At 69.9% G+C, this 45,357-nt stretch carries 48 protein-coding genes (1 of these 48 cut by a window edge); 20 read left to right on the forward strand and 28 right to left on the reverse strand.

The features are described from left to right. On the forward strand, nucleotides 1–516 hold the 3' portion of the coding sequence (locus B4V06_RS17845; RefSeq protein ID WP_498170891.1) for a DUF429 domain-containing protein. The gene continues 462 nt to the left of window position 1, outside the view; only the last 516 of its 978 coding nucleotides appear in the window; the start codon falls outside the window, past its left edge; the stop codon is at nucleotides 514–516. A 23-nt stretch (nucleotides 517–539) separates the two neighbouring features. On the opposite strand, the gene B4V06_RS17850 is transcribed toward B4V06_RS17845, so the two are convergent. After that, on the reverse strand, nucleotides 540–989 hold the full coding sequence (locus B4V06_RS17850; RefSeq protein ID WP_123114213.1) for a hypothetical protein: 450 nt from the start codon (nucleotides 987–989) through the stop codon (nucleotides 540–542). A gap of 92 nt (nucleotides 990–1,081) precedes the next feature. Between B4V06_RS17850 and B4V06_RS17855 the strand changes: the two genes are divergently transcribed. Continuing rightward, a complete protein-coding gene (locus B4V06_RS17855; protein WP_123114212.1) occupies nucleotides 1,082–2,959 on the forward strand; it encodes a radical SAM protein in 1,878 nt (625 codons plus the stop codon). 4 nt (nucleotides 2,960–2,963) lie between these two features. Then, nucleotides 2,964–3,833, forward strand: a complete 870-nt coding sequence (locus B4V06_RS17860; RefSeq protein ID WP_498170895.1) for an MBL fold metallo-hydrolase — start codon at nucleotides 2,964–2,966, stop codon at nucleotides 3,831–3,833. A gap of 44 nt (nucleotides 3,834–3,877) precedes the next feature. Here B4V06_RS17860 and B4V06_RS17865 read toward each other — a convergent pair whose 3' ends face one another. After that, nucleotides 3,878–4,498, reverse strand: coding sequence for an HAD family hydrolase (locus tag B4V06_RS17865; protein WP_123114210.1), 621 nt, complete (start codon nucleotides 4,496–4,498; stop codon nucleotides 3,878–3,880). Nucleotides 4,499–4,632: 134 nt separating this feature from the next. Continuing rightward, nucleotides 4,633–5,115, reverse strand: a complete 483-nt coding sequence (locus B4V06_RS17870) for a DUF7321 family protein (RefSeq protein ID WP_498170897.1) — start codon at nucleotides 5,113–5,115, stop codon at nucleotides 4,633–4,635. A 141-nt stretch (nucleotides 5,116–5,256) separates the two neighbouring features. Between B4V06_RS17870 and B4V06_RS17875 the strand changes: the two genes are divergently transcribed. The 7 genes from B4V06_RS17875 to B4V06_RS17905 all read left to right on the forward strand — a co-directional run bounded on the left by B4V06_RS17875 (nucleotide 5,257) and on the right by B4V06_RS17905 (nucleotide 9,625). Further along, nucleotides 5,257–6,132, forward strand: coding sequence for a DUF7319 domain-containing protein (locus B4V06_RS17875; RefSeq protein ID WP_498170900.1), 876 nt, complete (start codon nucleotides 5,257–5,259; stop codon nucleotides 6,130–6,132). A 96-nt stretch (nucleotides 6,133–6,228) separates the two neighbouring features. Further along, nucleotides 6,229–6,870 (forward strand): halocyanin domain-containing protein, encoded by a 642-nt coding sequence (locus tag B4V06_RS17880; protein WP_498170902.1) that lies wholly within the window; start codon nucleotides 6,229–6,231, stop codon nucleotides 6,868–6,870. Then, nucleotides 6,867–7,256, forward strand: a complete 390-nt coding sequence (locus tag B4V06_RS17885; protein WP_498170903.1) for a DUF7318 family protein — start codon at nucleotides 6,867–6,869, stop codon at nucleotides 7,254–7,256. Before B4V06_RS17880 ends, B4V06_RS17885 begins: the two co-directional genes overlap by 4 nt. Before the next feature lie 7 nt (nucleotides 7,257–7,263). Further along, a complete protein-coding gene (locus B4V06_RS17890; protein ID WP_123114205.1) occupies nucleotides 7,264–8,073 on the forward strand; it encodes a cytochrome b in 810 nt (269 codons plus the stop codon). A 4-nt stretch (nucleotides 8,074–8,077) separates the two neighbouring features. Further along, nucleotides 8,078–8,866: a cytochrome b family protein gene (locus B4V06_RS17895; protein WP_123114204.1), complete on the forward strand. Its 789-nt coding sequence runs from the start codon at nucleotides 8,078–8,080 to the stop codon at nucleotides 8,864–8,866. A 44-nt stretch (nucleotides 8,867–8,910) separates the two neighbouring features. Further along, a complete protein-coding gene (locus B4V06_RS17900) occupies nucleotides 8,911–9,342 on the forward strand; it encodes a DUF7315 family membrane protein (RefSeq protein WP_498170906.1) in 432 nt (143 codons plus the stop codon). A gap of 4 nt (nucleotides 9,343–9,346) precedes the next feature. Further along, nucleotides 9,347–9,625 (forward strand): DUF7314 family protein, encoded by a 279-nt coding sequence (locus tag B4V06_RS17905; protein WP_123114202.1) that lies wholly within the window; start codon nucleotides 9,347–9,349, stop codon nucleotides 9,623–9,625. 475 nt (nucleotides 9,626–10,100) lie between these two features. Here B4V06_RS17905 and B4V06_RS17910 read toward each other — a convergent pair whose 3' ends face one another. From B4V06_RS17910 to B4V06_RS17920, 3 genes are all read right to left on the reverse strand, one after another. Further along, nucleotides 10,101–10,535 (reverse strand): universal stress protein, encoded by a 435-nt coding sequence (locus tag B4V06_RS17910; RefSeq protein ID WP_123114201.1) that lies wholly within the window; start codon nucleotides 10,533–10,535, stop codon nucleotides 10,101–10,103. A 25-nt stretch (nucleotides 10,536–10,560) separates the two neighbouring features. Continuing rightward, nucleotides 10,561–11,643 (reverse strand): sulfite exporter TauE/SafE family protein, encoded by a 1,083-nt coding sequence (locus B4V06_RS17915; protein ID WP_123114200.1) that lies wholly within the window; start codon nucleotides 11,641–11,643, stop codon nucleotides 10,561–10,563. 148 nt (nucleotides 11,644–11,791) lie between these two features. Then, nucleotides 11,792–12,403 (reverse strand): hypothetical protein, encoded by a 612-nt coding sequence (locus tag B4V06_RS17920; protein WP_498170910.1) that lies wholly within the window; start codon nucleotides 12,401–12,403, stop codon nucleotides 11,792–11,794. Between the two features lie 162 nt (nucleotides 12,404–12,565). Between B4V06_RS17920 and B4V06_RS17925 the strand changes: the two genes are divergently transcribed. Beyond that, nucleotides 12,566–12,865, forward strand: coding sequence for a DUF4242 domain-containing protein (locus B4V06_RS17925; RefSeq protein ID WP_498170913.1), 300 nt, complete (start codon nucleotides 12,566–12,568; stop codon nucleotides 12,863–12,865). A 168-nt stretch (nucleotides 12,866–13,033) separates the two neighbouring features. On the opposite strand, the gene B4V06_RS17930 is transcribed toward B4V06_RS17925, so the two are convergent. The 8 genes from B4V06_RS17930 to B4V06_RS17965 form a co-directional block, all read right to left on the reverse strand. Continuing rightward, nucleotides 13,034–13,477 (reverse strand): DUF7313 family protein, encoded by a 444-nt coding sequence (locus B4V06_RS17930; RefSeq protein WP_123114197.1) that lies wholly within the window; start codon nucleotides 13,475–13,477, stop codon nucleotides 13,034–13,036. A gap of 24 nt (nucleotides 13,478–13,501) precedes the next feature. After that, a complete protein-coding gene (locus B4V06_RS17935; RefSeq protein ID WP_498170915.1) occupies nucleotides 13,502–14,272 on the reverse strand; it encodes an NAD(+)/NADH kinase in 771 nt (256 codons plus the stop codon). Nucleotides 14,273–14,330: 58 nt separating this feature from the next. Next, nucleotides 14,331–15,647: a M28 family peptidase gene (locus tag B4V06_RS17940; protein ID WP_498170917.1), complete on the reverse strand. Its 1,317-nt coding sequence runs from the start codon at nucleotides 15,645–15,647 to the stop codon at nucleotides 14,331–14,333. A gap of 59 nt (nucleotides 15,648–15,706) precedes the next feature. Beyond that, nucleotides 15,707–16,369, reverse strand: coding sequence for a DUF420 domain-containing protein (locus tag B4V06_RS17945; RefSeq protein WP_123114194.1), 663 nt, complete (start codon nucleotides 16,367–16,369; stop codon nucleotides 15,707–15,709). 94 nt (nucleotides 16,370–16,463) lie between these two features. After that, nucleotides 16,464–17,516 (reverse strand): NAD(P)-dependent glycerol-1-phosphate dehydrogenase, encoded by a 1,053-nt coding sequence (locus tag B4V06_RS17950; protein ID WP_123114193.1) that lies wholly within the window; start codon nucleotides 17,514–17,516, stop codon nucleotides 16,464–16,466. A 126-nt stretch (nucleotides 17,517–17,642) separates the two neighbouring features. After that, on the reverse strand, nucleotides 17,643–18,341 hold the full coding sequence (locus tag B4V06_RS17955; RefSeq protein ID WP_123114192.1) for a LysE family translocator: 699 nt from the start codon (nucleotides 18,339–18,341) through the stop codon (nucleotides 17,643–17,645). Between the two features lie 123 nt (nucleotides 18,342–18,464). Further along, nucleotides 18,465–19,124, reverse strand: a complete 660-nt coding sequence (locus tag B4V06_RS17960) for a metal-dependent transcriptional regulator (RefSeq protein WP_498170920.1) — start codon at nucleotides 19,122–19,124, stop codon at nucleotides 18,465–18,467. Nucleotides 19,125–19,264: 140 nt separating this feature from the next. Beyond that, nucleotides 19,265–20,032, reverse strand: coding sequence for a DUF2103 domain-containing protein (locus tag B4V06_RS17965; protein WP_123114190.1), 768 nt, complete (start codon nucleotides 20,030–20,032; stop codon nucleotides 19,265–19,267). A 134-nt stretch (nucleotides 20,033–20,166) separates the two neighbouring features. Here B4V06_RS17965 and B4V06_RS17970 point away from each other — a divergent pair, with 134 nt between their 5' ends. Then, a complete protein-coding gene (locus B4V06_RS17970; protein WP_498170922.1) occupies nucleotides 20,167–20,877 on the forward strand; it encodes a hypothetical protein in 711 nt (236 codons plus the stop codon). After that, nucleotides 20,874–21,527 (forward strand): DUF2238 domain-containing protein, encoded by a 654-nt coding sequence (locus B4V06_RS17975; protein WP_123114189.1) that lies wholly within the window; start codon nucleotides 20,874–20,876, stop codon nucleotides 21,525–21,527. The genes B4V06_RS17970 and B4V06_RS17975 overlap by 4 nt, the downstream gene beginning before the upstream one ends. Here B4V06_RS17975 and B4V06_RS17980 read toward each other — a convergent pair. Both B4V06_RS17980 and aroA read right to left on the reverse strand, forming a co-directional pair. Beyond that, a complete protein-coding gene (locus tag B4V06_RS17980; protein WP_498170923.1) occupies nucleotides 21,524–22,714 on the reverse strand; it encodes an ArsA family ATPase in 1,191 nt (396 codons plus the stop codon). The genes B4V06_RS17975 and B4V06_RS17980 overlap by 4 nt on opposite strands. Nucleotides 22,715–23,183: 469 nt before the next feature. Then, nucleotides 23,184–24,575 carry a 3-phosphoshikimate 1-carboxyvinyltransferase gene (gene aroA / locus B4V06_RS17985; RefSeq protein WP_498170925.1) on the reverse strand — a complete coding sequence of 464 codons (1,392 nt, stop codon included), beginning with the start codon at nucleotides 24,573–24,575 and terminating at the stop codon, nucleotides 23,184–23,186. Nucleotides 24,576–24,718: 143 nt separating this feature from the next. Between aroA and B4V06_RS17990 the strand changes: the two genes are divergently transcribed. After that, complete coding sequence (locus tag B4V06_RS17990; protein ID WP_123114187.1) at nucleotides 24,719–25,252, forward strand: multiprotein bridging factor aMBF1; 534 nt, start codon at nucleotides 24,719–24,721, stop codon at nucleotides 25,250–25,252. Between the two features lie 29 nt (nucleotides 25,253–25,281). Here B4V06_RS17990 and B4V06_RS17995 read toward each other — a convergent pair whose 3' ends face one another. Beyond that, nucleotides 25,282–26,085 carry a DICT sensory domain-containing protein gene (locus B4V06_RS17995; protein ID WP_123114186.1) on the reverse strand — a complete coding sequence of 268 codons (804 nt, stop codon included), beginning with the start codon at nucleotides 26,083–26,085 and terminating at the stop codon, nucleotides 25,282–25,284. A gap of 129 nt (nucleotides 26,086–26,214) precedes the next feature. On the opposite strand from B4V06_RS17995, the gene tpiA reads away from it, so the two are divergent. The 5 genes from tpiA to B4V06_RS18020 all read left to right on the forward strand — a co-directional run bounded on the left by tpiA (nucleotide 26,215) and on the right by B4V06_RS18020 (nucleotide 31,577). After that, nucleotides 26,215–26,859, forward strand: coding sequence for a triose-phosphate isomerase (gene tpiA, locus B4V06_RS18000; protein WP_498170928.1), 645 nt, complete (start codon nucleotides 26,215–26,217; stop codon nucleotides 26,857–26,859). Between the two features lie 205 nt (nucleotides 26,860–27,064). Further along, nucleotides 27,065–29,002, forward strand: a complete 1,938-nt coding sequence (gene dnaK / locus B4V06_RS18005) for a molecular chaperone DnaK (RefSeq protein WP_498170930.1) — start codon at nucleotides 27,065–27,067, stop codon at nucleotides 29,000–29,002. Nucleotides 29,003–29,171: 169 nt separating this feature from the next. Then, nucleotides 29,172–30,335 (forward strand): molecular chaperone DnaJ, encoded by a 1,164-nt coding sequence (dnaJ, locus tag B4V06_RS18010; RefSeq protein ID WP_123114183.1) that lies wholly within the window; start codon nucleotides 29,172–29,174, stop codon nucleotides 30,333–30,335. Nucleotides 30,336–30,391: 56 nt separating this feature from the next. Then, a complete protein-coding gene (locus tag B4V06_RS18015) occupies nucleotides 30,392–30,712 on the forward strand; it encodes a cupin domain-containing protein (RefSeq protein ID WP_123114182.1) in 321 nt (106 codons plus the stop codon). Nucleotides 30,713–30,812: 100 nt separating this feature from the next. Next, the gene (locus tag B4V06_RS18020) at nucleotides 30,813–31,577 is read left to right on the forward strand and encodes a hypothetical protein (RefSeq protein WP_498170933.1); all 765 of its coding nucleotides are present in this window, start codon (nucleotides 30,813–30,815) and stop codon (nucleotides 31,575–31,577) included. A 27-nt stretch (nucleotides 31,578–31,604) separates the two neighbouring features. Here B4V06_RS18020 and B4V06_RS18025 read toward each other — a convergent pair whose 3' ends face one another. The 5 genes from B4V06_RS18025 to B4V06_RS18045 are packed head-to-tail and all read right to left on the reverse strand — an operon-like array spanning nucleotide 31,605 to nucleotide 38,113. Beyond that, a complete protein-coding gene (locus B4V06_RS18025) occupies nucleotides 31,605–32,945 on the reverse strand; it encodes an ABC transporter ATP-binding protein (RefSeq protein WP_123114180.1) in 1,341 nt (446 codons plus the stop codon). Then, nucleotides 32,938–33,978 (reverse strand): ABC transporter ATP-binding protein, encoded by a 1,041-nt coding sequence (locus tag B4V06_RS18030; RefSeq protein ID WP_123114179.1) that lies wholly within the window; start codon nucleotides 33,976–33,978, stop codon nucleotides 32,938–32,940. The genes B4V06_RS18025 and B4V06_RS18030 overlap by 8 nt, the downstream gene beginning before the upstream one ends. Next, nucleotides 33,978–35,162: an ABC transporter permease gene (locus tag B4V06_RS18035; RefSeq protein ID WP_498170936.1), complete on the reverse strand. Its 1,185-nt coding sequence runs from the start codon at nucleotides 35,160–35,162 to the stop codon at nucleotides 33,978–33,980. The genes B4V06_RS18030 and B4V06_RS18035 overlap by 1 nt, the downstream gene beginning before the upstream one ends. A 6-nt stretch (nucleotides 35,163–35,168) precedes the next feature. After that, on the reverse strand, nucleotides 35,169–36,143 hold the full coding sequence (locus tag B4V06_RS18040) for an ABC transporter permease (protein ID WP_123114177.1): 975 nt from the start codon (nucleotides 36,141–36,143) through the stop codon (nucleotides 35,169–35,171). A 38-nt stretch (nucleotides 36,144–36,181) separates the two neighbouring features. Further along, nucleotides 36,182–38,113 carry an ABC transporter substrate-binding protein gene (locus tag B4V06_RS18045; protein ID WP_498170939.1) on the reverse strand — a complete coding sequence of 644 codons (1,932 nt, stop codon included), beginning with the start codon at nucleotides 38,111–38,113 and terminating at the stop codon, nucleotides 36,182–36,184. 226 nt (nucleotides 38,114–38,339) lie between these two features. Between B4V06_RS18045 and B4V06_RS18050 the strand changes: the two genes are divergently transcribed. Then, complete coding sequence (locus B4V06_RS18050) at nucleotides 38,340–38,837, forward strand: LabA-like NYN domain-containing protein (protein ID WP_498170940.1); 498 nt, start codon at nucleotides 38,340–38,342, stop codon at nucleotides 38,835–38,837. Nucleotides 38,838–38,962: 125 nt separating this feature from the next. Here B4V06_RS18050 and B4V06_RS18055 read toward each other — a convergent pair whose 3' ends face one another. The 6 genes from B4V06_RS18055 to dapA all read right to left on the reverse strand — a co-directional run bounded on the left by B4V06_RS18055 (nucleotide 38,963) and on the right by dapA (nucleotide 45,189). After that, nucleotides 38,963–40,174, reverse strand: coding sequence for a M20/M25/M40 family metallo-hydrolase (locus tag B4V06_RS18055; RefSeq protein WP_498170943.1), 1,212 nt, complete (start codon nucleotides 40,172–40,174; stop codon nucleotides 38,963–38,965). After that, nucleotides 40,171–41,109: a diaminopimelate epimerase gene (gene dapF / locus B4V06_RS18060; protein ID WP_498170946.1), complete on the reverse strand. Its 939-nt coding sequence runs from the start codon at nucleotides 41,107–41,109 to the stop codon at nucleotides 40,171–40,173. Before dapF ends, B4V06_RS18055 begins: the two co-directional genes overlap by 4 nt. Continuing rightward, the gene (lysA, locus tag B4V06_RS18065; protein ID WP_498170949.1) at nucleotides 41,106–42,482 is read right to left on the reverse strand and encodes a diaminopimelate decarboxylase; all 1,377 of its coding nucleotides are present in this window, start codon (nucleotides 42,480–42,482) and stop codon (nucleotides 41,106–41,108) included. Before lysA ends, dapF begins: the two co-directional genes overlap by 4 nt. After that, nucleotides 42,479–43,318 carry a 2,3,4,5-tetrahydropyridine-2,6-dicarboxylate N-succinyltransferase gene (locus tag B4V06_RS18070; protein WP_498170951.1) on the reverse strand — a complete coding sequence of 280 codons (840 nt, stop codon included), beginning with the start codon at nucleotides 43,316–43,318 and terminating at the stop codon, nucleotides 42,479–42,481. The genes lysA and B4V06_RS18070 overlap by 4 nt, the downstream gene beginning before the upstream one ends. A gap of 66 nt (nucleotides 43,319–43,384) precedes the next feature. Beyond that, the gene (gene dapB, locus B4V06_RS18075) at nucleotides 43,385–44,179 is read right to left on the reverse strand and encodes a 4-hydroxy-tetrahydrodipicolinate reductase (protein ID WP_123114170.1); all 795 of its coding nucleotides are present in this window, start codon (nucleotides 44,177–44,179) and stop codon (nucleotides 43,385–43,387) included. Beyond that, a complete protein-coding gene (dapA, locus tag B4V06_RS18080) occupies nucleotides 44,176–45,189 on the reverse strand; it encodes a 4-hydroxy-tetrahydrodipicolinate synthase (RefSeq protein WP_123114169.1) in 1,014 nt (337 codons plus the stop codon). Before dapA ends, dapB begins: the two co-directional genes overlap by 4 nt. Nucleotides 45,190–45,357 lie beyond the last annotated feature (168 nt).

Here is a 45,357-nt window from a genome sequence, read left to right on the forward strand (position 1 = left end):
ACCGAGCGCCGCGGCGAGGGGACGTACGACAAGCGGGAGACGGACGCCGCCGTCGGCGCGCGATCGCCGTACGGGTTCATCGCCGACACAATCGCCTTTCACGGCATGCGCGACGTGCTCGCTCCGCTCGTCGATCGCGTCCGGGTCGCGCCGATGGACCGGACGGAAGGGGGGTGGCTGCCCGCGACGCCGTCGGGGCCGACGGTCGTCGAGACCTACCCGGCCGCGGTGTTGGACCGACTCGGGCTCTACCGGACGAACTACAAGGGCGGTGGCGAGTCGGAGGCGACGCGCCGCCGCCGGAACGCCGAGGGGCTGGTCGAGGAGAGCGCTGTCGCGTATAAATCGGAAGACGAACTGATGGACGCAATAGTCGCGAACGCGGGCGGCGACGCCCTCGACGCCGTCGCCGCCTGCGTCGGGGCGTTCGCGGCGTGGCGAGGGGACTACGAGACCGACACCGCCGGGTTCGACAACCCCGGCGCGGTCGCGCTCGAGGGATTCATCTACGTCTGAGAGATGCCGGCGGCCGTCAGAATTCACAAACCCGTTCCGCGGAGCCGCTCCGGAACGACCGCGCGCTCGGCGACGGAGACGACCGCGGTGCCGAACGCGACGCCGGCGAGGAAGCCGGGACCGTACGGGAGATACGGGACCTCGAACGCGAGCACGGCTCCCAGCCCGACGGAGATAGCCAGGATCGCGGCGCCGAAGGCGACGTACGTGAGCGTCTCGTAGCGATCCGGCGAGAGTCGGTCGCGGGCGAGCCACGCGACCGGCCCGATGGCGACCGCGGTCGCCGCGGCCCAGCCGACGGCGAGCCCCCACGGCCGGGGGTCGGCGCCGAAGAACTGCACCGCGGCGAGCCCGCAGAACGCGGCGAACGAGACGTAGTTTCCGGCTCGCTGCCAGCGAGAGGACTCGTCGGCGGCCGGGGGTGAACCGTCGCCCGAGCGCGTTTCACCGGTCGGGGGCGTCTCGGAGGGCACAGTCGGCGCTTCCGCGCGTCCCGGCATAAGCGATCCGGCGTCCCCCGGCGTTCCGCACGCTTTTCCCGTCTCGGCCGACTACGGACGGTAACATGACCGATTCGCCCGCGTCGGGCCGGGGATCGCTCCCGCCCGACCCGAACGACCTCTCCGTCACGATCGTCGACGGCTACGTCGACGAGCCCGCGCACTTCGGCGTCCCCCCGTACATCTCGACGTACCCGCGGTACACCGCCGGCGCGCTCGTCGACGCGGGCGTCCCCGAGTCGCGGATCACCTACCACACCATCGACGAGCTGCGCGACGACCGGAGCAAGCGGGCCGACGTCGCCGACGCCGACCTCATGGTGTACGTCGGCGGGATGACAGTGCCCGGCAAGTACGTGGGCGGGACCCCCGCCGAGCCCGACGAGGTCCGCGAACTGGGCTGGACCGCGGACGGCGTCACCCTGCTCGGCGGCCCCGTGCGGTTCGGCGTCGGCGAGGAGAACGCGGGCGCGACGGAGACCGAGCGCGACGACCTCGACTACGACTTCGTCGCCATGGGCGACGTGGAGGCGGCCGCGTATGATCTCGTCAGCGAGGGGTTAGAGGGGTTCGGCAACCGGATGCGCGACAACGCCGAGATCGACCAGTGGGCCGAGAAGGGGTCGTTCGTCGTCGAGCAACACCCAAACCACCCGGACTACCTCATCTGCGAGATGGAGACCTCCCGCGGCTGCGCCTACCGCTGCTCGTTCTGCACGGAGCCGCTGTACGGCGACCCGGCGTTCCGGGAGGCGCGCTCCGTCGTCGACGAGGTCGACGCGCTCTCGGACCGGGGAGTCAGGCACTTCCGGCTCGGGAGGCAGGCCGACATCCTCGCGTTCGGCGGCGACGGCGAGGCACCGAACCCGGACGCGCTTCGGGAGCTGTACGCCGGGATCCGCGAGGTTGCGCCCGACCTCCGGACGCTCCACCTCGACAACATGAACCCGGTGACGATCACCGACTACCCCGAGGCCTCCCGCGAGGCGATCCGCGTCATCGCCGCGCACAACACGCCCGGCGACACCGCCGCGTTCGGGCTCGAATCGGCCGATCCGGTCGTGCAGGAGCAGAACAACCTGCTCGTCACCGCCGAGGAGTGTTTAGAGGCCGTCCGCGTCGTCAACGAGGAGGGCGGCTGGCGACCCGGCGACACGCCGGAGACGACGCCCGGCCCCGACGACCGAGTGACCGGCCCCTCGACCGGGCCCGACGCCTCGCCGCGGCTCCCGAAGCTCCTCCCGGGAATCAACCTCGTCCACGGGCTCGCGGGCGAGCGCCCCGAGACGTACGAGCACAACAAGGAGTTCCTCCAGACGGTGTACGACGAGGGCCTGATGCTCCGCCGGATCAACATCCGGCAGGTGATGGCGTTCGCCGGCACTGAGATGGCCGAGACGGGCGCCGACATCGCCCAGGAGCACAAAGACCAGTTCCAGGCGTACAAGCGCGAGGTGCGCGAGACGGTCGACAACCCGATGCTCGACCGGGTCGTCCCGCCCGGGACGGTCCTCCCCGACGTCCACCTAGAGTACCACCAGGACGGGAAGACGTTCGGCCGGCAGCTCGGCACCTACGCGCTCCTCGTCGCCGTGCCCGGCGAGCGCGAGCTCGGCACCGCCATCGACGTGGCGATCACGGACCACGGCTACCGCTCCGTGACGGGCGTTCCCTACCCCCTCGACGTCAACGCGGCGTCGATGGACGAGCTGACCGCGATCCCGGGAATCAACCGGAGCAAGGCCGGCGATATCGTCGTCGGGCGCCCGTACGGCTCGGTCGAGGCGGTCGACGCCGGCGTCGCCGACCTCTCGCGGTTCGCCGTCGCCGACGACGTCGACGTGCCGATCCCGGGCCGCGAGCGCGCCGGGTCCGGCCCCGGCCCGGCCGCGCGCTCCCTGCTCGACCGGCGCGAGGGCTCCTCGGCGGGCCGCGGGGACTGAGGCGGTGGCGGCGTCGGACCCGAGGCCGCCCGTCGCCCGCGTCCCGGTCGCGGTCGACACCCGGGCCCCCGGCGGGACGACGAACGCCTACGTCGCCGGCGGCCTCCTCGTCGACCCCGCGGCTCGCACGGACGCGCTCGACGCCGCTGTCGGGCTCGACGGGGAGGATAACCTCGACGGCAGGAGCGGCACCGCCGTCGACGCAATCGCGGTCACGCACACGCATCCCGACCACGTCGGCGCGGTCGCCGAGTACGCCGACCTGACCGGCGCGCCCGTGTTCGCGCACGCCGACCACACCGACCGGTTCGCGGACGCGACCGGCGTCGAGCCCGACGGCACGTTCGCTGACGGGGAGACCGTTGGCGACACCGCCGTCCGGGCGGTCGACACGCCCGGCCACGCGCCGGACCACGTCGCCTTCGCGGTGGCGGAGGGGAACGGGGAGGGGGAAGCGGACGAGGGAGCCGCCGCCCGTGCGCTTCTCTGCGGCGACCTCGCCGTCGCCGAGGGGAGCGTCGTGGTGGGCGCGCCCGAGGGCGATCTCCGCGAGTACCTCGACAGCCTCGGACGCGTCCGCGACGCCGGCTACGACCGGCTCTACCCGGGACATGGCCCCGCGATCGACGATCCGACGGCGGTCTGCGACCGGCTGATCGACCACCGGCTGGACCGCGAGCGGGCGGTCATCGCGGCGGTCGAGGCCGGTGCGAGCGACGTCGACGCGGTCGTCGGAAGCGCCTACGAGAAGGACCTGACCGGCGTCGCGGACCTCGCGCGGGCGACGGTCGTCGCGCACCTAGAGAAGCTCCTCGAAGAGGGGCGGCTCGGCGAGGAGTGGTCGGATCGGCTCGCCCGCGAGCGAGACATTTGAAAATAAACCGGGGCGGCTCGCCTCCAGCTTAAAAAAAAACGACGCTACGGCTCGGCCTCGAGCTCGGCCGCGATCCGCGGGAGCGGCGTCTCCGTCACGTCGACGAAGCGGCCGCCGACGTCCGCGACGCCGCCGTCGGTGGCGGGGTCGTCGCCGACGTGGACCAGCGTCTCGGGGGCCACGCCGAGCGCGTCGGCCGCGGTCTCGAACGCCTTCGGGTGGGGCTTCCGCCAGCCGCAGCCGACGCTGGTCGTGACCGCGTCGAACTCGCCGCGGAGGCCGGCGCGGATCAGCGTCTTGGAGACGAGCTCGGGCACGGCGCAGTTCGAGAGGAGCCCGACCGGCCCCTGCGCGGCCACGTCGCGGACGGCGTCTCGGGCGCCGTCGCGCCTGGTCACGTCCGGGTCGAACGCCGCGACGACGGCGTGCCGGACGACGTTCTCCGCGGCGTCGACGCCGCGGGACTCGAGCGCGTGCGCGACGTGGGCCGGGAGCGGGACCTCCGCGCCGGCCGGGGCGTCCACGTGTCGCTCGCCGTACGCGACGTGCCAGTCGTCGGGCACGGCGACGTCGCGGGACTCCAGCTCGCGCGCGACGATCTCAGCGGGGTCCGAGGGGTACTCGACGTCGACGAGGGTCCCGAACAGGTCGAAGGTGACTGCCACGATACCCCCACCTTAGGGCAAAACGGGATTGAAGCTGTCGGTCGGTGAAACAGCGGCGGCGTTCACCGCGAGTCGGGCGAAAAGCGGCGAGTCGGGCGGAGAGCCACGGGAAGGGAGACGGGCGACCCCGAGCCTCACATCGCCGGGGCGACGTGGATCGAGTAGAACCGGTAGAGCCCCGTCACCCACGCGCAGAGCCAGAGGAGCATGAACCCGGCCACGCCGACGCGGAGCCGGGCGCGCCAGTGACCCATGTCCTCGTGGATCTCGTCGATGTCGACGTCGGGGTCCTCGTACGCGTCGGCGTTCCGCTTGGCCTGCAGGATCCGGACGATGCCGGTGAGCGCGAACGCCAGCAGCGCGTACGCCTGCAGCCCGAGGAACGCGTGGATGACGGCGAGCCCGGTCAGTCGTCGGAAGAGGCGGGGGATCATCCAGCCGACGATCGGGACGGTCGTCAGCGCCAGCCCGACCCCGATGTACCGGAGGTGGTGCGTGAGGACGTTCCAACTCACGGTCTCGGCGTCGATCATGATCCACGCCCCGTACAGCAGGAAGGGGAGACTCGTCGTCACCGACAGCCCGGCGAGCGCCGCGAAGACCGACTCGTCTACCATCGATCGACGGTTCGGGCTCCGGCGCGTAAAACTCCCCGATCCGTCCGTCGCAGCGACGCCGGCCCCTCGAAGCGGCCGGCCGCCGTCACTCGTCGACAACGGACGAAAACAGTTAGCGTCCGGAGCCCGTAGGGCCGGACGATGGAGGACACCTCGACGGGATCGGAGCCGGAGCCGAGACCGGACCGAGAGCCGGAGACACCGGGCGGTGACGAGGCGTCCCCGGGCGGGGAACCGCCCAGTGACGAGGGAGGACCGACTGTCGGGGACGACGCCGCGGACGACCTCGACGAGCTCAGGCGCCGCGTCGAGGAGGAGTACGACTTCGACGACTTCGGGCCGTCGGACATGGCCCGGATGAGCGCCGAGGAGTGGGACGCCGCCTTCGACCCCGACTCGTGGATCACGGGCGACCGCCTGCTCGAGCGCGCCGAGGCGGAGCTCAAGTCGCGGATCGCTCGCCGCGAGGTGTTCGGCGTGTTGGAACGGGTCCGCGCCGACGGCGAGGAGCGGATCTTAGTCTACTCCGACGAGGGGTACGCCATCGTCCGCCCGACCGGCGAGGTGGCCGGGCAGGGGACGGTGCTGCGCGACATCGAGCCGATCGTCGCGCTGGCGGCGATGGAGTCGTACGACGTGCCGGAGCCGCCCGAGGACTGGTCGCTCCCGCACCCCGACACCGTCCCCGATGGGTCCGGCGAGTTCGGCAACCTGATGGTCCAGGTGATCGCGGTCGTGCAGGTGCTCGCCGGCGCGGCGCTGCTGGCCGCGACGTTCCTCACCGACCTCGACACGATCGTCGCGCCCGCGATGGGGATCGTGTTCCTGCTCATCGGTCTCTTCCTGTTCGTGATGGTGGCGAACGCGCGGCTCTCCGACCGGTTCCGCTCGGAGGAGTATCGGGAGCGGCTGCGGGCGCTCCGCGAGGCGAAGGAACGTCCCGAGTTCGTCCCCGTCGAAGACGGTGTCGTGACCGACGAGGACGCCGTCGCGAGCGACCGCGACCGAGACGAGTAATTACGCCGATTTCGGCGGTCTCAGTCCCTCCAAACTCCTCCACGTCGGCGGTTTCAGTCGGAGGGTTTAAGCGGACCCCGTCCTGAGTGAAACCGTATGAAAAGGCGGGACTTCGTGCGGACGGCCGGCGGCGCGACCGCCGCCGTCGCGGCCTCCGCCGGGGCGACCGGAACGGTGGCTGCACAGGAGGTACAGCCCGACTGGCCGAGCGGCGCGTCGAGCGGCAACGTCGGGTCGTACACCGACGCCCGCGGGCAGGACTCGGTGACCATCTCGGTCGGCGCCGGCAGCAGCGGCCTCGCGTTCGACCCGACGCTGGTCTGGGTCGACGAGGGGACGACCATCGTCTGGGAGTGGACCGGGGCCGGCGGGAGCCACAACGTCGTCACACAGGAGGGCCCGGCCTCGCTCGACAGCGGCGATCCAGTCGGCGAGGAAGGGTACACGTACGAGTACGAGACATCGGGCGAGGACGCCGGCATCACTCACTACGCCTGTGCCCCCCACGTCCCAGTCGGTATGCACGGCGGTATCGCCGTCGGTGAGGACGTCGCCACCGTCGAGACCGGCGGGGCGAACACCGGGTGGCCGGAGGACATCGCCAAGGTCGGCGTTCCGCTCCACGCCCACTGGGTCGGGATCTCCGCGATGCTGGGTATCTCGCTCACCTTCGTGTTCACGTTCTACCTGCTGAAGTACGGCGAGTCCGCCCACACCGGTCACGGAGGGAGAGAATGAGCTCCGGCGGCTCCTCGTACGGTGACATCCACCGGTACGAGCCGGCCCGCGAGAGCACGGCCGCGGCGATCGCCATCGTGCTCTTGACGGTCATCGAGGTCGTATTCGTGTCTCTGTTCGTCTACGGGCTCATGTCCGCCTGGGCCTCGACGGAGTTCGGCAACATGTTCGCCGGTGCGCTGCTGGCGATGATCTTCATCGACCTCGCCTTCATCCTCCTGTTGTACCGCAAGGAGTTCCTCCCCGACGTGATGATCGTGAAGAAGCGTCGTCGCAAGTGGGAGGACCTCTACGTCCGGGAGGACGAGAAGGACGGCGTCGGGATAGACACCGGCAGCGCGATGGACACTATCAAGCGCGCGGTCTACCCCTACTACAAGAAGTGATCCCACAATGAGCCTCAAAAAACAAGACGAGATGGACCACAACGCGTGGCTCAAAAAGCAGGACCTGACGGTCATCGAGACCGCGTTCCTCACCACGCTCATCTGGCTGGACAAGCGGCTCCGCATCGTCGACTACCTCGAGCTGCTGGAGACGATGTACTACCGCGCGAACCTCCAGATGCCGAAGAGCCACACGGAGCAGTACGACCTCGACAACAAGTTCTGGTACTGGTACCCGCTGTACTCGCTCGGGTCGCTGTCGATCATCGCATACTTGGTCGCGGCGGTCACCGGGGCGCTGCTCGGGTTCTACTACGCGCCGTCGACCGCCGGTGCCGCCGCGCAGGGCGACCCGACGGCCGCGTACGACTCCGTCGTGATGATCATGACGGACGTCCAGTTCGGGTACATGCTCCGCTCGATCCACCGCTGGGCGGCGCAGTTCATGGTCGCCGCGGTGTTCCTGCACATGCTCCGCGTGTACTTCACCGGCTCGTACAAGGAGCCCCGCGAGGTCAACTGGATCCTCGGGATCGTCCTCATCGGCCTGACGCTCCTGTTCGGCTTCTCCGGGTACGTGCTCCCGTGGAAGCAGCTGTCGTTCTGGGCCGCACAGATCGGCGTCGAGATGGCGCTCGCGACCCCCATCGTGGGCGAGTGGGCGGCGCAGCTCCTGTTCGGCGGCTTCACCCTCGGACAGGCGACGCTCGTGAGAATGTACATCCTGCACGTCTTCGTGCTGCCGTTCGTGGTGACCGGCCTCATCGCGCTCCACGTCGGCATCGTCTGGGTGCAGGGGATCGCCGAGCCGCACTAATCCAATGACCGACGACACCACCCCCATGACGGACGGAGGCACCGACGAGGAAGCGCGCACCGACGGCGGTCCGCCGGCGACGGTGCCGCCGGACGACGAGACGCCGACCTGGACCGAGCGCAAGGAGCACTCCAGCGGGCTCGCCCAGCTCACCTACCAGTACTTCGAGCGCTCTCGCCGCGAAGACGAAAACCTCCGCGCGGAGTCGACGTACGTCGAGCGCGACGTGCTCGGCTTCCCCACGTGGCCCCACGAGACGATCCGGAACCTCGCCATCACGAGCTTCTTCGTCGGGATCATGATCCTCATCGCGGCGGTGATGCCGGCGCACTACGGGGAGCCGGCGAATCCCGGGGCGACGCCGGCGATCATCCTGCCGGACTGGTACCTCTACTGGTCGTTCGGGCTGCTGAAGCTCAACCCCATCAACCCGAGCCTCGCGGTGCTCGACGGCAACATCGCGATAGGGAACGAGTTCCTCGGGATCATCGCTCACGGGATCGTCTTCGGCGCCATCGGGCTCGTGCCGTTCCTCAACAAGGGGAGCGCGCGGCGTCCCGTCGAGCAGCCGTTCTGGGCGGCCGTCGGCGTGGGCGGCGTCATCCTGTCGATCACGCTCGCGGCGCTCGCGATCCAGAACTTCTTCCCGATCTCGCTCGACCTGCTGCTGCTGCTGACGTTCATGCTCCCGATCGCCGGCGGGATCATCACCTACGCGGTGTTGAAGACGATGCGTGAAGGGTACATGTACGACCTGAACCGGCGGTACTACATGTTGCGCCCGCCGAAGTAAGGCCTGAACTCCCGTCTCCGTTTTCCCCGCCGCACACCAGTTCGATGTCATCATCCACCGACCACGACGACGCACAAGCGTTCGACGAGACGGGCGATCCGATCGCCGCGGACGAACAGGAGGGTCCCCGCAGCGAGCCGACCGGCCCCCGATCCGGGGCCGACGGGCGCGAGATCGTCGTCCCGTTCCGCCTGTACAAGGCCGTCACCGTCTTCTCGACGCTGGCGGCCGTGGTCGCGTATCTGATCGGGTTTACGCTCGTCGACGCCGCGACGCTGCAGATCAGCTTCGTGCGGACGACGATCGTGTACCTCCTGAACAGCGCCGGGCTCTACCCCTCACAGGACACGCTGGTCGCCGCGCTGGCGATCACGGGGATCGCCTTCATCGTCGCGGGGACGGCGGTGTACGTGTTGGGGACGCGGTTCCGCGGCCAAGGGATGGGAAAGTCTCAAGACGGCTCCGACGAATCGTGAGGTAATGGCAGACGAGTTCATGAAGGGGTTCGCCCTGTTCACGCTCGGTGGCCTCGGCTGGCTCACCTTCGGTGGATGGTATCGAACGCCCTCGTACTACGACGTCGTGCAGCTGGTTAACCCGGCCGAAGGCATCGAGACCGCCTACGGTGAGATCGGTCTCGTCGCCGGCGACGCGTTCTTCTGGGTGATGATCCTCGGCGCGCTCACGTTCTGGGTGCTGATTCCGGTGAGCCGCGAGCTGCGCGACGTCCTCAACGACGACGCCGACGCCGCGAACTGATCCGCCCGCCGGACTCGTTTTACCCGGTTGCGTCCGGGGCCTTCGTGAACCCCTCGATCGGTGAGGTGGTTCAGTGGCCGTGCCGAACACGGCGCCCATATCTCGCACGGTGTTTTTTTGCCGGTCTGGCTGACTGAGTCGACACAGACACCGCATGGTGGACGTGGCGACTGGCGGTACTCGTTCCCTATCCGGAGGTGACCCATCGTCGGCTACCTTGGCGGTGAACTCCAGAAATGTCTGAACTCGAGCGGGTCCGTCGAGGCCCGCGCCTCCCTGCACGCCTTGCGGTCGGGCGATCGCCCTCCGGAGGCCACGGACGCCTGTCGTTCGCGCTGGTCGTCATCGCGGCGGCGCAGACGCCCACGTCGCTGGAAACGCCGGCGGTCGCGGCCGCGGCGTTCGGTGGTTCAGAGGCGGCGAGACCGACGCCACGGTGTCCGGTACCGGCCGCCGAGACGCCCCCGACCCCGGCCTAGTCAGAGAGACGGACCGTGACGACCGGCACCGGCGACCGACGAACGACCTTCTCGGCGACGCTGCCGATGAGGTAGTGGTCCAAGCCGGTCCGGCCGTGAGTGCCCATCACCACCATATCCATCCGCTCGTCCTCGACGTAGTCGAGGATCGTCGCCTTGGGTACGCCCTCGACGGTCGCCGTCTCGACCGGCAGGTCGTCGTGCAGCATGGCGACCGCGTCCTCGACGGCGCGTTCGGCCCGGTCGTGCTCGGCGTCGGTCCACGCCTCCACCGAGAGGCCGCCGGTCGGACTCTCGAAGCGATTGCGCGTGTCGACGACCGAGAGGACGTGAACGGTCGCGTCGAAGCGGTCGGCGATGGTCTCGGCGTGGTTCGCGGCCGCCGCGATGCCGTCGTTGCCGTCGGTCGGGAGCAGGATGTCGTCGTACATAGTCGAGTGAAGCGCGCCCGTCGACTTAGAAGCCCCCGACCGCCATCACGAACAGCGCGGCGGCGATGACCGCGAAGAGCACGCCGACGCCCTGCTTGATGAGAGTCGTGTCCAGCGCCGCCGAGACGTACGGCGCGATCTGGCCGCCGGTGACCGTCGCCGGCACCGTCCAGACGACCATGTTCCACGGGGTTGACGCGAGGCTGATGCTGTGGCCGCCGGGGACGAACTGGCCGCCGAAGACGTGGACCAGCGACGCAAGCACCGCGGTCAGCGCGACGACGATGTGGTTGGTGCCGATGGCGACTCGCACGGGTACCTCGGTCCGAAGCATCGAAATGATACCCAGTTCCCCGATACCGAAGCCGGCGAGTCCCTGAAAGACGCCGCCGACGCTGTAGTTGGCGAAGCGTTCGAGGTACCCCCGGCGGGAGTAGCTGTAGTCGTTGCCGTCGCGGTCGACCCGCGTGACGATGCCGTCCGCGGCCGTCTCGACGCCGGCCGGTCCGAGTTTGTCGGCGTCGTTCGGCATCGAACCGCCGTCGGTCGAAACCTCGGCTCCCGCGCCGCTCTCACTGGGTCCCTCGTGGTCCAGATCGGCCTTGAACAGGAGATACGAGGCGACCATCAGCGCCAGTCCGAGCAGGAGGTGAAACACCGGCGCGGGGATGACGAAAGAGAGCAGCGCGCCGGCGACGACGAATGGCACTCCACCCGCGACCAGTGTGAGCGCGAGGCGTCGGTCGACCAGCCCGTACTGAATGAACGCGAGCGCGGAACTGGAGAGGCCGAACGACTCGCTGATGAGTCCGACCTTCACGAGCGTCTCCGGCGTGAGCGTCTCGCCCGCGATGAGCGGGAAGACGAAGATGAGGAAGGGGACGAAGAGCGCGGACCCGCTGATACCGACCGTGTTGACGATGGTGGCGCCGACGATGAAGGCGAAGAAGAGCCACCAGTACTCCAGCCAGTAGCTCGCCCCCGACCCTTCTGTCGGCGCTCCGAAATAAACGCCCACCACGAACAGTAACGGGGCGAGGAACACGAACACGTGCTGATACTTGAGGAAGGCCTTCTGGACCGTATCCGACCGTGAGGACGCGCTCATTGCGGATTGACGCTTCGTTAGAAATTCTGGTACAAATGCGTTTTCTTCTGTGAGATGTGTTTCAATAATTCGTGTAAGATTTCCGGGAGTGTCGTGGCTGTCGCCGCGGTGAGCTCGCGCTCTGTATTCTGCAACAGGTTCCGATCAGCTACCTAGAATTTCTACAGAGCATTTCATCAACTGCGTCGTCAACGAGCTCCAATCCTATGACATAAGCCGACTGCCAGATCCTCCGAAACAACGCGACAACCAATATCCCTGCGATTGAGCTATTACTGCGTAAAACTTTGAGATTCCAGGCACGCTTCCACTCCAGCAATCGCGGCGATTCTTGTGGCGAGGAATCTAGGTAGGCAAGCCGGTCGACTACTGCTTTCGTGTATAGAATACCGTGATTGAGAAGGGTAGTTGTAACAAATACCATAGCTGAAACCACAACTGACGGAATCCACCCTACTCCTGCCCAAGAAAATGCTTGGAGGATAATAATTACAGATATACCACCGGTTATTCCGTCCAGAATTTGGAATTTGCTCACACCATCCTCGATCGTGAGAAGATCCTCACGCAATCTATCCGCCGCTCGGTTGGCATCCGCCGCCAGTTCTTCAGGACCACGCTCAGCAGATCCCGTCTTACGATTGTCCATCCAGATTTCCTCAAGATCGTCCCGGAATCCTGTCAGGTGTGTTCCGTCGTATATCTCCGAGAGGGTTTGATCGGCTTTGTCAAGCCTAGATCTGAATATCCCCTCAGGCATTAGGAGTGATTTGCTAGTGGAAGTACATAACAATCTGTGTTAATTACTCCGTTGAAATACCCGGCAGTGACAGTTTTCAGTAATTTTCTGCATACAGTGCGCGTAGCTCTCCTCAGACCCCACCCAAAAACATTAATTTCTACCAACTTCACCGGGGGAACGATGTCGGGACAAGAGTTGGAGGACTTCCTCATCCTCCGAGAGCTGGGTGAGCCGATAAGTACGGAAGAGCTCGAAGACGCGAGCGAGCAGTCGGGCGAGGCTCTCAAGGAGCTCCGGGAGGAAGGCGTCGGAATTCGCTGGGTAGAGTCCGAGGTCCTAACGAACGACGCGGGTCAGGTGACCGGGACGTTCTGTCACTACCAAGCCGAAAGCGAGGACGCCGTTCGCGAACACGCCGATCGCGCCGGTCTCCCCGCGACGCGGATCGACCGCCGCGGGCAGCCGCTCGACGGCGAGTGATGGAAGAAGTCGGGAGGTGAGCGATTTATAAAGACGGCGGCTCGCGGTCGCCGCTCACGTAGTTCGTCGGTCCGGGAGCAGGTCTCGAGGAGACGCGAAACGACGGCGAGAAGCGGGATTCCGACGAGAAACGGAACGTGGACGGTCGTTCCCTCTCGGACTCCCGGACTACGCGATGACGTACTGGTTCCAGAGGCCGGCGACGAGGAACCACAGGGCGTAGTAGGAGGCGAACACCAAGACGAACAGCGACGCGGCGATCGAGCTCTTCGGCGCCTCGATCGGCATGTCGTTGCGGGCCTCGACGTTGCGCGCCTCCAGCTCGAAGAGGTCGGCGATCAGCATCGTGATCACGAGCACCGAGAGGATCACGCCGCTCACGGGTGCGTCGAGCACGAAGAGGAAGCTCAACAGCACGAGCCCGATATTCGTGAACGCGTGTGGCGTGTACGGTTCGACGCTGTCACCGTCGGTTCCCTGTTCGACGTGTCGCCGGTGCGCGATGTGACGCGTCGCGAGGTTCGCCACCGCCATCGTCAGTATCGCGTACGGCAGCACCGGTCCGACCGCGGACAGCCAGCCGAGGGGAACGAGGAACTGCAGTGGATCCATATCGACACATCCGGTCACGAGTTATTAGAGTGTTTCCGATCGTCGCGCTCGGCGCGCGCCCTCGAACGTCACGAGCGCGACCCGGTCGGTCGCCTCGATCGCGACGGGTCGGTGCGGCTCGACCGTGCCGCGCTCCCGACCGTCGACCACGAGCGTGACCGATTCCGTCTCGCGCTCGACCGAGAGCGAGAGGCGGTCCGCGGCGACCCACGCGTCCGTCCGGGTGCTGAACGGGGCGATCGGCGCGACGGAGAGCCCGCCGCCCGGCTCCACGACGGGACCGCCGACCGCGTTGGCGTACCCGTCGCTGCCGAACGGGGTCGCGACGGCGACGCCGTCCGCGCGGATCAGCCTGTCGGCGCCGCCGACGAAGTCGATCGCGAACTCGGAGATACGAGCGGGCTCCGCGGTAACTAGGGCGACGTCGAAGGCGGCGCGCCGCGTCTCCCCGTTTCCGGCGTCGACCGCGAGGACCGGGTGCGCGACGCGCCGGACGCCGTCGAAGGGGCGGTCGCCGTCGCCGGACTCACCGCGGAGCGCCGCGTCGAGCAGCGTCCGGAGGCGCCGCTCCGCGATATCGGTGTCGACCGCGAGCCGCCGCGACCCGACCGGGATCACCGGCGCGTCCGGCGCGTCGACGATCGCGTCGCGGATGGCCTCGTCGCCGACCGCGACGACGGCGTCCGCGTCGGACCGCTCGGCGGACCGATGCGGGAGCCCCGTGAGAGCGTGCCGGAGCGCCGCCGCCGCCCGATCGCCGCCGACGACCGCGACGCGTCGTTCCGACGGTTCCATACGCGGGAGGTGTGGCCGGGGCGGGTGAAAACCTCCCGGTTCGCGACGGGGGCCGTCCCTAGAACGGCCAGTCGCCCGTGATCTTCATGCCGGTCGCCTTCCCCTCGCGTTCGAGCGCCGCCGCGAGCTCGTCGCGGTCCCGCCGCGCCGCCGTCACCGACTCGTCCGCGAGCTCGGCGACGAGCTCGGTCAGCAGGATCGCCTGCTCTCGGAGGTTCCGGGACTCCAGCTTATCGAGCGTGTCGGCGCCGGTGTGCCCCCAGCCGCGGCCCCGGCCCTCCGTCTCGCCCGAGACCATGTACCCCGGGATCCCGCGCTCGACGAACGGCCAGTGGTCGCTGTGGGGGACCAGCTCCGCGCCGAGCGAGATCGGGTGGTCGAAGCGGTCGCTCACGCGCTCCGCGGCGGCCTCCAGCGCGTCGAAGCCGTGGTGATCGAGCTTCAGGGTACGGCCGAACACGTTGCTGTCGACGTTGACGACGGCCGCGACGCGCTCGGGGTCGACCGCCTCCGCGTACAGCGAGGATCCGACGAGCCCGACCTCCTCGGCGCCGAAGGCGACGAACCGGACTCGCCGGTCGAGCTCGTCCTCGCGCGCGGCGAGCGCGTTCGCGACCTCGACGATCGTCGCCGTGCCGGCGCCGTTGTCCATCGCGCCCTGCGAGATGTCGTGGGCGTCGACGTGCGAGGAGACGACGAGGTACTCGTCCGTATCGGGGCCGAGTTCGGCGACCGCGTTCCCGCTCGTCGCGTCCGGCGTCTCGCAGTCGACGGCGACGGTCAGCTCGTCGCCCTCGTGCCGGCGGGCGAGCCGCGCGCCGGCCTCCTTCGAGACGCCTACGGCCGGGATCTCGCCCACGGGCGCGTCTGCCGTGCCGACGCTGCCGGTCGGGGGGAGCGTCCCCTCGACGTGGTTCGCGAAGACGAAGGCCGCGGCGCCGGCCTCGACGGCGTGGTAGTACTTCTCTCGGCGGTGGACGAACCGGTCGACGGAGTCGGGCGTGTCCGAGGAGACCATCACGACCGTCCCGTCGAGGTCGGCCTCGAAGTCCTCGGGGACGCCGTAGCCGAGGTCGACGAACTCGCCGGTCGCCTCGCCGCTGGGACTCCGGGGGAGCGCGATGCAGGCGTTCATCCCGGCGGCGACCGGCTCGTCGCCGGCGCGGACCGCGCTGTCGCCGCGCTCCCAGCCCTGAATGTCGAACTCCTCGATCCGGGCGTCCCGCGCGCCGGCGTCGGCGAAGGCGTCGCGCGTCAGTTCCAGCCCCGCGCGCTCGCCGTCGGTGCCCGCCATGCGGCTGCCGACGTCGACGAGCGCTTCGAGGTGGCTCCAGCCGGCATCGCTCGTGAAGGTGTCGCCGATCCAGTCGGTCATGCGTGTCGGTGCGGCGGCGGCGAGTCAAGCGTTTCGGTGGCGGCGGCCGGTGCCGGAGCTTATAAACCCGGCACGAGCGGGAGCAGCGCCGTCGCGGCCTCGGCGGCGGCGAACGTCGAGTCGTACAGGTGATTTAAGAGGAGGTAGGTGACGACGCCGAGCACGAGCGAGAGGATCCACGCGCTCGCGGCGATCCGCCCGACGCGGCGGTGGGGCGTCTCGGTCCGCAGCTCGTGCTCCGTGTGCGTCAGCCCGAGGACGATGGCGTAGAGGACGACGGGGACGGAGACGACGGAGAGGATGATGTGAATCGCGAGCATGATCAGGTACGCCGGGTACACCCAGTCCCACAGCGGGACCCACGCGTACGCGGAGTCGAGGACGAACTCCTTCGTGCCGCCGCCGGCGACCTTCGGGAGGTACATGCCGAGGAACACGAGGATGAGGGCGAACGAGGTGGTCATCGCCGCCGCGTGCTTCTTCACCTCGTCGTTGCGGATCCAGTACCAGCCGAGCGAGAGCGTGACGACGGTGACGGTGTTGACGGCGGCGATGCCGTGCGCGAGCAGGTCGACGGTGCCGCGGGAGAGCGTCGGGAACAGCGCCTGGAACTCGGGGACTAAGAAGACGCCGCCGACGGCTCCGTAGCCGACGATCGTGAGGAGCACGGTGATCGCGCCGGCCCGCTCTTTCGCCCGGTCGCGAACGCTGGCGGTGGACATACAGGGGGTTGTCTCGGGACGGTTATTTCGCTTTCGAGGACGAGACGCGTCGCCGCCCGACGCGGCCGGGGACCCGTCGGCGCCGAGGGGCGGTTCAGCGCTCGATGACGCCGGTCGCCGTCGCGACCTCGATCGCGGCCTCCTCGTTGATCCCGCCCTGGAGGATCGTGTAGCGGTCGCGGATCTCGTGGGCAGTCGTCAGCGCGGCGAGCAGCTCCTCGTCGTCGACGCCGAGCTCGGCCGCGGTCGTGGGGGCATCGAGCTCGGCGAGCGCGTCGCGGATCGCGCTCCATCGTCCGTTCTCGCCGCTGTGGAGGTACTCCGTCATGATCGAGGCGACGCCGACCTGGTGGCCGTGGAGCGCCTTCCCGGGGGCGATCCGGTCGAGCTGGTGGGAGATGAGGTGTTCCGCGCCGGAGGCGGGCCGCGAGGACCCCGCGATCGACATCGCGACGCCGGAGGAGACGAGCGCCTTCACGACGACCCACGAGGACTCCTCTAGGCCGGGCCGGATCATGTCGGCGTTCTCGACGAGCAGCTCCGCGGTCATCTCCGAGAGCGCGCCCGCGTACTCGCTGTACTCGACGTTCCGGAGCCGACGGGCGAGCCGCCAGTCCTTCACGGCGGTGTAGTTGGAGATGATGTCGGCACAGCCCGCGGTGGTGAGCCGCCACGGGGCGTTCGCGAGGAGCGTCGTGTCCGCGACGACCGCCAGCGGCGGGTCGGCGGCGACCGAGTGGCGCGTGTCGCCCTCGGGGATCGAGGAGCGCCCGGAGACGATCCCGTCGTGAGAGGCGACGGTAGGGACGGAGACGAAGCCGACGTTGAGGTGGTCGGCGGCCATCTTCGCGATGTCGATCGGCTTCCCGCCGCCGAGGGCGATCAGGTAGCCGGGATCGATCTCCTCGGCGGTCTCGGTGAGCTTCTCGACGGCGTCGAAGGAGGCGTCCTCGACGACGGCGGTCGCGGGGTCGTCGAACTGCGCGCGCACCCGGTCGCCGGCGATCTCGTTCGGCGTCGGGCTCGTGACGATGAGCGGCCGCCCCGTGAGGTACAGCTCGCCGACCGCCGCGCCGAGGTCGTCGATCACCTCGTGACCGACGAGCACGTTGCGCGGGAGCTTGATCCACGTGGACTTGTCGAACATACGGGTTGGTCTCGCTCGCGGGGCAAAGCCGTTGCCCATATCGGCCGCGGGTCGAGGGGGCGTGACGCCGACGACCGCCGACCGTACTGTTCTCCGCGGTCGTCGACGCGACGCTCTCGCGGTCGCCTACGCGATGACCGCCGAGAGCGTGGTCGCGGCGTCGTATAAGAAGAAGACGCCGAACCCGGCGAGCACGACCGCCGAGGCCACCGCGACGACCGGCGCGAACGTCTCGGTCCGGTTCTCGGCGGCGACGAGCCCCGCGGGGAACCCGACGATCCACGTCAACACACCGAGGAAGAAGCCGCCGATCAGCGCGGGGGAACCGGTGGAGACCACGAGCGTCCCGGCGAGGTCGGTACCGACGACCGGGAGGCGGGCCAGCACGTCGAGCTCGCCGGGACGCAGCAGGCCGACGCCGACCGTGAGCCAGAACAGCACTTGGTACGGGTTCGTCAGCGCGAGAACCAGCGCCTTGCGGAACCCCTTCCCCGCCTCGATCGACGGCTCGTCGCCCGAGGTCGGCCGGAACGACGCGCGGGCGCCGCGGGCCGCCCCGACGGCGAAGTATAACATGAGGACGCCGCCGGCGGCAACCATGCCGGCGCGGAGGAGCGGGAGCGCGTCGACGACAGCGACGACGCCGAGGTACGCGAGCACGAAGAAGATCACGTCGGCGGTCGCCGCGCCGAGCCCCGCGCGGAAGCCGGCGAACCGGCCGCGCAGCACCGACTCCTCTGCGATGACCGCGTTCATCGGACCGGGCGGGGCCGCGAGCGCGAGGCCGAAGACGACCCCCGCACCGAGCGTCACGAGGAGGTTCACACCGCTCCGAACGGTCGGTTTCGTGAAAAAGTCCGCGAAGGAGGGGTGGGCGTCAGGGCCGGAAACCCGACACCGATGAGCGAAGGTGGGGAGCGATGCGGCCGGCGGCGCGTCCCGGACGCGTCAGTCCGCGTCCTCGACGCGGATCGACCGGGCCACCGGCGCCGGCAGGCTCTGCTCGCCGGTCGGCGTCGCCACGGTGACCATCCCGAAGGGGGCGACGTCGACGACTTCGAGCTCGGTGCCGGGGGTGATCCCGGCGTCGGCGAGGTAGTCGAGCTCCGCCTCGTCGCGGTCGGACACCCGCGCGACGACCACGCGGTCGCCCTCGGCGCGGTCGGAGAGCCGCAGGCCGCTCCCCTCGTCGACGGGCTCGAGGTCGGCCCCGGGGATTGGGTCGCCGTGGGGGTCGACGGCGGGGTCGCCCAGCGCCTCCGCGACGCGGCGCTCGAACTCCTCGGAGATGTGATGCTCTAAAGCGTCGGCCTCGTCGTGGACCTCGCTCCAGTCGTAGTTGAGCCGGTCGGCGAGGAACGCCTCCAGCAGCCGGTGATGACGGACGACCTCCAAGGCGACGGCCTCGCCTTCCGCCGTGAGCTCCGCGCCCTGGTACGGCTCGCGCTCGACGAGGCCGCGGTCCTCCAGCTTCCCTAGCATGTCCGTGACCGACGGGGAGGTCTTGTCGAGGTACTCCGCGATCGCGGACGTCGAGACCGGGGGGCCCTGCTCCGACTGGAGGACGTAGATCGCCTTCAGGTAGTCCTCCATGACGTCGCTCAGCATTTATAAGCGATCGCGGCCGCTGTCGGAAATACCTACCGGGAAACGCCGGCTGCCGGGCCCGCGAGCGCGAGGCCGAAGCGACCCGTTCGACCGTCGCTCGTCTTCCGGCCACCGCTCACTCGTCCTGTAGCTCCGCCCGCTCACTCGTCCTGTAGCTCCGCCTCCCGCAGCGCCTCGTTGAGGTCTTCCCGGACCCGCTCGCCCGTCTCGCGGTCCATCGCGGTAGTGACGATCCGGTTCTCCTGCACGCTGGAGCCGTCGCGGAGGAGCAGTCGGACGTTCCCGTTGGTCCCCGCGCGCGTCGCCTTCGCGCGGAGCCCGGTCCGCGATCCGGTGCCGCCGGCGTCGATGGGGCCCGGGACGATCTTCTTGACGTGGGGGTGTTGCGCGACCGTGCTCACCGCCTTCCGCCCCTTGCGGTCGCCGATCAGCGTCGAGTGGGAGCCGCCGATCTTCTCGCGCGGCGGGGTCTCGACCACCTCCAGCGCGCGGTCGCCGCGCCGGTCGAGGACCCACGAGACGACGGGGCTCGCGCGCTCGCCGTCGTCGTCGGACTCCTCGTCGACGCTCGCGTCGGGCACCCGGTAGAACTCGTGGTGGACCTGCGCGCGGGTCTCGCGGAGCGGCTCCCGCTCGCCGGCGGCGTAGACGGTGTCGGGTCGCTTGCGGCGGATCTCGTCGGCGACCCGGCCGGCGAAGTTGCGGAGTTGGATCTCGGTGAGCTGCTCGTCGTGCTCCGGGCGGGTCGTCACCGTCGTCTCGCCGACGACCTCGTCCTCGTCGAGCATCGTCAGGCGGGCGCGGTCCTCGGCGAACTCGGCGACGACGGCGTCGGCGTTGGCGGTGTTACAGGTGAGACAGTAGTCCCCGGGCTTGCGGAGCGGGGTGCCACACCGCCGACAGTTCATACCGGACGGAGGCGCGTGGCGGGTAAAAGCGCGTCCGTTCTCCCGCCTCGAAGCGCCCGTCCGTTCGCCCGCCTCGAAGCGCCCGCCCGGTTCGCGGCAGCAACCCATATTAGTAGGGGCCGGCCAGAGTGGGTATGGAAACCGACCGATCCGCGTCGGACGCCCCGGACGAAGATTCTGGGGGCGAGACCGAGGGGGACGACCCGACCGGCTCGATCGACCCCGGTCCGGCGGTCCCGGACGGGGACGCTATCGAAGACCGGTTGGCGCGGCTGTTTCAGAGCGGCCGGACGAACGCCATCGTCGCGTGGTCGATGGTGGCGGTGCTCGTCGGCGCCTTCGTCGAGAGTCTGCTCGGGGGCGACTTCCTCTCGATGGTCCTCGTGGCCGCCATCACCGCCGTCGTGGTCGCGCCGGCGGTCACGGCAGGCGACCCGCTGGTGATTCCCCCGTGGGAGGTCCTCGGACTCGCGCTGTTGCCGATACTCGTGCGCACGCTTCTCGGGGGCGAGCTGGGGACGTTCGCGACGTACCTCGCGATCGCCGCGTTCGCGCTGATCGTCACGGTCGAGCTCCAGATGTTCACCACGCTGCGGGTCACCCACTGGTTCGCGATCGTGTTCGTCGTGCTGGCGACGATGGCGACGGCGGCCGCGTGGACGGTGCTCCGGTGGAACGCCGACCGACTGCTCGGCACGGGGTTCCTGACGACCAACGAGGCGCTGATGGTAGAGTGGATGTACGTGACGCTGGCCGGGATCGCCGCCGGCGTCATCTTCGACGCCTACTTCCGTCGCCGCGGGACGCGGCTGCGTCGCGCCATCCGATGGGTGGTGCGCCGATGACCGTCCGCGGGGCCCTCCGGGTCCGCCCGTCGCTCCGGACCCAGCGCCGGCTGACGAGGGGGATGCAGGTCCTCCTCGCCGCCATCGTGGTGTACGGCGCGGTCTTCGGCCAGCCGAAGGCGATCACCAACGGCGGCCTCGGTCTCTTCGTTACCTTCGTGCCGGCGATTTTGGAACGCAACTACGACATGCCGCTGGACCCGTGGCTCGGGGTCTGGATCACGAGCGCGGTGTTCCTCCACACGCTGGGATCGGCGTGGTTCTACGCACAGATCCCGTGGTGGGACCACCTCACCCACGCGCTCTCGGCGTCGCTGATCGCCGGTGCCGGGTACACGACGCTGCGAGCCGTCGACCTCCACAGCGACGAGATCTCCATCCCCTCGCGGTTCGCGTTCGTCTTCATCCTCGTGGTGGTCCTCGCGTTCGGCGTCGTCTGGGAGCTGTTCGAGTTCGCGCTCGACATCGTCGCCGACGAGACGGGGATTTCGATGCCGCTGGCTCAGTTCGGGCTCGACGACACCGTGCTCGACCTGATGTATAACTCCGTGGGGGCGCTGATCGTGGCGACGTTCGGACAGGCGCACCTCACGGGTGTCGCGGAGCGGGCTCGGGAGGCGCTGTACGGCGCGATAGACGACCGGTCCTAGCGCAGACACGCCGCCACGACCCGCAGCGCCGCCTCGCCGCGGACCTCGTTCGCGAGCAGCGGCACGCGCTTCACGTCGCGGCCGCGGAACAGGTCCGTGGCCCGCCGGAGCGCTGCCTGCTGGACCTCCCAGCGCCGCGCGCAGAACTCGCAGGTGTCCGGGTTCGGCTCGACGATCCACGCGGGGTCGACGTCGGCAACGTCCCCGACGCCCTCCATCACTCGATTGACGACCAGCGTGTTCACCGGGATGCCGAACTCGTCGAGGCGGGCGACCAGCCGCTCGGACTCGACGACGCTCATCTCCTCGGGGATCGTCACGACGCGGAAATCGGTCTGTGCCGGGTCCCGGAGGACGCTTCGGAGGCGCTCGATCCGCTCCTGCAGTTCGTCGAGGTCCGCGGTAGGGTCGGCGTCGTCGCCCCCGCCGCCGAACATCCCTTTAAGCCCGTCCATCATCCCGGAGAAGCGGTTCCGGAGCTTCATCACGCGGCCGATCATCGAGTCCATGATCTCGGGGAGCTGGAGGAGTCGGAGGGTGTGCCCGGTCGGCGCGGTGTCGACGATCACCCGGTCGAAGCGCGGGTCGTCGAGGTACTCGAGGAGCTGGCGCATCGCGGCCGCCTCGTCGGCGCCGGGCATCGTCCCGCCGAGCAGCGAGCCGAGCCCCTCCTCGGCCCCCCCGTCGTCGGGGCCGCCCATCCCGTCCATCCCGCCCATGCCGCCCATCGCGTCGCCCATCTCGCCCATCCCGCCGAGCGGGTCGCCGTCGGCGCCGAACATCCCCTCCTCCATCGCGTCGTCGGGGTCGATCTCGGCGGCGTACAGCGGCATGTCCTCGCGGACGCGGCTCGGCTCCGCCGGAATCTCCGTCTCGTAGGTGTCGGAGAGCGAGTGCGCGGGGTCCGTGGAGACGACGAGCGTGCGGACGCCGCCCGCGGCCGAGGAGAGCCCGGTCGCGGCCGCCATCGTGGTCTTCCCGACCCCGCCCTTCCCGCCGTAGAGGACGTACTCGGGGGCGTCGATTCCCTCCGGGAGGTCCGTGGCGGCGTCCGTCTCGGCCGGCAGGTCGGCGTCGGGGTCGTCGGTCTCGTGACCGCCGGCTCCGTGCTCGCCGTCGTCCGCGGCCTCGTCGTCGCTCTCGGGCTCCTCGACGCGATCCACGGGTTCGACGTCGATGTCGTCCATACGGGGTCGTGCGTGCGGCGCGTTTGTGTACCCGTCGGTATTACGAAGACGACCGGTGGGGGTCAGGTCGTGGAAAATAGACAATCAGAGTGACCGTCGCTATCTGGGCGAATGACGCCAAAGCCCCAGCCGTTCACTTATAAATGGCCGACCGCGGATCGGCGGTGAACACCTCCAAAGCCCCAGCCGCGACGACTCGCGTGGCTCGCTGCGCGCTTCAGTCGCTCGCGTTGCTCGCTCCTTGCAGTGCTTGCGTCGCCAAGCGTCGTCCTCGCGGCTGCCCCTTTGAGTCCCACCCGCCCCGCACGGCAACGCACCTCACGCCTCCCCAGCCTCGTCGCTCACTTCGTTCGCGACTCCCTCGCGCGTGCTGCTCGGCCGCGAAGCGGCCTCGCAGGCACGCGCCACCGCACCGCGGTTCGTTTATAAACAATCGCCGCTTCCGTCTAGCGTCATTTTTATATCGCGTCTACTCGCCCGCGCCCTCGCGCTCCACGGCCATCCCGAGGTCGGCCATCGCGTCGAAGAAGTCGGGGAAGGAGACGTCGACGTGCTCGCCGCCGCGGATCGTCGTGGTGCCCTCGGCGGCGAGCGCAGCCACGGCGAGCGACATCACGATCCGGTGGTCGGCGCGGCCGTCGACGGTCGCCCCCCGCAGGTCGCTCTCGGACCCGTGGACCGTGAGCACGTCCGGCTCTTCGGTCGTCTCCGCGCCCATCTTCGTCAGCTCCTCGGCCATCGCGGCGACGCGGTCCGTCTCCTTGTACCGGACGTGCTCGCAGTTGGTGATGCGGGTGTCGCCGTCGGCGACCGCCCCCAGCGCGGCGATGGTGGGGAGCAGGTCGGGCGTGTCGCCCACGTCGACCTCGACGCCCGAGAGGTCGGAGCGCCGGACGGCGATGACGCCCCCGCGGCGGTCCCACTCGACGTCGGCACCCATGCGCTCCGCGATGTCGACGATCGCGGCGTCGCCCTGCGCGCTCGGGCGGGCGCCCTCGATCCGGACCGCCTCGCCCGGCTCCGCGGCGACCGCGCCGGCCGCGACGAGGTACGAGATCGAGGAGAAGTCGCCGGGGACGGCGTAGCTCCCGTCGGCGGGCGCGTACGACTGCCCGCCCTCGACGACGAACCCCGCCGCGCCCGCGGCGCCGTCGAGCGCCTCGCCGTCGTCGCCCACGGGCGTCGCCTCGACCCCGAAGTCGTCGAGCAGCTCGAGCGTGATGTCGACGTACGGCGCCGACTTGAGCTCGGTCGTCAGGTCGACCTCGATCCCGCGCTCGGTGACCGCGCCGGCCATCAGCAGCGCGGTGACGTACTGCGAGGAGACGTCGCCCGGAATGGCGACCGCGCCGCCCGCGAGGGGGCCGGAGACGACCAGCGGCGCCTGCCCGTTGCCGCGAGTCGACTCCGCGCGGACGCCGAGGTCGGCGAGGGCCGTCAGAAGCGGTCCCTGCGGGCGCGACCGGAGCGACCCGTCGCCCGTCAGCACCGTCGCGCCGTCTGCGAGCGCGGCCGCGGCCGTGACCAGCCGCATCGTCGTGCCGGAGTTCGCGCAGTCGATCACGTCGTCGGGGACCGCCGGGCGGCCGTCGAAGCCGTCGACGGCGAGCGCCTCGGCGTCGTCGGGGACGAGCGGGTCGGCATCGGCGCCATCGCTCTCGGACTGAGGGTCCGGCTCGACCGAACCGCCGAAGGCGGTCACGGCGCGGGCGGTCGCCCGCGTGTCCGCGGAGACGAGCGGGGACCGCACGGTCGCGCCGTCGCTGTACCCCGCGGCGAGCAGCGCGCGGTGCGTGTAGCTCTTCGAGGGGGGCGCGCGCGTCGCGCCCCGCACGGTCGAGTTGGTGACGTGGACGTCCATACCCCTTCTGCCGACCGCGGCGACAAGTCGGTACCGGACGCGGCACGATTGGGCGGGCGTAACTGTCGCGGACGCGCGGTCGATCGGTCCCGCGATAGCGCCCCGGCGCACCCTTTATACCACCGGGAGCGTTACCGTCGCGTATGCCCCAGTGTGAGATGTGTGGCGCCGACGAGGCCTCGCTGACGACGACGAAGGTCGAAGGCGCCGAACTGGAGCTGTGTAGCTCGTGTACGGACTTCGGCACCGAGGTCCGCGACGAGTCCACCGGCTCCGGCGGCGGCAAGTACTCCACGAGCTCGAGCACCGGGAAGTCGTCTTCCTCCGCGTCCGGTTCCTCGGGCGGGTCGTCCGGCTCGTCGGGCAGTTCGACGCGACCGCGCGACATGTTCGACGACATGGACGAGATCGCCACCGACTACGACGACCAGATCCGGAACGCCCGCGAGTCCCGCGGGCTCAGCCAGGAGGAGCTGGCCGACCAGCTGAACGAGAAAGCGAGCCTCATCCGCAAGCTCGAACGCGGCGACACGCTCCCGACCGACGAGGTCCAGCGGAAGCTGGAGCGCGCGCTCGACATCTCCCTCGTCGAGGGCGAGTCCGTCGAGGACGCCGACTGGGACAGCGGCGACTCGGGAACGATGACGCTCGGCGACGTGGTCAAGCGGAAGGACTGAGCGCGCACGCGGCTGCTGCTCTCCTCACCTCACTCCCGGTCTTCTCCGGTGTCGTCGGTCGGCTCGATCTCGCCGTTCCCCGTCCCGTACTGCTCCGTCAGGTAGTCGATGATGTAGTCGACGGTCTCGGGGTCGTAGCTCCAGAAGCCGAAGAACTCGCCGGGCGCGCGCTCCTCGGCGAGCAGCGCGCACTTCGCGTCGTCGTAGCCGCCGCCGTCGTACGCGACGAACCAGGTCTCGCGGATTTCGGCGGTCTCCCCGACGTGGACGGTGTAGTGCTCCACGTCCGGCGGGTCGCCCTCGTTCGCGGCGTACGCGTGGACGCTGAGCCGGTCCTTCTCGCCCAGCAGGTCGTACGTGTCCGTCTCCCCGGTGAGGACGTCGAGGGTCTGGAAGCCGGCGTGGAGCTCACCGTCGCCGACGCGCCACGCGCGGTCCTCGATCTCCCGGGACGCGGCGACCATGTCGGCGTGGGAGTAGGAGGTGAACATCGTCTCGTCGAGGTGGTCGAGGATCGGCTCGCCGACCTGCCCCCGGGCGCCCGCGCCGACCTCCTCCGGCGTCCCCTCCTCGAGCGGCCCGTCGTCGGCCGCTCCGGTCTCGTCGCCGACGCCGGGGAGGAGCTCGTCGACGGTGACGGCCGTGACGAACTCCCCGTCGCGCGAGAGGACGGCGTACCCCTCGGGCCCCGCGTCGGTCCGTTCCTCGGCGATCCGGACGTTGCGGTCGGCGAAGTGCTCGCGGAGCTCCTCCGTGACCGCCGAGTCCGCGTTGAAGACGGTCAGCGTGGGCTCGCGGGCCTCCACGCCGGCGATGAGCTCGATGAGGGACATGCTCGTTCCGACCCACAGTACCGGGGTATAAGGTCGTTTATGCTCCCGCGAAGGGATCTCGGCCGAAATCGGCGGGGGAGCGTCGCCGGAGCATGAAGCTATTTGCGCCCGCGGCCCCCGAGTGCGGGTATGTTCATCCTGGTGAACCTCAAGGCGTACCCGTGCGATCCGATCGAAGTCGCGACCGCCGCCCGCGACGTGGCCGAGGCGTCCGGCGCCCGCATCGCGGTCTCCCCGCAGGCGGCCGACCTCGCGCGCGTCGCGGACACCGGCGTCGAGACGTGGGCACAGCACGTCTCGCCGAACGAGCACGGCTCTCACACCGGGTCGACGCTCGCGGAGGCCGTCGCCGCCAACGGCGCCGAGGGGACGCTCATCAACCACTCCGAGAACCGCCTGAAGCTCGCCGACGTCGACGGCTCCGTCCGCGCCGCCGAGCGCGCCGACCTGGAGACGATCGTCTGCGCGAACAACCCCGCGCAGGTCGGGGCGGCCGCCGCGCTCGGTCCCGACGCGGTCGCCGTCGAGCCGCCCGAGCTCATCGGCGGCGACGTCTCCGTCTCGACGGCCGACCCCGGGATCGTTGAGGACGCGGTCGCGGCCGCGGACGCGGTCGACCCCGCGGTCGACGTGTTCTGCGGCGCCGGCGTCTCGACCGGCGAGGACGTGGCCGCCGCGGGCGATCTGGGCGCGTCCGGGATCCTGCTCGCCTCCGGCGTGGCGAAGGCCGACGACCCGCGGGCGGCGCTGGAAGACCTCGTCTCCGGGCTCTGAGCCCGGCGAGCGCCGTCCGAGCCGCGCGGTCGGCCTCCCGCCGTCGACCGACGCGCGCTCCTGCGCTTGCGGATCTGTATAAAGACACCGATGCGACCGGTTCACACGATTGCCGAAACCGCACGACGTGGGAGGGATCGACTGTCCGTCGAGATCGCGCCGTCTAGTAACCTTTAACCGACACAAGCCGCTAACTTTGGGCAAGATGGCGAGCAACAAGATTCTCGGTATCGACCTCGGTACCACCAACTCCGCGTTCGCGGTGATGGAGGGCGACGAGCCCGAGATCATCGCGAACGCGGAGGGCGACCGGACGACGCCCTCGGTCGTCGCCTTCGCCGACGACGACGAGCGGCTCGTCGGGAAGCCGGCGAAGAACCAGGCCGTCCAGAACCCCGACCGCACGATCCAGTCGATCAAGCGGCACATGGGCGAGGACGACTACGCGGTCGAGATCGGGGACGACGAGTACACGCCCGAGCAGGTCTCGGCGATGATCCTCCAGAAGATCAAGCGCGACGCCGAGGAGTACCTCGGCGACGACGTCGAGAAGGCCGTGATCACGGTCCCCGCGTACTTCAACGACAAGCAGCGGCAGGCGACGAAGGACGCCGGCGAGATCGCCGGCTTCGACGTCGAGCGCATCGTCAACGAGCCGACCGCCGCCTCCATGGCGTACGGCCTCGACGACGAGTCCGACCAGACCGTCCTCGTCTACGACCTCGGGGGCGGCACGTTCGACGTATCGGTCCTCGACCTGGGCGGCGGCGTCTACGAGGTCGTCGCCACGAACGGCGACAACGACCTCGGCGGCGACGACTGGGACGAGGCGCTCATCGACCACATCGCCGACGAGTTCCAGAACGACCACGGGATCGACCTCCGCGAGGACCGGCAGGCGCTCCAGCGGCTGAAAGACGCCGCCGAGGAGGCGAAGATCGAGCTGTCGAACAAGAAGGAGACGACGGTCAACCTCCCCTTCATCACCGCGACCGACAGCGGCCCGGTCCACCTCGAGCAGTCGATCACCCGCGCGACGTTCGAGAACCTCACCTCGGACCTCATCGAGCGCACCGTCGGGCCGACGGAGCAGGCGCTCTCCGACGCCGGCTACGACAAGGGCGACATCGACGAGGTCATCCTCGTCGGTGGGTCGACCCGGATGCCGCAGGTCCAGGAGCAGGTCGAGGAGCTCATCGGGCAGGAGCCGAAGAAGAACGTCAACCCCGACGAGGCGGTCGCGCTCGGCGCGGCGATCCAGGGCGGCGTGCTCTCCGGCGACGTCGACGACATCGTCCTGCTCGACGTCACCCCGCTCTCGCTCGGGATCGAGGTGAAGGGGGGCCTCTTCGAGCGGCTCATCGAGAAGAACACCACCATCCCGACCGAGGAGTCGAAGGTGTTCACCACCGCCGCCGACAACCAGACTTCGGTGAACGTGCGCGTCTTCCAGGGCGAACGCGAGATCGCCGAGGAGAACGAGCTGCTCGGCGCGTTCCAGCTCTCCGGCATCCCGCCGGCGCCCGCGGGCACCCCGCAGATCGAGGTCTCCTTCAACATCGACGAGAACGGCATCGTCAACGTCGAGGCCGAAGACCAGGGGTCGGGCAACGCCGAGTCGATCACCATCGAGGGCGGCGTCGGCCTCTCCGACGAGGAGATCGAGGAGATGCAGGAGGAGGCCGAGAAGCACGCCGAGGAGGACGAGGCCCGCCGCGAGCGGATCGAGGCCCGCAACGAGGCCGAGACGACGATCCAGCGCGCCGAGACCCTCCTCGAGGAGAACGAGGAGGAGCTCGACGACGACGAGCTCGTCGCCGACATCGAGGCGGCCATCGAGGACGTCGAGGAAGTCCTCGAAGACGAGGACGCCGACACCGACGAGATCGAGTCCGTCACCGAGGCGCTCACCGAGGAGCTCCAGGAGATCGGCAAGCAGATGTACGAGGGACAGGCCGCGCAGGCCGGTCCGGGCGGCGCCGGCGGCGCGGCCGGCCCCGGCGGCATGGGCGGCGCAGCCGGCCCCGGCGGTGCGGCCGGTCCGGGCGGTGCAGCCGGTCCGGGCGGCGCGGGCCCCGACGGAGACGACGAGGAGTACGTCGACGCCGACTTCGAGGACGTTGACGAGAACGACGACGAGTAGTCGTTCTCGTCAGCCAACCGGGACTGCGACGCAGTTCTGGTGACATGGACGACGAAGACGAAGCGTAGCTTTCCGCGTCGGCCTCGATTCGCCCCGTCTCGGGCCTCCGCCCGCGGACGGACCCCTTAACACGACCCAGCCACGAACGACTCAACAACGAACGTAACGCATGAGCGAGAACTTTTACGACGTCCTCGGTGTGTCGCGGGACGCCAGCGAGGAGGAGATCAAGAAGGCGTACCGCAAGAAGGCCGCCAAACACCATCCCGACGTCAGCGACGACGACGACGCCGAGGAGCGGTTCAAGAAGATCCAGAAGGCTAAGGAGGTGCTCACCGACGAACAGAAGCGCCAGCAGTACGACCAGCTCGGCCACGACCGCTTCACCGAGGCCGACAAGCGCGGCGCGACGGGCGGCGGCGGTCCCGGCGGCGCCGGCGGGCCCTTCGGCGGGGCCGGCGGCGCGGGCGGCGCCGGCGGGTTCGAGGACATCTTCAACCAGTTCTTTGGCGGGGGCGGCGGCGGCCGCGGCGGTGGCGGCGGCAACCGCCCCCGTCAGGGGCGTGATCTCCGGACGGGCCTCACGATCGACCTCGAGGAGGCGTTCGAGGGCGCAACCAAGGAGGTCACGCTCACCCGCCCGACGACCTGCGACACCTGCGACGGCGCGGGGCACCCCCCGGACGCCGACGTGCAGACCTGTTCTCAGTGTAACGGGCGAGGACAGGTCCAGCAGGTCCAGCAGACGCCGCTCGGCCGCGTCCAGCAGACGTCGACGTGCCCGCGGTGTGAGGGCGAGGGCGAGCTGTACAGCGAGGACTGCCCCGACTGCGGCGGCGACGGCGTCGTCCGCGAGGAGGCGACGCTCTCCGTGGAGATCCCGGCCGGGATCCGCTCCGGACAGAGCCTCCGGATGGAGCGCGAGGGCGCCCCCGGCGAGAACGGCGGCCCCAACGGCGACCTGCTGATCGAGGTCGACGTCGACGTCGGCGACCGCTACGAGCGCGACGGCGACGACCTCCGCGTCAGCGAGGCCATCTCCTTCCCGCAGGCCGTCTTCGGCGACACGATCGAGGTCGAGACGGTCGACGGCAGCGTGGAGATGGATATCCCCGCCGGCACGCAGAGCGGCGAGACGTTCCGGCTCGAAGGGAAGGGGATGCCCCGGCTGCGGCGGCGCGGCCGCGGCGACCTCTTCGTGCAGGTCGGCGTCGTGATCCCGGACTCGCTCAACGAGGAGCAGCGCGAGGCGCTGGAGGCGTTCGCCGAGGCCGGCGGCGAGGACATCGACGTCGGCGGCGGCTTCTTCGAGCGGTTGAAGAGCTCCTTCTAGCGCCCCCGGCTTCCCCGACCCGTAGCTTTTCCGGCGCGCGGCGCGTACCGGAGCGCATGGGCTACGACACCACCGCCTACGACGACGTCGAACCGCGCGCGCCGGGGATGTACTTCCTCCGCGACGCGCTCGACTGCGAGAAGCTCGGCGTGACCGTCGTGGAGGCCGACGACGGCTGGGAGGGCATGGAACACGACCACGCCGACGCCGGCCACGAGGAGGTGTACGTGCTGCTCCACGGCGCGGCGACGCTGACCGTCGACGGCGAGGCCGTCGAGCTCGCCCCCGGCGACGCGGTCCGGGTCGACGGCGACGCCACGCGCGACCTCTCCTTCGCCGCCGACGGCTCGAAGATGGTCATCGCCGGCGCCCCCTGACGCCGGCTCGATGATAGTCATCGCCGGCGCCCCCTGAGAGCGGAGTTCGACGAGCGCCGCACGCCTCGTTTTTAAGTCTCGCCCGCTCCGAGCCTCCGGCATGGACGTCGTCGGCGATCTCCTCGCACGCGATCGGCGGAGCCGCGACATCGCGCTCGTCACGCCCGACGGGCGCGAGCGCACGTATCGCGACCTGATCACGAACGCGTACAAGGCGGCGAACGTGCTCCGCTACCTCGGCGCGCGCGAGGGGTCGACCGTCGCCGTCGAGCCGGCGCCCGGACTCCACACGACGCTCGCCTTCCTCGGCGCGGCCGGGCTGGGCGCCCCGGTCCGGTTCGACCCCGCGGCGGGGATCGATCGCGGCGACCGCGTCGTCCTCGTCGGCGTGGCCGACGAGTCGACGACGGAACCGGCGCCCGGGACCAGCCTCGCCGCCTTCGGCGGCCCGCCGGAGCGGCCCGAGACGACCCACTGGGAGCAGGAGCTGTGGAGCGAGAACCCCGGCATGCCGCCGAGCGCGGTCGGTCCGGATGACCCCGTCCTGCGGGCGCTGGGAGACGGCGAGCCGGACGGAACCGGCGACGTCGCTCACCGCGCGCTCCTCGACGCGGCCGCGGCGGTCGTCGACGAACACGGGCTCGAACCGGGCGACAGGGTCGCGCTCCGCGGCGGACTCGCGGACCCGCGGGCGCTGGCCGCGGGCGTCGTCGCCCCGCTCGCGGCCGGCGCGACGGCCGTCCTCGCGGGCGATAGCGCGGAGCGCGACGAGCCGACCGCCACGGGTGACGAGCCGACTGTGACCGTAGGGGAAGCGGGGAGCGACTCGCGACCCGTGACGCTCCCGACGGTCGGCGGTCGGTAGACGAAAAAAACGGTGACGGCCGCCGACTCAGTCGTCGGCGGGGTTCGGCGGCGCCGAGCGCTCCCGCTCGTGGCGGAGGCACGCCGACTCGTGGTCGGCCGCGTGACTGGTCCGCTCCGGGACGGTCTCCTCGCAGGGCGTGGTGACTCGCTCGGAGAGCGTCGCCGCCGCCCCCTCGAGGTCGCCGCCCAACGCCTTGTCGAGCGCCTCGTCGAGCAGCGCCTCGATCTCGGCTGCGGACACCGCCTCCGCGACGTCGAACTCGCGACGGATCTGCCCTTTCACCGCCTCCGGCGTGGCGTCCGCGTCGCTCCCGGTCCGGAAATTCTCGCGGATCTGGTCGACGTCGACGCTCCCGGCGGCCAGCGCGTCGCGGAGGTTTAAGAGTCCCCGCCAGTTCGACTGGTCGAGGTCGACGCCGTCCGGCTGGATGACCTTGTGACACCGGGTGTGGAACCGGCAGCCGGAGGGCGGGTCCGTCGGGCTCGGGACGGTCCCCGTCAGCTCGATCCCCTCGGCGGTCGAGCGCGGGTCGGGCGTCGGGATCGCCGAGAGCAGCGCCTCCGTGTACGGGTGCTGCGGGTCGGCGAAGATCCGGTCTGTCGGCCCGATCTCGACTATCTCCCCGAGGTACATGACGGCCACCCGGTCGCATATCTCGCGGATGACGGACATGTCGTGGCTGATGAACAAAAGCGAGAGGTCGAACTCGTCTTGTAGATCGGAGATCAGACTGAGGATCTCCGCCTGAATGGAGACGTCGAGCGCGGAGACCGGCTCGTCGGCGACGATGAGCTCCGGGTTCAACACGAGCGCCCGCGCCAGCGCGATGCGCTGTTTCTGGCCGCCGGAGAACTCGTGCGGGTACCGGTCGTAATCCTCCGGCGAGAGGCCGACGCGCTCGAGCAGGTCCTCGACGATCGCCCGCCGTTGGTGGCGGTCCGACATCCCGTGGATCTGGAGCATCTCCGCGACCGCGCTGCCGACCGACATCCGCGGATCGAAGCTGGAGGAGGGGTCTTGGAAGATCATCTGGGCGTCCCGGCGGAACGCCTTCAGCTCCCGGTCGTCGAAGCGCGTCACGTCGTTCGGGTGCGTCCCGTCGGCGTTGCGGGCCGCGCCGGCCCGCCCGCCGCCGTTGAAGATCACCTCGCCGCCCGTCGGGTCCTCCAGTCTGACGATGGAGGTCGCGGCGGTGGACTTCCCGCAGCCGGACTCGCCGACGAGCCCGAGCGTCTCCCCGGGCGCGATGTCGAAGCTGATCCCGTCGACGGCCCGGGCGGCGCCGACCTGCCGATTCAAGAGCCCCTTCCGGATCGGGTAGTGCTTCTCGAGGTCCCGCACCGAGAGGAGCGGCTCCTCAGTCATCGGCGGAGCTCACCCCCTCGCCGTCGGCGCCCGCGTCCGGGATCCCGTCGCGGACGACCGAGTCGTCGCGCCCGGGGCGGTAGTGGACGCACGAGGCGCGCTGTCCCGGGTTCACCTCGATCTCCTCCGGCTGGTCGCCGGTCACGCAGGCGTCGACCGCGTGCTCGCACCGCGGGGCGAACCGGCAGCCGTCCGGGGGATCGAGGGGGTCGGGGAGCGTACCGGGAATCCCTCCCTTCCGTCCCCCGATCTCGGGGAGGCAGTTGAGCAGCCGCTGCGTGTACGGGTGCGCGGGGCGCTCGAAGATGTCGAGCACGTCGCCGCGCTCCATCACCTTGCCGGCGTACATCACGACGATGCGGTCGGCGATCTCGGCGACGACGCCGAGATCGTGCGTGACGAACAGGATTCCCATGTCGAACTCCTCTTGGAGGTCGTCGAGGAGCCGGAGGATCTGCGCCTGCACCGTCACGTCCAGCGCCGTCGTCGGCTCGTCCGCGATCAGCAGGTCCGGGTCGCCGACGAGCGCCATGGCGATCATCACGCGCTGCTTCTGTCCGCCGGAGAACTCGTGGGGGTAGTCGTCGAACCGAGAGCTGGCGTTCGCGATGCCGACCTTGTCCAGCAGGTCGATCGCCTTCGCGCGCGCCTCCTCGTCGGAGACGTCGCGGTGGATCTGCAGCGCCTCGACGATCTGCCACCCGACGGTGTAACAGTGGTTCATCGCCTCCTGCGGGTTCTGGAAGATGTGCGCGATCTCGTACCCCCGGATCTCGCGGAGCTCGGGCTCGCTCATCTCCAGCAGGTCGCGGCCATTGAACCGAACCGACCCCTCGACGCGGCCCGGCGGCTCCTTGACAATCCGCGTCACCGACTCCGTCGCGACCGTCTTCCCGGATCCCGACTCGCCGACGATACAGACGGTCTCGCCCTCGTTGACCGAGAAGTCGATCCCGTCGACCGCGGTGAGCTCTCCGTTGTCGGTGCCGAACGTCGTCGTGAGGTCGTCGACCTCGAGCAGTGGGGTGGACATTATGCGCTCTCCGGCTCCGCTTCGGGGTTCAGGGCGTCCAGCAGCGCGTCGCCGATGAAGTTGAACGCCAGGATGGTCAGGAACAGCACGATACCGGGCGCCAGCACGATCCACGGCGCGAACGAGAGGTCGCTCCGGCCGGCGGAGATCAGCTGTCCCCACGAGGGGACCGACGAGTCGCCGATCCCGAGGAACGCGAGCTGCGCCTCCGCGAGCAGGAAGCCGGGGATGAGCAGCGTGAGCTGCGTGATGATGCTGCTCGCCACGTTCGGAACCACGTGTTTGCGAACCACCCGGTACGTGCTCGCGCCGCTGATACGGGTCGCCTTGATGAACTCCTCCTCGGAGACGGACAGCGACTTACTGCGCACGTACCGCGCGGTGCCGCCCCACGCGAACGCCGAGAAGACGAGGATGAACATCCCGAGCCCGGCGCCGTAGATGTACAGGATGAGCAGGAACATCAGGAACGTCGGGAACGAGAGGATGATGTCGACGAACCGCATCATGAGCTCGTCGACCCACCCGCCCGCGTACGCGCTGACGGTGCCGAACGTGATGCCGATCGCCGCGACGATCGTCGTCGTGATGAAGGCGATCTGCATGCTGATCGTCATCCCGTAGACGATGCCGGCGAAGACGTCTTTCCCGCCGCGCGTGGTCCCGAGCGGGTGCTGCCACGTCCCCTGACACCGTCCGTTCACGACGTCGCCGACGCAGGTCGCGACGTTCGCCTCGTTGATCGAGAGGAACACCGGCGGCTGATGGCCGGTGAGGATGCTCTGTTCCGGCGCGCTGATCACGAGCGGCCCGAAGAGCCCGCCGACGAACACGACCCCGAGCCAGCCGAGGCTGACGACCGCGGGGCGGTTCCGCCTGAATTCCTTCCAGTAGTACCGGGTCATCCGCGGGTTCTGGTACAGCGGTAAGACCAGGTAGAAGAAGAACAGGAACAGCGTGAATATGAAGAAGTAGTCCAGCGGGTCGAGGTTCCTGCTGAGGCCGATCGCCTGGAACGTCGCCTCCCGCTCGCCGACGAACAGGTAGTCGTACAGCCAGAGGAGCGCCAGCGGCAGCGTCGCCGCCAGCATCCCGATCGAGTTTATCGACAGGTCGAACCGGCTCGACTGGGAGAGCTCGCTCCAGTCGACGCGGTCGAACTGCTCCGGTTTCTTGGTTGCCATGGTGTGTTATCTGTCGTCGTAGTTGATCCGCGGGTCGAGCACGGTGAACACGAGGTCCTCCAACAGGTTACCGACGACGGCGACGAACGTGAACACGAGCGTCGACCCCAACACGAGGTTGGTGTCCTGCGAGAGCAGCGCCTCGTACGTCAGTCGGCCGAGCCCGGGGATGCCGAACACGACCTCCACGAGCAGCGACGAGCCGATGAACAGCGCGAGCAGCTGCCCGACGAGGGTCGTCGACAGCGGCACCATCGTCGGGCGCATCACGTGGTAGGCGTACGCGCGCAGCGGCGAGACGCCCTTCGCCTTCGCCGTCTTCATGAAGTCCGAGTTCTGGAACTCCGCGGACTCGTTCCGGGAGACGCGCATCGTCGCGCCGATCGAGCCCGTCACGAGCACGAACACGGGCAGGATCAGCTGTCTGGCGTTTTCGAGGCTGAACACCGCGACGCTCGTGTCGTACGAGATCGGGACGACCTCGAACCAGACCCCGAAGATCAGAAGCAGGATGATCCCGAAGAAGAAGTTCGGGATCGCGTACCCGAAGAAGGCGAAGCCGGTCGCCGCGTGGTCGCGCCAGCTGTACATGTTCGCCGCCGAGTAGACGCCGACGAGCGGTCCGAGGGTTATCGTGAGGATCGTCCACGGGATCGAGTACTGCGCGGTGTAGTAGAGCGCCTGCCCCAGCGCCTCGATCACCGGCTGGCTGCGGCTCTGTGACCAGCCCCAGTCGAGCGTGTAGACGCTCCGGATGAAGTCCATATACCGGACGTACAGCGGCTGGTTGAGGCCGCGGAGCTCACGCTCCCGCTCGACCGCGGCCGACGGGTCGCCGCCCTGCAGCGCGGCCTGCGTCGCCGCCTCGCGGATCGCCGGGTTGGGCGCGGCCGCGAGCAGGAGGAACGTGATCGTGGTGATGATCAGCGAGACGACTACGGCCCACAGCACGCGTGCGCCGACGTACTTTCCGAATCCCATTATGATGGTTGAGGAGGTGTGGTGGAGAGACGGGGACTCTACTGCTCGTATCTCCACGCCGGGAGGTTCCAGCCGTTCGAGAAGTCCTCGACGGGGCCTTCGAGCCCCTCGCGGTAGCCGACCGTGCTGTCGGGGAACGCGAGCATGATGTACGGCTGCTCCTCCGCGAGGTTGACGAAGATGTCAACGAGCGCGTCGGCCAGTTCCTCCTCGCTCGTCGCCTGTTCGGCGGTATCGAACAGTTCCCGCGCGTCGAATTCGGGGTAGTAGCCGACCGGATTGTAGGACCCGGTCGGGCCGTCGAAGAAGACGCTGTTGGTGAGCGGGTTCCGCGGGAACGTGTTCAGTCCGTACACGATCTCCATGTCCCAGTCCTCGTTGCCGGTGATGTTTCGCGGTCCGGGATTCGTCGCGGTCGGGGACGTCCACTCGACCTCCTCGCCGTTCACGGTGTCGACGAGTTCGTCCGGGACGTTGGTGACCTCGCCCTCCTCGTTTCGCTCGGGCGTGGGAAAGTCCGTCGTGGTGTAGTACTCGGTGTCGAACCGCGTGCCGTCGATGGCCTCGAGGCTCACGTCGATTCCGAGGTTGCTGCCGAGCTCCTGCGCGATGAACTCGCCCATCAGTTGCTCGGTCTCCTGCCCCGCGCTGTGGTAGAGGCTGAGCTGGACCTGGTTGCCGTCGGGGTCGACCATCGTCTCCCCGTCGAAGCCGTAGTCGTACTCCGACTGCTCGAACGCCTCCTCCGCGAGGCCGCGGGCGTACTCGCTCCCGTAGTTCTCGCCGACGCCGAACCGGGGGATGTCCTCTTCGGGCGGGTAGAAGTTACTGAAGCGGGGCTGCCACGTGAAGTGCGTCTCCGCGAAGTCGCGAAAGACGCCCTGGATCAGGCTCTGCTTGTCGATCGCGGCGGCCATCGCCTGCCGGAACGGGATGTGCCGGAACATGTTTCCCGGTCCCGTCGTCCAGCCGTTATCGCGCATGTTGACCGAGAGCTTCTCGTTGTACGGCTGCGGGACCCGGTTGACGTAGATCCCGTCTTTCTCCCGGTACTCCTGAACGCGCTCCGGCGGGATGGCCGCGGAGTCGACCGCGCCGGTCTCCAGCGCGCCGAGCCGGGAGGCCTGTTCGCCGAGTACCTGGATCTCCGCCTCCTCGAAGTACGGGGCCTCGTTGAACACGTCCGGGAGGTCGTCGGCGTCCTGGAGGTAGTAGTCGTCGTTGCGGCTGTACTGGGTACCGCCGTCGCGCTGCCACTCGTCGAGCACGTACGGGCCGAGGTTGCCGGAAAACTGGAGCTCGAGCAGCTCCTCGTCCTGCCGGAGCCCCTCGGCGTCCTCCTCCTCGACGTACGGTTGGAGGAGGTCCTCCGGGATCGGGTAGAGGAGCGGCTCGTAGCTTTCCGGCCAGAGGAGCGACGGGCTCCCGAGGGTGGCCTGGAACTCGTACTCGCCGGTCTGTTCGACTTCCACGCCAGTCCAGTACGTCGCGCTGACCGAACTGGCCCATCCCCCCTGGTGGATCTCCTGGATCAGGTAGACGAAGTCGCTCGCGGTCACCTCGCCGTACGGGTCGCTGAACTCCAGCCCCTCGCGGACCTCGAACGTCCACACCTCGCCGTCCTCGGTGGACATGTCGTAGAGGAGCGGGACGTACTCGTTGTCCGCGTTGAACGTGTACCCCTGGTCGAGCGCTCGAGCGATCGCGTTACCGGCGCCGTTTTCGTCGTTGTAGATCGGGTTGAGCGTCGTGAAGGAGGCCGCGGCGGCCGTCGAATACGTGGAACGGTCGGTGCCGCCGTCCGAGCCGTCCGAGCCGTCGGTCTCGTTGCCGTCGCTTCCATCCCCGCCGTCGCCGCTTCCCGAGCAGCCGGCGAGCGCGGTCGCGCCGCCGACGCCGAGCATGGAGAGCCACTGCCGACGTCCGAGACGCCGACCGTCGGTACCGCCGTCAGTGTGTCGCCGTGACATACCACGATCCAACGAGTCTATCTACTAAAAACCCCAGATGTCCAGACGGCACCGGGGTTCGTCCGCCGAGACCGGCCGTATATCGGCTGTAAACCCTCCACTCAAAAAAAGTTTATAAACGGACTCCCACATCGAATCGGCATTACGCAACGTTTGGGCAGTGCGAGTCGATCGGACGACGCTCCGGATCCCAAAGCCCCTAAGCCAGGCCGGTGAACGGGGCGGTATGACCGATATCCATCCCGACCAGCGCGTCGCGGTGCTCGCCGACTCACAGAACCTGTACCACTCCGCCCAGAGCTTTTACTCGCGGAATATCGACTACTCGGGGCTGCTCGAGGCCGCCGTCAACGACCGGGCGCTCGTCCGCGCCATCGCGTACGTGATCCGGGCCGACTCGCCGGAGGAGAAGAGCTTCTTCGAGGCGCTCCGCGACATCGGGTTCGAGACGAAGATCAAGGAGATCAAGACGTTCGCCGACGGCTCGAAGAAGGCCGACTGGGACCTCGGAATGAGCCTCGACGCCGTCTCGCTCGCCAGTCACGTCGACACCGTCGTCCTCTGTACCGGCGACGGCGACTTCGCCCGCCTCTGCTCGCACCTCCGCCACGAGGGGGTCCGCGTCGAGGCGATGGGGTTCGGGAACTCCGCGGCCGACGAGCTGATCGAGGCCGCCGACGACTTCGTCGACCTCGCGGACGAAGAGGAGACGTTCCTCTTATAAGCGGCGGCGTCGGCCGGACCGGTTTCTCGCCGCTTCCGGGATCTCTCGCCGCAGCCGAATCAGCCCCTCCCCGCACCCGAATCAGCCTCTCGCCGCAGCCGAATCAGCCCCTCCCCGCACCCGAATCAGTCCCTCGATCCGGCGTCGCCCAGCAGCTCCGCGATCGCCCGTTCGACAGTCAGCGCGGCCGCCTCCACCTCTCGGACGCGGACGTACTCACGCTCGGCGTGCGCGACCGCCCCCGCGTCGTCGGCGAGGTCGCCGGGACCGAAGACGACCGTCGGCGCCGGCGCGAAGTACGACGCCTCCGTCGCCGCCCCGAAGGGCCGCGCGGACCCCCCACGATCGGCGGGGAGCCCGGTCGCGTCGGCGGCCGCCCGCGCCGCGCCGGCGACCGCCTCGACGAGTTCGTGGTCGGGGGGTGTCGAGAACGCCTCGAAGAAGGGCGACTCCCGGTCGGTGAGCGCGACGTCGACGCCGACGTCGTCGGGGACCCGCGCCCGCACCGCCGACGCGAGCGACGAGCGGAACCCCTCGGCCGTCTCCGGCGGGACGCTCCGCCGGTCGACGGTGATCTCGCAGTCCGCCGGCACCTGGTTCGTCGCCGCGCCGCCCTCGATGACGGTCGGCGTGAGCTTCGGTGGGCCGAGCTGCGGGTGCTCGTCGGCGCCGTCGTCGAAGGTCCGGATCGCCGCGAGCGCCCCCTCGGCGGCCGCGACCGCGTTCGCGCCGGCGAACTCCGCGGCGTGGGCGGCGACGCCCGACAGCTCGACAGTCCCTTGGAACCGCCCCTTCGCGGCGGTGCACGCGTCGAGCCCGGTCGGCTCGCCGACAAGGAACAGGTCGCCGTCGAGCCGGTCTTCGGTCCCGGGCGAGCGCCCGGTCAGCGCCGCCGCGCCGAGCGACAGCGTCTCCTCGTCCGGCGTGAGCGCGAGCGTGAGCCGGCCGCGTTCCGGGTCGGCCGCGAGGAAGCCCGACAGGAGCGCCGCGAGCGGCCCCTTCGCGTCGCAGGCGCCGCGGCCGCGGATCACCTCGTCGGCGGCATCAACCTCTCGCGCGGCCCCCGGCCGCTCGTCCGCGCGCGCTTCCCCGCGCTCGAACGGGACGTGCGGCGTCACCGTGTCGAGGTGGGTGTTCGCCACGAGGTGCGGCCCCGCGTCGGGCGCGGGCGAGCGCTTCGTCGCGAGCACGCAGCCGCCGGCGACGACCTCGCTCTCGACGCCGCGTCGGTCCAGCGTCTCGACGACGAGCTCGCGGGTCTCGTCGACGGACTCGTGTGAGGGCGTCCGGACGGCCGTTTCGAGGAAGGAGACGGGGTCGAACGACCGTCGGCTCATCGCGGGTCGGCGGGGAGGCTCCCGGCGAACTCGCGGGCGACGGGGCCCGTCAGCGTCGCGTGGCCCGCGTCGGGAACCGTGATCTCCAGCTCGCCGCCCGGCGGGCGGCTCACGGCCGACTCGCCCTCGATCAGGCCGAGCCGGCGCGCGGCGGCGACGACCGCCACCGCGCCGGTGCCGCACGAGCGGGTCTCGCCCTCGACGCCGCGCTCGAAGGTGCGCTGGTCGATGACCGCGGGCCCGTCGCCGCTCCCGTCGTCGACCACCGCGGCGAGGTTCACGTTCGCGCCCTCGGGGAAGACGTCGGCGTGGCGGACCGGCGGGGCGACGGCGTCGAGGTCGACCGCGTCGATGCCGTCGGGGTCGTCGCGCCCGCCGTCGACGAACGCGACCGCGTGCGGGACGCCGGTGTTGACGGCCGTGACGGTGAGCCCCGCGACCGACTCGTCGATCAGGGGCTCGTCACGGGCGACCGGGACCCAGCGGGGATCGAACGTCGGCTCGCCCATCTCGATGGTCGCGGCGGTCGCGTCCGCGTTCACCGAGGCGCGGCGCGTCCCCGCCTGCGTGTCGATCATGAACTCGCGGTCGCCGGTCCGGTCGTGGGCCCAGCGCGCGACGACGCGCGCGCCGTTGCCGCACATCGTCGCCGTCGAGCCGTCGGGCTGGACGAGCGTCATCACGACGCGGGTCGGGTCGAACCGCTCCGAGATACTTAAAAAGAGGACGCCGTCGGCGCCGCGGCGACCGGCGGACGCGCCGTCTCCCGTTCCGTCTCCGGCGCCGAAGTCCGTCCCGTCGACGCCCGTCTCGCGGTCGCAGTGGGCGCGCGCGAACGCCGCGCGGTCGCCGACGCTCTCCGCGCTCGCGTCGACGACGAGGAAGTCGTTGCCCGTGCCGTGGTACTTCTCGACCGGGACGGCGTGGGTGCTCATCGGTCGCCCCCCGTCGGTCCGGTCGGCGTCTCGGCCTCCCGCTCGACCGCCGTCAGGTCGGCGAGGCGCTCCCGGCGCCGGGCTATCGTCGCGGTTCCGTCGTCGAGCGCGACCTCCGCCGGTCGCGGTCGTGAGTTGTATTGGCTCGCCATCTCGTATCCGTACGCGCCCGCGACACCGACCGCGAGGAGGTCCCCGCGCGTCGGGTCGGCGAGCGCTCGGTCTCTACAGAGGGTATCGCCGGTCTCACAGATAGGTCCGGCGACTGTGACAGGGGTTGCCTCCCGCTCGTCGGGGGCCGGGGCGTCGCCCCCGTCGCCGTCCCGTCCGCCGCCGAGGTTGCGGATCGGGTGGTACGCGTCGTACATCGCCGGCCGGAGCAGGTCCGTCATGCCGGCGTCGGCGCCGACGACCCGCTCCTCCGGAGTCGGTTTCACCGTGTTCACGCGCGTCAGGAGGACGCCCGCGTCGGCGACGACGTACCGGCCGGGCTCGATCGCGAGGTCGACGCCCGCGGGGAGCGGCGCGACGGCCTCGCGGGTCGCCTCGGCGACCGCCGAGAGGTCGAGCGGCGGCTCATCCTCTTTATAAGGGACGCCGAACCCGCCGCCGACGTCGACGTACTCGAGGTCGAGAGGAGCGGCATCGTCACTCGGATCGGTCAGTTCGCGCGCCAGCTCGCCCATCCGAGCGACCATTTCGCGGTGGCTGTCGAGCTGGTCGGGGTCGATACCGGAGCCGGCGTGGGCGTGGACCCCGACCACGTCGAAGCGCTCGGCGGCCTCGCGGGCCGCCTCCGCGGCGCGGTCGTACGGGACCCCGAACTTCGCCGCGCCGCCGGTCCGGACCTTCTCGTGGTGGCCCGCGCCGACGCCGGGGTTCACCCGGAGGCAGACCCGGCCGTCGTAGCCGCGCTCGGCGAGGCGGTCGAGGGTGTCGACCGCGCCGACGGTGACCGTCAGGTCGGGCTCCGCCTCGGCGACGCCGACGACGTAGTCGAGGTCGCGGGCGGGCGGGTTGACCGCGGTGTAGTGGAGCCGGTCGCCGCCGAAGCCGGCCGCGAGCGCGCGGTCGACCTCGCCCGCCGAGGCGCACTCGGCGTCGAGCCCGGCCTCGCGGACCGCTTCGAGGACCGCCCGTCCGGTGTGGGCCTTCACGGCGTACCGGACGTCGGCGTCCGGGAAGGCGTCGCGCAGGCGCTCGCAGTTCTCGCGCACGCGGTCGAGGTCCTGCACGTAGAGGGGCGTGCCGTGCTCGGCCGCGAGGTCGGCGAGCCGGTCGGCGTCCCAGTCGCTCACGCGCCGGACCGGGGGGTTGCCGTCGGCGGTGTCGACGCCGGCGTCGGCCGCCGGTCCCGCGTCGCGGTCGCTCATTCGCGGAGGGCGTCCTCGCGCCGCGTCGCCTCCAGCGTGTCCTCCTCGACGTGGGTCGCGACCACGGCGGGCTTGTACGCGCCGCCCTCGAACAGCTCGTGGTCGCCGACGGACGACTCCACCATCCGGGTGAACGCCCGGCGGTCGGCCGGGAGGTGGCCGTAGAGGACCTCCTCCTCGACGAGGTCGTAGACGGGGATGCGGGGGGTGAGGAGGGTGTTCTCGCCGACGATCGAGTTCTCGCCGACGCGGAAGCCCGAGGTGACCCGGCAGCCCGCGCCGAGCGAGACGCCGTCCTCGACGACGACCGGCGCGTCCTCGACGGGTTCGAGGACGCCGCCGATCAGCGTGTTGGCGCCGAGCTTGACGTTCTCGCCGAGCTGCGCGCAGGAGCCGACCGTGTCGCAGGAGTCGACGAGGGTGCCGTCGCCGACGTGCGCGCCCATGTTGACGAACGAGGGGCTCATCATGATGCAGTCGCTCCCGAGGTACGCGCCGCGGCGGATGACGGTGCCGTCGGGGGTGTTCCGGGTGCCGCGCTCGCCGAGGTCGGCGGTGTCGCGCAGCGGGAGCACGTCGTAGTAGGTGACGCCGCCGTGCTCGCGGGGCTCCGTCTCGCGCAGACCGAAGTTCAGCAGGATCCCCCGCTTGACCCACTCGTTGGCCTCCCAGGTGGTCACGTCGTCGCCGGTCTTCTCGGCGGCGCGGACCTCGCCGGCCTCCAGCGCCGAGAGGAACGACTCGAGGACCTCGGCGTCCTCGGCCGTCGCGTCGGCGGCGGTCAGCCCCTCCTGATAGCGGTCCCACAGGTCGGATACGTCGGATTCGAGCGTCATTAGGTTGTGTATGGATGAGTGTCGGTATTTATTCGTCGATATACGTATGTCCGGAGGTTATCGGAGCTATTCGCTCCCGCCGTCCAACACGTCGTCGAACCCGTACCAGCCGGGGTCGCGGCCGGCGAGCCAGTCGGCGGCGTCGAGCGCGCCCTCCGCGAACACCCCGCGGTCGCCCGCGCGGTGCGTGAGCTCGAGCGTTTCGCGGTTCCCGGCCACTAACACCTCGTGCTCGCCGGTGACGTCGCCCGCGCGCCGGGCGTGGACCCCGATCTCGCCGGCCTCGCGAGGCGCGTCGCCCTCGCGGCCGTGGACGCGTCGGTCGAGGTCGTCGCGGACCGACTCCACGTCGTCGAGGATCGACTTCGCGGTGCCGGAGGGTGCGTCGCGCTTCCCGTTGTGGTGCGTCTCCGTCAGCTCCACGTCGTAGCCGGGGAGCGCGGCAGCGGCCTCGCGGACCGCGCGGCGGAGCGCGGCGACGCCACGCGCGAAGTTCGACGCCTTGAGCACCGGTACCGCGTCGCTCGCGGCCCGGAGGCTGTCCAGCTGGGCGTCCGCGAAGCCGGTCGTGCCGGTGACCATCGGAACGCCCGCGTCGGCGCAGGCCTCCGCGTACGCGACCGCCGAGGCCGGGCCCGTGAAGTCGACGAGCACGTCGGGAGACTCGGCCGCGAGCAGCTCTCCGAGCCGGTCGGCGGCGTCGACCGCGACGCCCGCGACGGGCTCGGTCGCGGTGCGGTTGACCGCGACGGCGACGGCGACGGCGTCGCGGTCGGCGGCGGCCTCGATCACCTCGCGGCCCATCCGGCCGCCGGCGCCGGTGACGGCGATCCGGAGCGGGTCGGTCGCGCCAGCGCTCATTCGCCGTCCCCCGCCGCGGGCCCGACGGTCTCCGGATCGACGGCCGCCGGATCGACGGTGCCGGGCGCGGCCTCGTCGTACTCGGCGAGGAGCTCGCGCAGGACCGCCCGGCGCTCCTCGGAGAGCCGCGAGAGCGGCGACCGAACCAGCGGACCGCCCCGACCGCGGATGTGCATCGCCTCCTTCACCGGGATCGGGTTCGTCTCGGCGAACAGCTCGCGGACGAGCGGCGAGAGCTCGTGGTGAAGCGCGCGGGCGCGGTCGTAGTCGCCGGAGAGCGCGGCGCCGACCATCGCGCAGGAGCGCTCGGGCTCGACGTTGCCGACGACACTGATGGTGCCGGTGCCGCCGATCGAGAGCACCGGGAGGGTGAGCCCGTCGTCGCCGGAGAGCACGGAGAACGCCTCGTCGCGGGTGCGCTCGATCACCTCGCTGATGAGGTTCAGGTCGCCGGACGCCGCCTTATACCCCTGGATGTTCGGGTGCTCGGCGAGCTCGACGGTGACGTCGACGGGGATCGACTGCCCCGTCCGGCTCGGGACGTTGTAGACGATCTGCGGGAGGTCGACCTCGTCGGCGATCGTCCGGTAGTGGTTCAGGAATCCCTGCGGCTCCGGCTTGTTGTAGTACGGGGAGATGAGGAGCAGACCGTCGGCGCCCGCGTCGGCGGCGCGCCGGGAGAGCGAGAGCGCCTCGGCGGTGTTGTTCGAGCCGGTGCCGGCGATCACGGGGATGTCGTCGAGCGCGTCGCGGACCGTCTCGATCACGTCGACGTGCTCGTCGTGGGTCATCGTCGCCGACTCGCCGGTGGAGCCGACGGGGACGACCCCGTCGACGCCCGCGCGCTCGAGGTAGCGGGCGTTGTCGGCGAGCTGCTCGTGGTCGACCTCGTCGTCCTCGGTGAAGGGGGTCGTCATCGCGGGATACACCCCCTCGAAGGGCTCGTCGGTCGAGCGTCGGTCCGTCTCGGTCTGTGCTCCGTACGGCGTCGTGGTGGTCGCGTCTGTCATGGGTGCGCTGTGGGTGTCTGCGGTCGGTCGGTGTCTGCGGTCGGTCCGGAAACGAACGGTGCGCGCGGGTCGGGGGTCGTCCGGGACGGGGTTGCCACTCCCGCCGGCGGACGGCTCACGCGCGTTTTTTCGAGAAGAGCCGCGTCGCTGACGGCGTCGGCGGGCCGC

The organism is Halorubrum sp. B53, from assembly GCF_059752395.1.

Excerpts from the sequence above, each read along its gene's own strand:
- B4V06_RS17855 (WP_123114212.1), top strand. The coding sequence starts at position 1,082 with ATGACCGATTCGCCCGCGTCGGGCCGGGGATCGCTCCCGCCCGACCCG.
- B4V06_RS17870 (WP_498170897.1), bottom strand. The coding sequence starts at position 5,115 with ATGGTAGACGAGTCGGTCTTCGCGGCGCTCGCCGGGCTGTCGGTGACG.
- B4V06_RS17875 (WP_498170900.1), top strand. The coding sequence starts at position 5,257 with ATGGAGGACACCTCGACGGGATCGGAGCCGGAGCCGAGACCGGACCGA.
- B4V06_RS17880 (WP_498170902.1), top strand. The coding sequence starts at position 6,229 with ATGAAAAGGCGGGACTTCGTGCGGACGGCCGGCGGCGCGACCGCCGCC.
- B4V06_RS17885 (WP_498170903.1), top strand. The coding sequence starts at position 6,867 with ATGAGCTCCGGCGGCTCCTCGTACGGTGACATCCACCGGTACGAGCCG.
- B4V06_RS17890 (WP_123114205.1), top strand. The coding sequence starts at position 7,264 with ATGAGCCTCAAAAAACAAGACGAGATGGACCACAACGCGTGGCTCAAA.
- B4V06_RS17895 (WP_123114204.1), top strand. The coding sequence starts at position 8,078 with ATGACCGACGACACCACCCCCATGACGGACGGAGGCACCGACGAGGAA.
- B4V06_RS17900 (WP_498170906.1), top strand. The coding sequence starts at position 8,911 with ATGTCATCATCCACCGACCACGACGACGCACAAGCGTTCGACGAGACG.
- B4V06_RS17905 (WP_123114202.1), top strand. The coding sequence starts at position 9,347 with ATGGCAGACGAGTTCATGAAGGGGTTCGCCCTGTTCACGCTCGGTGGC.
- B4V06_RS17910 (WP_123114201.1), bottom strand. The coding sequence starts at position 10,535 with ATGTACGACGACATCCTGCTCCCGACCGACGGCAACGACGGCATCGCG.
- B4V06_RS17915 (WP_123114200.1), bottom strand. The coding sequence starts at position 11,643 with ATGAGCGCGTCCTCACGGTCGGATACGGTCCAGAAGGCCTTCCTCAAG.
- B4V06_RS17920 (WP_498170910.1), bottom strand. The coding sequence starts at position 12,403 with ATGCCTGAGGGGATATTCAGATCTAGGCTTGACAAAGCCGATCAAACC.
- B4V06_RS17925 (WP_498170913.1), top strand. The coding sequence starts at position 12,566 with ATGTCGGGACAAGAGTTGGAGGACTTCCTCATCCTCCGAGAGCTGGGT.
- B4V06_RS17930 (WP_123114197.1), bottom strand. The coding sequence starts at position 13,477 with ATGGATCCACTGCAGTTCCTCGTTCCCCTCGGCTGGCTGTCCGCGGTC.
- B4V06_RS17935 (WP_498170915.1), bottom strand. The coding sequence starts at position 14,272 with ATGGAACCGTCGGAACGACGCGTCGCGGTCGTCGGCGGCGATCGGGCG.
- B4V06_RS17940 (WP_498170917.1), bottom strand. The coding sequence starts at position 15,647 with ATGACCGACTGGATCGGCGACACCTTCACGAGCGATGCCGGCTGGAGC.
- B4V06_RS17945 (WP_123114194.1), bottom strand. The coding sequence starts at position 16,369 with ATGTCCACCGCCAGCGTTCGCGACCGGGCGAAAGAGCGGGCCGGCGCG.
- B4V06_RS17950 (WP_123114193.1), bottom strand. The coding sequence starts at position 17,516 with ATGTTCGACAAGTCCACGTGGATCAAGCTCCCGCGCAACGTGCTCGTC.
- B4V06_RS17960 (WP_498170920.1), bottom strand. The coding sequence starts at position 19,124 with ATGCTGAGCGACGTCATGGAGGACTACCTGAAGGCGATCTACGTCCTC.
- B4V06_RS17965 (WP_123114190.1), bottom strand. The coding sequence starts at position 20,032 with ATGAACTGTCGGCGGTGTGGCACCCCGCTCCGCAAGCCCGGGGACTAC.
- B4V06_RS17970 (WP_498170922.1), top strand. The coding sequence starts at position 20,167 with ATGGAAACCGACCGATCCGCGTCGGACGCCCCGGACGAAGATTCTGGG.
- B4V06_RS17975 (WP_123114189.1), top strand. The coding sequence starts at position 20,874 with ATGACCGTCCGCGGGGCCCTCCGGGTCCGCCCGTCGCTCCGGACCCAG.
- B4V06_RS17980 (WP_498170923.1), bottom strand. The coding sequence starts at position 22,714 with ATGGACGACATCGACGTCGAACCCGTGGATCGCGTCGAGGAGCCCGAG.
- aroA (WP_498170925.1), bottom strand. The coding sequence starts at position 24,575 with ATGGACGTCCACGTCACCAACTCGACCGTGCGGGGCGCGACGCGCGCG.
- B4V06_RS17990 (WP_123114187.1), top strand. The coding sequence starts at position 24,719 with ATGCCCCAGTGTGAGATGTGTGGCGCCGACGAGGCCTCGCTGACGACG.
- B4V06_RS17995 (WP_123114186.1), bottom strand. The coding sequence starts at position 26,085 with ATGTCCCTCATCGAGCTCATCGCCGGCGTGGAGGCCCGCGAGCCCACG.
- tpiA (WP_498170928.1), top strand. The coding sequence starts at position 26,215 with ATGTTCATCCTGGTGAACCTCAAGGCGTACCCGTGCGATCCGATCGAA.
- dnaK (WP_498170930.1), top strand. The coding sequence starts at position 27,065 with ATGGCGAGCAACAAGATTCTCGGTATCGACCTCGGTACCACCAACTCC.
- dnaJ (WP_123114183.1), top strand. The coding sequence starts at position 29,172 with ATGAGCGAGAACTTTTACGACGTCCTCGGTGTGTCGCGGGACGCCAGC.
- B4V06_RS18015 (WP_123114182.1), top strand. The coding sequence starts at position 30,392 with ATGGGCTACGACACCACCGCCTACGACGACGTCGAACCGCGCGCGCCG.
- B4V06_RS18020 (WP_498170933.1), top strand. The coding sequence starts at position 30,813 with ATGGACGTCGTCGGCGATCTCCTCGCACGCGATCGGCGGAGCCGCGAC.
- B4V06_RS18025 (WP_123114180.1), bottom strand. The coding sequence starts at position 32,945 with ATGACTGAGGAGCCGCTCCTCTCGGTGCGGGACCTCGAGAAGCACTAC.
- B4V06_RS18030 (WP_123114179.1), bottom strand. The coding sequence starts at position 33,978 with ATGTCCACCCCACTGCTCGAGGTCGACGACCTCACGACGACGTTCGGC.
- B4V06_RS18035 (WP_498170936.1), bottom strand. The coding sequence starts at position 35,162 with ATGGCAACCAAGAAACCGGAGCAGTTCGACCGCGTCGACTGGAGCGAG.
- B4V06_RS18040 (WP_123114177.1), bottom strand. The coding sequence starts at position 36,143 with ATGGGATTCGGAAAGTACGTCGGCGCACGCGTGCTGTGGGCCGTAGTC.
- B4V06_RS18045 (WP_498170939.1), bottom strand. The coding sequence starts at position 38,113 with ATGTCACGGCGACACACTGACGGCGGTACCGACGGTCGGCGTCTCGGA.
- B4V06_RS18050 (WP_498170940.1), top strand. The coding sequence starts at position 38,340 with ATGACCGATATCCATCCCGACCAGCGCGTCGCGGTGCTCGCCGACTCA.
- B4V06_RS18055 (WP_498170943.1), bottom strand. The coding sequence starts at position 40,174 with ATGAGCCGACGGTCGTTCGACCCCGTCTCCTTCCTCGAAACGGCCGTC.
- dapF (WP_498170946.1), bottom strand. The coding sequence starts at position 41,109 with ATGAGCACCCACGCCGTCCCGGTCGAGAAGTACCACGGCACGGGCAAC.
- lysA (WP_498170949.1), bottom strand. The coding sequence starts at position 42,482 with ATGAGCGACCGCGACGCGGGACCGGCGGCCGACGCCGGCGTCGACACC.
- B4V06_RS18070 (WP_498170951.1), bottom strand. The coding sequence starts at position 43,318 with ATGACGCTCGAATCCGACGTATCCGACCTGTGGGACCGCTATCAGGAG.
- dapB (WP_123114170.1), bottom strand. The coding sequence starts at position 44,179 with ATGAGCGCTGGCGCGACCGACCCGCTCCGGATCGCCGTCACCGGCGCC.
- dapA (WP_123114169.1), bottom strand. The coding sequence starts at position 45,189 with ATGACAGACGCGACCACCACGACGCCGTACGGAGCACAGACCGAGACG.